Annotated in this window: 39 protein-coding genes (1 of these 39 running past the window's edge); 24 read left to right on the top strand and 15 right to left on the bottom strand. The window is 40.9% G+C overall.

All coding sequences use genetic code 11. The annotated features are described in order from the left end of the window. Together AACU25_RS12205 and AACU25_RS12210 are read right to left on the bottom strand one after the other, a co-directional pair. Positions 1–20, bottom strand: partial view of a hypothetical protein gene (locus AACU25_RS12205; protein ID WP_096575930.1) — the 5' portion only. 550 nt of this gene lie to the left of the window's left edge; the window shows 20 of its 570 coding nt (coding positions 1–20); the start codon lies at positions 18–20; the stop codon falls past the left edge of the window. A gap of 152 nt (positions 21–172) precedes the next feature. Continuing rightward, positions 173–1,567 carry a serine/threonine protein kinase gene (locus AACU25_RS12210; RefSeq protein WP_096575932.1) on the bottom strand — a complete coding sequence of 465 codons (1,395 nt, stop codon included), beginning with the start codon at positions 1,565–1,567 and terminating at the stop codon, positions 173–175. 450 nt (positions 1,568–2,017) lie between these two features. Between AACU25_RS12210 and AACU25_RS12215 the strand changes: the two genes are divergently transcribed. The 3 genes from AACU25_RS12215 to AACU25_RS12225 all read left to right on the top strand — a co-directional run bounded on the left by AACU25_RS12215 (position 2,018) and on the right by AACU25_RS12225 (position 6,031). Further along, positions 2,018–3,595: an ammonium transporter gene (locus AACU25_RS12215; protein ID WP_096575934.1), complete on the top strand. Its 1,578-nt coding sequence runs from the start codon at positions 2,018–2,020 to the stop codon at positions 3,593–3,595. A gap of 109 nt (positions 3,596–3,704) precedes the next feature. Beyond that, positions 3,705–4,994 (top strand): metallophosphoesterase, encoded by a 1,290-nt coding sequence (locus AACU25_RS12220; RefSeq protein ID WP_096575936.1) that lies wholly within the window; start codon positions 3,705–3,707, stop codon positions 4,992–4,994. Positions 4,995–5,056: 62 nt separating this feature from the next. Next, positions 5,057–6,031, top strand: coding sequence for an NB-ARC domain-containing protein (locus tag AACU25_RS12225; protein ID WP_339382113.1), 975 nt, complete (start codon positions 5,057–5,059; stop codon positions 6,029–6,031). A 28-nt stretch (positions 6,032–6,059) separates the two neighbouring features. Here AACU25_RS12225 and AACU25_RS12230 read toward each other — a convergent pair whose 3' ends face one another. Then, positions 6,060–7,481 carry a serine/threonine-protein kinase gene (locus AACU25_RS12230; protein ID WP_096575940.1) on the bottom strand — a complete coding sequence of 474 codons (1,422 nt, stop codon included), beginning with the start codon at positions 7,479–7,481 and terminating at the stop codon, positions 6,060–6,062. 537 nt (positions 7,482–8,018) lie between these two features. Between AACU25_RS12230 and AACU25_RS12235 the strand changes: the two genes are divergently transcribed. Next, positions 8,019–9,602 (top strand): ammonium transporter, encoded by a 1,584-nt coding sequence (locus tag AACU25_RS12235; protein ID WP_096575942.1) that lies wholly within the window; start codon positions 8,019–8,021, stop codon positions 9,600–9,602. 112 nt (positions 9,603–9,714) lie between these two features. Here AACU25_RS12235 and psb34 read toward each other — a convergent pair whose 3' ends face one another. From psb34 to AACU25_RS12255, 4 genes are all read right to left on the bottom strand, one after another. Continuing rightward, complete coding sequence (psb34, locus tag AACU25_RS12240) at positions 9,715–9,885, bottom strand: photosystem II assembly protein Psb34 (protein ID WP_167725770.1); 171 nt, start codon at positions 9,883–9,885, stop codon at positions 9,715–9,717. Between the two features lie 220 nt (positions 9,886–10,105). After that, entirely contained in the window at positions 10,106–12,085 is a 1,980-nt protein-coding gene (gene thiO, locus AACU25_RS12245) for a glycine oxidase ThiO (RefSeq protein WP_096575944.1), read from the bottom strand. A gap of 111 nt (positions 12,086–12,196) precedes the next feature. Next, positions 12,197–12,562, bottom strand: coding sequence for a hypothetical protein (locus tag AACU25_RS12250; RefSeq protein WP_045869784.1), 366 nt, complete (start codon positions 12,560–12,562; stop codon positions 12,197–12,199). A gap of 220 nt (positions 12,563–12,782) precedes the next feature. Further along, a complete protein-coding gene (locus AACU25_RS12255; protein WP_096575947.1) occupies positions 12,783–12,989 on the bottom strand; it encodes a hypothetical protein in 207 nt (68 codons plus the stop codon). Positions 12,990–13,064: 75 nt separating this feature from the next. Between AACU25_RS12255 and cimA the strand changes: the two genes are divergently transcribed. Next, positions 13,065–14,777 carry a citramalate synthase gene (cimA, locus tag AACU25_RS12260; protein WP_096575949.1) on the top strand — a complete coding sequence of 571 codons (1,713 nt, stop codon included), beginning with the start codon at positions 13,065–13,067 and terminating at the stop codon, positions 14,775–14,777. A 233-nt stretch (positions 14,778–15,010) separates the two neighbouring features. Here cimA and AACU25_RS12265 read toward each other — a convergent pair whose 3' ends face one another. Further along, a complete protein-coding gene (locus tag AACU25_RS12265; protein ID WP_096575951.1) occupies positions 15,011–15,244 on the bottom strand; it encodes a hypothetical protein in 234 nt (77 codons plus the stop codon). A 161-nt stretch (positions 15,245–15,405) separates the two neighbouring features. Between AACU25_RS12265 and AACU25_RS12270 the strand changes: the two genes are divergently transcribed. Further along, positions 15,406–17,547, top strand: coding sequence for an NAD(P)/FAD-dependent oxidoreductase (locus AACU25_RS12270; RefSeq protein WP_096575953.1), 2,142 nt, complete (start codon positions 15,406–15,408; stop codon positions 17,545–17,547). A 110-nt stretch (positions 17,548–17,657) separates the two neighbouring features. Here AACU25_RS12270 and AACU25_RS12275 read toward each other — a convergent pair whose 3' ends face one another. Both AACU25_RS12275 and dnaA read right to left on the bottom strand, forming a co-directional pair. Beyond that, positions 17,658–19,220: a hypothetical protein gene (locus AACU25_RS12275; RefSeq protein WP_190445625.1), complete on the bottom strand. Its 1,563-nt coding sequence runs from the start codon at positions 19,218–19,220 to the stop codon at positions 17,658–17,660. Positions 19,221–20,412: 1,192 nt separating this feature from the next. Next, entirely contained in the window at positions 20,413–21,783 is a 1,371-nt protein-coding gene (gene dnaA, locus AACU25_RS12280; protein WP_096575955.1) for a chromosomal replication initiator protein DnaA, read from the bottom strand. A gap of 274 nt (positions 21,784–22,057) precedes the next feature. On the opposite strand from dnaA, the gene AACU25_RS12285 reads away from it, so the two are divergent. Continuing rightward, on the top strand, positions 22,058–23,329 hold the full coding sequence (locus AACU25_RS12285) for an HhoA/HhoB/HtrA family serine endopeptidase (RefSeq protein ID WP_422641103.1): 1,272 nt from the start codon (positions 22,058–22,060) through the stop codon (positions 23,327–23,329). 428 nt (positions 23,330–23,757) lie between these two features. Next, positions 23,758–24,291 (top strand): peptide deformylase, encoded by a 534-nt coding sequence (def, locus tag AACU25_RS12290; RefSeq protein WP_096575957.1) that lies wholly within the window; start codon positions 23,758–23,760, stop codon positions 24,289–24,291. Between the two features lie 233 nt (positions 24,292–24,524). On the opposite strand, the gene AACU25_RS12295 is transcribed toward def, so the two are convergent. Next, the gene (locus tag AACU25_RS12295; protein WP_096575959.1) at positions 24,525–25,079 is read right to left on the bottom strand and encodes a TetR/AcrR family transcriptional regulator; all 555 of its coding nucleotides are present in this window, start codon (positions 25,077–25,079) and stop codon (positions 24,525–24,527) included. 97 nt (positions 25,080–25,176) lie between these two features. Here AACU25_RS12295 and AACU25_RS12300 point away from each other — a divergent pair, with 97 nt between their 5' ends. From AACU25_RS12300 to dhaK, 3 genes are read left to right on the top strand one after another with little or no spacing between them, the layout of a single operon-like run. Continuing rightward, entirely contained in the window at positions 25,177–25,794 is a 618-nt protein-coding gene (locus AACU25_RS12300; RefSeq protein WP_096575961.1) for a glutathione S-transferase family protein, read from the top strand. Between the two features lie 9 nt (positions 25,795–25,803). Continuing rightward, on the top strand, positions 25,804–26,412 hold the full coding sequence (locus tag AACU25_RS12305; RefSeq protein WP_096575963.1) for a pyridoxamine 5'-phosphate oxidase family protein: 609 nt from the start codon (positions 25,804–25,806) through the stop codon (positions 26,410–26,412). Between the two features lie 43 nt (positions 26,413–26,455). Beyond that, positions 26,456–27,529: a dihydroxyacetone kinase subunit DhaK gene (dhaK, locus tag AACU25_RS12310; protein WP_096575965.1), complete on the top strand. Its 1,074-nt coding sequence runs from the start codon at positions 26,456–26,458 to the stop codon at positions 27,527–27,529. Between the two features lie 182 nt (positions 27,530–27,711). On the opposite strand, the gene AACU25_RS12315 is transcribed toward dhaK, so the two are convergent. Then, a complete protein-coding gene (locus AACU25_RS12315; protein WP_096575969.1) occupies positions 27,712–29,712 on the bottom strand; it encodes a glycosyl hydrolase family 28-related protein in 2,001 nt (666 codons plus the stop codon). 275 nt (positions 29,713–29,987) lie between these two features. On the opposite strand from AACU25_RS12315, the gene dhaL reads away from it, so the two are divergent. From dhaL to AACU25_RS12340, 5 genes are all read left to right on the top strand, one after another. Beyond that, positions 29,988–30,617 carry a dihydroxyacetone kinase subunit DhaL gene (gene dhaL, locus AACU25_RS12320; RefSeq protein ID WP_096575971.1) on the top strand — a complete coding sequence of 210 codons (630 nt, stop codon included), beginning with the start codon at positions 29,988–29,990 and terminating at the stop codon, positions 30,615–30,617. A gap of 537 nt (positions 30,618–31,154) precedes the next feature. Next, positions 31,155–37,373, top strand: coding sequence for a CHAT domain-containing protein (locus AACU25_RS12325; protein WP_339382018.1), 6,219 nt, complete (start codon positions 31,155–31,157; stop codon positions 37,371–37,373). A gap of 151 nt (positions 37,374–37,524) precedes the next feature. Further along, positions 37,525–39,255 carry a ShlB/FhaC/HecB family hemolysin secretion/activation protein gene (locus AACU25_RS12330; protein ID WP_096575975.1) on the top strand — a complete coding sequence of 577 codons (1,731 nt, stop codon included), beginning with the start codon at positions 37,525–37,527 and terminating at the stop codon, positions 39,253–39,255. 76 nt (positions 39,256–39,331) lie between these two features. Beyond that, complete coding sequence (locus AACU25_RS12335) at positions 39,332–39,475, top strand: alpha/beta hydrolase (protein ID WP_190445623.1); 144 nt, start codon at positions 39,332–39,334, stop codon at positions 39,473–39,475. Positions 39,476–39,522: 47 nt separating this feature from the next. Next, positions 39,523–39,960 carry a QcrA and Rieske domain-containing protein gene (locus tag AACU25_RS12340; RefSeq protein ID WP_096575977.1) on the top strand — a complete coding sequence of 146 codons (438 nt, stop codon included), beginning with the start codon at positions 39,523–39,525 and terminating at the stop codon, positions 39,958–39,960. A 1,062-nt stretch (positions 39,961–41,022) separates the two neighbouring features. On the opposite strand, the gene AACU25_RS12345 is transcribed toward AACU25_RS12340, so the two are convergent. Then, on the bottom strand, positions 41,023–42,273 hold the full coding sequence (locus AACU25_RS12345; RefSeq protein ID WP_096575981.1) for a bifunctional sterol desaturase/short chain dehydrogenase: 1,251 nt from the start codon (positions 42,271–42,273) through the stop codon (positions 41,023–41,025). 482 nt (positions 42,274–42,755) lie between these two features. On the opposite strand from AACU25_RS12345, the gene AACU25_RS12350 reads away from it, so the two are divergent. The 4 genes from AACU25_RS12350 (at position 42,756) to AACU25_RS12365 (ending at position 46,521) form a co-directional block, all read left to right on the top strand. Next, complete coding sequence (locus AACU25_RS12350; protein WP_096575983.1) at positions 42,756–43,133, top strand: hypothetical protein; 378 nt, start codon at positions 42,756–42,758, stop codon at positions 43,131–43,133. Positions 43,134–43,163: 30 nt separating this feature from the next. After that, complete coding sequence (locus AACU25_RS12355) at positions 43,164–45,602, top strand: caspase, EACC1-associated type (protein ID WP_096575985.1); 2,439 nt, start codon at positions 43,164–43,166, stop codon at positions 45,600–45,602. 279 nt (positions 45,603–45,881) lie between these two features. Continuing rightward, positions 45,882–46,145, top strand: a complete 264-nt coding sequence (locus AACU25_RS12360; RefSeq protein ID WP_096575987.1) for an AbrB/MazE/SpoVT family DNA-binding domain-containing protein — start codon at positions 45,882–45,884, stop codon at positions 46,143–46,145. Next, the gene (locus AACU25_RS12365; RefSeq protein ID WP_096575989.1) at positions 46,132–46,521 is read left to right on the top strand and encodes a type II toxin-antitoxin system VapC family toxin; all 390 of its coding nucleotides are present in this window, start codon (positions 46,132–46,134) and stop codon (positions 46,519–46,521) included. Before AACU25_RS12360 ends, AACU25_RS12365 begins: the two co-directional genes overlap by 14 nt. Before the next feature lie 173 nt (positions 46,522–46,694). Here the strand turns inward: AACU25_RS12365 and mutS are convergent, their stop codons facing one another. Further along, on the bottom strand, positions 46,695–49,286 hold the full coding sequence (gene mutS / locus AACU25_RS12370) for a DNA mismatch repair protein MutS (protein WP_096575991.1): 2,592 nt from the start codon (positions 49,284–49,286) through the stop codon (positions 46,695–46,697). Between the two features lie 420 nt (positions 49,287–49,706). On the opposite strand from mutS, the gene AACU25_RS12375 reads away from it, so the two are divergent. Beyond that, positions 49,707–51,086, top strand: a complete 1,380-nt coding sequence (locus tag AACU25_RS12375; protein ID WP_096583692.1) for an ATP-binding protein — start codon at positions 49,707–49,709, stop codon at positions 51,084–51,086. Positions 51,087–51,678: 592 nt separating this feature from the next. Continuing rightward, the gene (locus AACU25_RS12380) at positions 51,679–51,885 is read left to right on the top strand and encodes a hypothetical protein (RefSeq protein ID WP_045869752.1); all 207 of its coding nucleotides are present in this window, start codon (positions 51,679–51,681) and stop codon (positions 51,883–51,885) included. 143 nt (positions 51,886–52,028) lie between these two features. Here AACU25_RS12380 and AACU25_RS12385 read toward each other — a convergent pair whose 3' ends face one another. Further along, positions 52,029–54,761 (bottom strand): DUF3536 domain-containing protein, encoded by a 2,733-nt coding sequence (locus AACU25_RS12385; protein ID WP_096575993.1) that lies wholly within the window; start codon positions 54,759–54,761, stop codon positions 52,029–52,031. Positions 54,762–55,615: 854 nt separating this feature from the next. Here AACU25_RS12385 and cax point away from each other — a divergent pair. After that, positions 55,616–56,707 carry a calcium/proton exchanger gene (gene cax, locus AACU25_RS12390; protein ID WP_096575995.1) on the top strand — a complete coding sequence of 364 codons (1,092 nt, stop codon included), beginning with the start codon at positions 55,616–55,618 and terminating at the stop codon, positions 56,705–56,707. Between the two features lie 210 nt (positions 56,708–56,917). Continuing rightward, positions 56,918–57,175 carry a peptidoglycan-binding domain-containing protein gene (locus tag AACU25_RS12395; RefSeq protein WP_190446038.1) on the top strand — a complete coding sequence of 86 codons (258 nt, stop codon included), beginning with the start codon at positions 56,918–56,920 and terminating at the stop codon, positions 57,173–57,175. The last annotated feature ends 496 nt before the right edge of the window (positions 57,176–57,671 follow it).

Consider the following 57,671-nt stretch of genomic DNA (forward strand, 5'->3'; position numbering starts at 1 on the left):
GCTATTTCTTCAGGTTTCATAGGTAATTTTTTCGTATATACCTAGGGTAACGCTTTCAGGTATCAAGAGTAGCGGGCATCTTGCCCACCTCACAAGAGTTATATGATCATTTTTTTATCTTATTTATCTGCAATCTACTGTAAAAATATTTATCATCCAAAAAAAATTATTCTTATTGAGCTTGGATGACTCTGATTGTTTCCACATAATCAAAATTCTTTTTCAAAATTTCGGTAATTTTATTTTTGAGACTGGAACTGATTGCATTATTATTTGCCAATCTAATATAGATATTTAAGTCGCAATTAAACTGTGTGACTTTTAAATCTTGAATTTGCTGGAATTCTAAATCTTGGCTATTCACTACTTTGTAATCTTGCAAAATTTGACGTGCATCCCAAGCTAGAGCGCTATCATCGGTTGTACCAGTCTCCTTACGGATTTTACATTTGGGATTTGATGTACTTGTGGTTGCAGGTGAAGGCTGATTTCCTGGCGTAGGAGGACGGTTTGGTGATTTGATTGCCATATATCCCAGCCAGGCAACTGATAAAATTACTATCATCCCAACAGCTTTTTTAAAGCTTAACCACTGTTTAATATGCGTCTGCCGTTCTAAATCTTGTTTAATTTCTTCTAGAGTCTGCAAAATCTCGGCTGTATTTTGTGGGCGTTTTTGATAATCCAATTCCATGAGTCTATCAATTAAATCTGCAAAGTTTTTTGATATATGTTTGGCACTATTTCTCCAATGTAATATTCCAGCATCATCTCTAGAGAATTTATGAGGATGAGTGCCAGTTAGTAGATGCACAAATGTCCGACCTAAGGCGTAGAAATCTGATTGTGGTACAGGGTTTCCTGCTTCTTGCTCTGGCGCTTGGTAACCACTGCCAATAATAGTTAAATTTGTTGTTGTAGATGCTTGGGTGATTGTTGTAACACTATCTAAATCAATTAAAATCAGTTCTTCGGGTTGATTTCTCAGCATAATATGTGATGGCTTGATATTTTGATGATAAAACTGTTGTTGATGGAGTCTACTTAAAATGGTTACAAGTTGTTCTAACCATTGAATGGCTTTCTGCTGAGTTAGAGGTAAATTAGTTTTATTACTCAACCATTCTTGTAAATTTTTTCCATCAATCTTTTCCATCACCAAGCCGTATGCTGGCGTTAAATTTTTCGGAAAATCAATATGGAAATATCCACCTTTTCGGACTTTTGGTAGACCGGGAAACCGATGATTGATCAAAAAATCAGCACCTTTGTTAAAGCGACTGAGTGCTTCTGGATTATGGGTATATAAAACTTTAATAACTTTTAACTGATTTTGATTGCTGATATCTACAGCATTATATAGTTGACATTGTTGATTTTTGCTTTCCTTCAATACATTAATTATTCGATACTTGTCATTTAACAATAAAGATGCACCACAAGATTGGCAACGACTCTCATCTTTGCTTCTTTGCGGATTTTGGCAGTTTGGGTTGATGCATAAGCAATATTCTTTGTTATTATAATTCTGCTGTTCTGGGTCGCCAAATGAGTTGAAGCTTGCCATTATGCGGGAAATAAAGTAGTAAAAAATTTATAAACAGGTATTTACTATTGAGTGTTGACAATTTAAAAGCTTGATAATTTTAATTGAATATATCTAGAATAAAAAAAGTTTTTACTTAATTTAACAATTAGAATTTGTTCAACTGATCAATAAAAATTTTATTTGAGTTTAATGACCGCAGTCTGCAATTATTGGTAGACAAAGTAGATAGTAACTTTGTGAAGTTTTATCGATACTTGAAATTTGGTTTATTAACTGTAACCTTTAATACAAATATTTGATTAATTTACACACTAATGCTTGACTAATGGGTATTGTAAATTATATATTATCACTCTAATTCCGCAAAATATTGTCGAAATTTTTACATTAAAAGTAATTTCCAAAGCGGTATAAATAATTAACAACTTAGAATAATCAAGTTTATCTATCAAACTCTTGTTATTTTCTATGCCTCAACCTGAAAGCCAGAAAGCAAGGCGAAAAAGAAGCTTGCTTTTAAAATATGCGTGTTTACTTGTAGTCACCGCGATCGCACTGTTGTGGATATCTAGTGCTACTGCGGCTACTCCTTTTACAGATAGTCCAGCAGTTGCGGAAAATACTCAGTGGGTACTATTAACAGGGTGTTTAGTGTTCTTTATGAACGCTGGCTTTGCAATGGTAGAGTCAGGTTTTTGTCGCAGCGCTAACGCCATCACTGTGCTAGCTAAAAACCTGATTGTGTTTGCTATTGCCACCGTAGCTTATTGGGTTTTAGGTTTTGGGTTCATGTTTGGTGATGGGAATGATTTTATCGGTACCAATGGTTTTTTATTACCACCAGACTTGAGTCCCCTCACAGGAAAAGATTACCAAGGAGTTTTCAACTCCTTAAAATGGGCAGCTATTCCACTAACTGCTAAATTTTTCTTTCAGTTAACCTTTGCTGGTACTGCTGCAACTATTGTTTCTGGTGCTGTTGCAGAACGAATTAAGTTCTCAGCGTTTATGACTTTCAGCTTTTTATTAGTGTTGACTTATTCCATTACTGGACACTGGATTTGGGGAGGCGGTTTTCTCTACAAGCTGGGTTTTAGAGATTTTGCTGGTTCCACCGTAGTTCACTCAGTTGGCGGCTGGGCTGCTTTAATGGGAATTTTATTATTACAGCCACGTTTGGGAAAATATAGAAGATTTAACCCAGATGACAAACGTACTTGGCGAGACACAACCTTTTACGGCAAAAAAATCATTTCCATGCCGGCACATAACCTCAGCAGTGCTACTCTAGGTTGCTTTATTCTTTGGCTGGGGTGGTTTGGTTTTAATACTGGATCAACACTAACAGCTAATTCTCAAGCGATCGCTCATGTGCTGTTAGTAACTCTCATCGGTGGTGCAATGGGTGCAATTGGTGCCACTTTTTGGTCTTGGCAGTTTTATGAAAAACCTAGCCTCTCATTCATGGTGAATGGCATCTTAGCTGGTTGTGTCAGTATCACAGCTTCTTGTGCATTTGTGAATATTCCCAGTGCGGCTTTTATTGGCTTTTGTGGTGGCGTATTGGTTGTATATGCAGCGATTTTCTTAAATAAATGCCAGATTGACGATCCAGTCGGTGCTGTTCCTGTTCACCTTGTATGTGGAATCTGGGGAACCTTAGCAGTTGGGTTATTTAGCCAAGATCCCAGCAGTTACAGTTGGTCTAAACAGTTTTTTAATCTTGATAAGGGTGGTTTATTCTTTGGTGGAGGGATAAATCTCTTATTGACGCAAATATTTGGGATTGTAGTAGTTGGTGTGTTTACCTTTTTATTTAGTGCGATCGCCTGGATTGGCATCAGCTATTTGATATATGCCGTCTCTGATACCTCTGGTGCTGATTTTAATGTTTCCAAATCTCTCAGAGTGTTCCCTCAAGAAGAAGTTGTAGGTCTCGATAGTTTGTTTGCTGAAGGTAATAATATCAAACGCTTAAAACGAGAATATATCCAGGCTCAGAGGCAGAGACGTTCTTGGGAGCGAAAATATAATATTCGCGAATGATGACTACTGCTAGTGGCAAATCCCACAAATGAGTGATTGTTTCTAAGTGTAGATTATTATAAAAAAGTCATAATTATCATCACATTTAGATTAAATCTTCATCCAGCGGATGTACATTCTCCATTTGTCCGATCTGCACTTTGGGACTCTCAATGATGCCAAACTCTGGCAAAGTCAGTTGGCACAGGATCTGCGAGGTCTCAAATGCTTGAGTATTGATGCTTTAATTCTCTCTGGTGATATTGCCAACAAATCTACTCCTGAAGAATATGCATCAGCTAAAAATTTTTTAGATAATTTTTGTGAAGAGTTTCCTATCAAGCGTCAGAATGTTGTCATTGTTCCTGGTAACCACGATCTCAACTGGATTCTCTCGGAAGATGCTTACACACTAGTACGACGCAGGAACTATTCAGGTTCGGTAGATAGTAATCGGATTATTGATCAAGGTGGAGATGCGATCGAAGTTAGAGACGAGGAGCAATACCAACACCGATTTGACTATTTCAGTAAATTCTATGAAGATGTCACAGGAGAACCCTATCCTTTAACGGATGATCTCCAAGGCATACTGTATCCTCTTGCAGAGCAAAAAATACTTTTTTTGGGTCTAAATTCGGCATGGGAACTAGATCATTACTACAAACAGCGAGCCAGTATCAATCCCCAAGCTCTAAGTAATGCCCTGAAGAAAATTCGCCAAAATTCAGAATACAACAACTGGCTGAAAATTGCTGTTTGGCATCATCCCCTCAACAGCAATTCAGAAGATCGCATTAAAGATCATGGTTTTATGGAACAGTTAGCAGAAGCTGGGTTCCGTCTGGCTTTACATGGTCACATCCATAAAGCAGACAATATTCTCTACCGTTATGATCGCAGTATTGGAGGCAGAAAAATTGAGGTGATTTCTGCTGGCACTTTTGGGGCACATACCAGAGAATTGGTCACAGGTTATCCCTGGCAATATCAGCTGTTGAAGTTAGAGAACGATAAATTAACGGTTTATACGCGCAAACGGGAAGAATTGAATGGTGCTTGGAAGCCTGATGGTCGCTGGACAACAGGAGACGGAGTTACTACTTTGTCTTTCTATGAAATTGATTTGGGGTCTCAGCAAATACCTAAAAACGAGCAACCCATTTTAGAAACTCAATCAGCTGCTTCTAGAAGCTTAACAAACTCAGAACGAAAACGTTTAGAACAGCGACTAGATGCACTTCAGGTACAGTGGCAGCTAACAATGGACTTGTTGGCGCAACTGCGGAAAGATTTGGGATTTCAAGCAGACGCAGCCGTTAAATTCCAGTTACAGCAACAAATAAAATCTGCGGAAACTCAACTCTCACAGTTAGACACAGAGTTGACCGAAATTGAGGAAAAGCTAAAAAAGTCATAGACCTCCAGTTAACTGATCAACCGGAAACTGGAGGTGAAGAAGAAGTACAAGATGAGGAACATATACATTATGTTTCTCATTTCTTTGGACGCACACAAGAACTAAACACCCTCCAGCAATGGATTGTGCAGGATAAATGCCGACTCATAGCATTACTGGGAATGGGTGGTATGGGTAAGACTTCGCTGGCAGTAAAGTTACAAGAACAGATTCATGGCGATTTTAAGTATGTCATCAGGCGATCGCTAAAAAATGCCCCACCGCTTTCAGAACTTCTAGGATCTTTGCTTAAGTTACTCTCGAAGGATGAAAATATAGATATACCAGACAACATCAATATCCGAATAGCCAGACTGATAAATTATTTATCTAGTCATCGCTATTTGTTGTTGCTAGATGATGGAGAGGAGATTTTACAACCTAGGGAATTAATGGGGCAATATCGGCAAGGATTTGAGGATTATGAGAAACTATTTAGACAGGTGGGAGAAAGACCTCATCAAAGCTGTTTATTGCTGATCAGCCGTGAGAAACCTAAAATTATAGAATCTTTGGAAGACAATACACAGCGAGTTAGATCTTATCAAATACAAGGTCTGGATGATGAAGCAGCCAAAGAAATTTTTAAAATAAAAAGTTTCTCTGGTTCCGAATCGCGATTGAACGAATTAATTAATCTTTACCAAAGTAATCCTTTCAAACTGAATATAGTTGCTAGAACGATTCAGGAATTATTTGGTGGTAGTGTTACCAATTTTCTAGACCAAGCAACATTAGATTTTAATGATATTTCTAATCTTATAGACACTCAGTTTCAACGTTTATCAGATTTAGAAAAAGAGATAATGTATGGTTTAGCCTCTGCTGGTCAGCCACTTTTATTAACCGATTTGCGACAGCAGATTAACAAAAAAGGAATTACAGACGCAATGAAATCTTTGACTGGGCGTGGGTTAATTGAAAAGACTGAAGGTGAAAAACATTTCACTCTCCAGAGAATTGTGATGAAGTACGTTAACAGAAAACTCAGCAGGTAAGTTCAGAAATACAGAAATTCTTCTTTTATTAAAGCTGTTCAACTCTGATATTACCAACATAATCAAAGCGGTTCTTAATCATATCCGTAATTTTATTTTTTAGAGTAGAACTGGGTAGACTATTGTCAGACAAACGTATATATATATTTAAGTCGCAATAATTTAACTGTCTCACATCGAATTGCTGAATCTTACGGATTTGTTCATCTTTACTGACTACCCTTTGATCTTGCAAAATTTCAACCACATCTTTAGCTAGTGCGCTATCATGTGGTACGCCTGTTTGCTGACGTATTTTACATTTTGTATTGAATGTAGGGGTTGCTATAGGAGTTTTGGTGGAAGTTGTTGTGGGGGTTAGTGTCTGTTTAGAAGGAGAAGGAGTTGGATCTCCTTGAGAAGACTCTTCTGAATCAATAGCTCTATAGACTAGAAATGTAAATAATAAAAGCACTATCACCCCAACAACTTTCTTAAAGGTTAGCAATTGTTTAATTTGTTGTTGAAGTTCTAAATTACGCTCAATTTGTTCTAAGCGTTGTAAAATTTCTGCTGTAGTTTTAGGCCGATTATTAGGAGACCAATCCATCAAATTATCAATTAATTCTGCAAAATTGTTTGATAATTTTGGTGCAATGGAACGCCAAAGCAATGTTCCATTACGGTTTTGCTCTAATCTATTTGGAGCTTTACCAGTTAACAAATGCACAAATGTCCGCCCCAATGCATAAAAATCAGATTGTGGTATTGCTCTACCTATTCGTTGTTCTGGAGCCATGTAACCATCAGTACCAATTGTGGTGATAGTTTTTCCATCCAAAACAGCTTTAGTAATAGCCCTAACAGCATCAAGGTCAATCAATACTAATTCTTGATTGCTATTTTTCACCATAATGTTTGATGGTTTAATATCACGATGAAAAAACTCTTTTTTATGGAGGTCGCCTAAAATTATTGTCAGTTGTTTCAACCAATTAATTGCTTGTTTTTCAGCTATAGGTAGATGATTTCTATTTTCCAGGAATTGCTCTAAATTCATTCCATCAATCTTCTCCATGACCAAACAATAAGCTAGTGTTTGATTTTTAGGAAACTCAATATGGAAGTATCCATCTTTCTCTACCTTAGGAATTCCTGAAACCCAGTGATTTATTAAAACATCCGCACCTCTGTTAAACCGAGAGATTACTTCCTCATTATCTGTGTATAAAACTTTAATAACTTTAAGCTTATTGCCATTGTTAATATCGACCGCATCATAAAGCTTACACTCTCTACTTCTGGTTTGAACTAATGTATCGATTACCCGATATCGTCGCTTCAAAAGCAAATCAGAACCACAAGCTTGGCAAGGATCTTCTTTAAAAGGTCTTTTGGGCGATGGGCAATTGGGGTTGATACATAAACAGTGTTGGTATTCTGTGTAGTCTAATGGGTGAACGCTTTCCATTACTTTGGGAGGGAATTAATAAGATGAGTTAGTAAAAAAAGTTGCAGATAAGTGTGTCAGCGCAAAAAATCATCACTGGTTTGCAGTGCGCTGTCTTCCAAAACAACGCACTACGAGCCACTTACTTAGCTTTTTTATTTTTCTAGTGATTCACTGAAAAATCTCCTACTCAAGACTGAAGATGTCCAGAATTTCAGAGAATTTCTACCCAGGTTAATAGCCGAATTGAAACAGAATGCAGCTACTGACTTATAAGATTGATTTCTCACTGGTACAGCAAGCTAGTAGTGATTTTGTGAAGTTTTATCAGTCCGCTAATAGTGCGAGATTCAATGTAGTTTAAAATACATCTACAAAAAAATAAGCACGTCAAAATATTTACTACTATGTATTTTTGATTATATATTATTGCTCAATTATCACTCAAAACTGGGAAAACATTGTTAAATGTTTTACTTTTAAAATCTCTCTAATACTAGTATAAATAAGTTATACATAAACCCGTGCAGTTTCCTCATTAAAATACTCTGTGTATCTATGTCTCAGCCAGAAAGCCAGAACGCAATACAAAAAAAAAGTCGGCTTTTCAAGTATGCTTACGTACCTGTATTAACTCTCATCATCTTAATGTGCATTTCTAATGCTACTACTGCGCAAACTTCTACACCAGCTAGTCCGACAGTATCTGAAAATACTCAGTGGGTATTATTTACGGGGTGCTTAGTGTTCTTTATGAATGCAGGCTTTGCTATGTTAGAGTCTGGCTTTTGCCGTAGTGCCAATGCCATCACAGTTTTAGCCAAAAACCTGATCGTGTTTGGCATTGCGACCTTAGCTTTTTGGAGTTTAGGTTTCGCTTTCATGTTTGGTGATGGCAGTAATTTTATCGGTACTAGTGGTTTTTTTTTAGAGGTTTCTGACAATAGCCCTCTAATAGAAGGTGCTTACCAAGGAGTCTTTCATTCATTAAAATGGGCAGCTATCCCGCTTCCTGCTAAATTTTTCTTTCAGTTAACTTTTGCTGGTACCGCTGCAACTATTGTTTCTGGCGCTGTTGCTGAAAGAATTAAGTTCGCTGCATTTATGGCTTTTAGTTTTTTCTTGGTGTTGAGTTATGCCATCACCGGTCACTGGATTTGGGGAGGAGGTTTTCTTGACAACCTAGGGTTTAGGGATTTTGCAGGCTCAACAGTTGTTCACTCAGTTGGTGGTTGGAGCGCCTTGATGGGATCTGTATTGTTAAAGCCACGTTTGGGGAAATATCGGAAGTTGAGACCAAATGAAAGGCGCTCTAATAGAGATACTAGTTTTTATGGCAAAAAAATTATTTCTATGCCAGCACATAACCTGAGTATTGCAACTCTAGGTTGTTTTATTCTCTGGCTGGGTTGGTATGGTTTTAACGCAGGTTCAACCCTAACAGCCAATTCCGAAGCCATAGCTCATATTCTTTTGGTAACACTCATGGCAGGTGCAACGGGTGGAATTGGTGCTACTTTTTGGGCTTGGCAAGTTTACGAAAAACCTAGTCTATCATTCATGGTGAATGGTATCTTGGCTGGTTGTGTGAGTATTACTGCTGCTTGTGCTTTCGTGAACATCACCAGCGCAGCTGTGATCGGTTTTGTGGGTGGGGCACTGGTTGTTTATGCAACAATTTTATTAGACAAGTTCCAGATTGATGATCCCGTAGGTGCTGTTCCTGTTCATCTGTTTTGTGGAGTCTGGGGAACACTGGCGGTCGGTTTGTTTAGTCGAAACCCAGACAAGTACCTTTGGTCTAAAGAGTATTTTCGTCTTGATCAAGGCGGTTTATTCTTTGGTGGTGGGATAAATCTGTTATTTGCTCAATTAATTGGTATTTTACTTGTGGGTGCTTTTACCGTTGTATTTAGCGCGATCGCCTGGATTGGTATCAGTTATTTTATATATAAGATTTCTGATACTTCTAACTCGGATTTTAAGGTTTTCAAATCTCTGCGAGTTTTACCACAAGAGGAAGTTATCGGTTTAGATAGTTTGTTTGCTGAGGGTAATGATATCCAACAGATGAAGCGAGAATACATTGAAACTCAGCGGCATAAACGTTTTTTGCAGCGCAAGTACAGTATTCGTCGGTAAAAAATGATTAATTTTTATCAATGGAATAGAGACAAAATCAGGTTCCTAGTGAGTAGGTAACCTGATACAACGAAAAATTAAATTTTATTAAAATTCTTTGCGTTCAAATGGGCTACGAAACAGAGAAGGCGACAAAAATTAAGCCACCGACCAATAAAACAGCAGCGATACCTACAAACAGGTAGGTTCGCTTTTGCCCTGCATTGGGAGGTTCTGCTGCATAAACCTTTGGTTCACGAGCAAAATTATTCAGAAGACCGCCTTCTTCAGTTGTATAGGGCATGAACTAATTCCTTGTTCTTAGCGTTTGTTTAATTGTTACATAAACTTTATATTATGCGATTCGGTCATGGGTAATGGGTAATTGGTAATTGGTAATTGGGTGTTTGGGGTTTGAGGTTTGGTAATTGGTAATCGGTAATCGGTAATTGGTGTTTGTTATTTTTCCCCCTGCTCCCTGCTCCCTGCTCCCCTGCTTTTTCCCAATCCCCAGTCCCCAGTCCCTAACTACTAATCGTCCCCGTGAGTGGCGAACTAGCACTGGCGTAATCTTTGATAGGCATTCTACCAGCTAGATATGCGAGACGACCGGCGACTGCGGCGAGATTCATTGCCCTAGCCATTGCAGCTGGATTTTTTGCGAGTGCGATCGCGCTATTAATTAATAAGGCATCTGCACCTAATTCCATTGCTTGTGCTGCTTCTGAGGGGGCTCCTATACCAGCATCTACTACAACGGGTATCCGAGAGTTTTCAATGATGATTTGAATATTGGCGGTTGTTTTCAATCCCTGTCCCGAACCAATGGGAGATGCTAAAGGCATAACTGTTGCACAGCCGACTTCTTCTAAGCGCTTGGCTAACATTGGGTCAGCGTTGATGTAAGGTAAGACAGCAAAGCCTTCTTTAACTAATTGTTCTGCAGCTTGCAATGTGCCGATGGGATCGGGAAGCAAATATTTCGGATCAGGGATCACTTCTAGTTTGACGAAATTATTATCTTCCTGTCCTAATAGTTTCGCCATTTCGCGTCCTAAACGCGCTACCCGAATCGCTTCTTCTGCTGTTTGACAACCGGCGGTATTGGGTAACATCCAAATTTTCTGCCAATCGAGTGCTTCGGCTAAACCTTCATGTCCTGGTGCTTTGGTTTGTACGCGTCGCACAGCGACAGTCACAATTTGGCACTCACTAGCAACGATACTTTGCTGCATTTCTTCTATGCTGCGGTACTTCCCTGTACCAGTCATGAGGCGGGATTTGAAGGTTTTACCAGCAATAGTCAGTGGTGAGTCTAAATTAGTTAATGCTGAGTTATCTAAAGCAACAATGGCATGATGCCCATTGGAGAAATTAGCCGAGTGAGTAAGCATGGATGTGGAGGTAGATGTTTGAGCGAGAAAACGCGAATAGTTAAAATGAGATAGTAACGGATCGGATTTTTGTTCTGAGATGAAATCAGCAATTAAGGCTGCAGTGATTGGTGCTAGCAGAATGCCATTGCGATAATGACCAATTGCCAAGGTTAAATTTGTACAGGGGCTAGTTCCCAAAATGGGTAATTCATCAGGGGTAGCGGGGCGAAATCCCCACCAAATTTCTTCGATGGGATAATCCTGTAATTGCGGATACAGGCGGGTAGCTTGTTGGAGTAATTTTTGAATACCTGCGGGGGTGTTATGGGGAGTAAAACCCACATCTTCACTAGTCGCGCCAATAATAATTGTGCGATTCCTTCTCGGAACTATGTAAGTATTTTCACCAAATAAAATCCTTTTTAAAGGTAATTCTGGCACAGCATCCGGCACCCGCAACCTGACCATTTGCCCTTTAACTGGGCGTACAGGTAGCGGCAATAATTCATTTGCCCAAGCACCTGTAGCTAATACATAATGAGTAGCGCGCATGACTCCAGCGCTAGTTTGTACGCCCAAGACTTTGCCTTGCTGCTGTAACAATCCTTCAACGGTAACCCCATCTTTGAGTTCCACGCCTAAAGATTCAGCAGCAGCCCACAAAACCCTTGCTAAGGCGCGATTGTCAACTTGAGCATCCTCAGGATACCACCAACCACCTACTACTTCTGACGACAATCCGGGCTGATATTGTCCAATTGCAGTTTTATCCAACCAGTAAGCAGGTGATTCCCTAGCAGAGGCTACAGTTGATTTAATTCCTGCCCCGCTCTCTTCATAAACGGGTGCTAAAATTCCACAAGGCCAGTAAAGTGTGGATAAGCCAGTTAATTCTTCAAGTTTGCGCGTCCAGTCTGAATATAAAGCACGCGATCGCCAGCATAAATCATACATGGCTGGATCTGAGATGTTTTCCGCATCTGGTGCTAACATCCCAGCCGCCGCATGGCTAGCGGCGGCGTTAAAATCACGGCAAAGCACGGTGACATTTGCCCCGCGCAGTTTCAGTTCCACGGCGATCGCCAAGCCAATAACGCCACCGCCAATAATTAAAATGTCACTAGTCATTAGTCATTAGTCATACATTATTAGCCATTTATTATTAGTACATAACTAATAACTCATAACTAATAACTCATCACTTATAACTTATAACTCGCAACCAATAACTAGCAACCTCTACCACAATGCCCGAATAGGTTGGGAGTTTTCATTTTCACTGGTAGATTGGCTGTCTGTCGATTGGGTGTCTGTTGATTGCGCTTCTGTAGTATTTGTGTCTGAAGAACTTTCTGTTTCTGAGTTTGATTCCTCAGTCGAGTTATTATTTTGGGCAACGCTGCGTTGGCTTTCTGTAGTTGAACCGTTATTTCTGCCCGCAGCTGTGCTATTAACATTAATATTAGCTGGAAGGACTTTTGAGGTTTTACCACCTGGTGGAACGCTAGCACTTTGCCCGCCCATCGGAAAGTTGATGCCTAGCAATGTACCCAACAATATCGCCAAGCCTCCAGCCATCAGAATTAACGGTGTCCATCTACCCATCTTGTTTTGCTCCTTGTTAACCTTTTGTTGTCCACGAGATTTGAGAAATTACCAAAATCTATCAAATTTTGTTTCTCTGTAATTGATTGCCATAAAACCTCAGTCAGTATGTCAGGCGAAACGCAGGTGTGTTGTAGGAGAATGGGGAGGAAGCGAACACTGCGTTTAATCGCGCCGATTCGCTGCTGATACTTCGCCTTCTACCTTAACTTTACAGCTACTACATCTGCCACAATTCGGTCAGAGCTGATTTGCTAAACACCGCCATTGTAGAGGTCAATACCATATTGCAGCAAAGTTTGTCGTCATTTGGTTCGGCAATGGACACTATTTTACCAAGGCCTGCCAGTAAACCTTGGGGCCAAATCACCTGCTTTGGCGATCGCATACACTCATGACTTTGATTTTGAGTTATTACTTTAGGCATTGTTGAATTACCAAACTGGCTTTTTGTTGTATATTGGCACATCGCTTTAAAAGTTGTCTCAAATGTTCCAGTTTTATGACCAAAAATCCCTCACCCCAAATTTGGCTTTATGACACGACGTTACGGGATGGTACTCAGCGTGAAGGGCTGTCTGTGTCTATAGAAGACAAGTTACGCATCGCCAAAAGACTAGATCAATTGGGGATTCCGTTTATTGAAGGTGGTTGGCCCGGTGCCAATCCCAAGGATGTACAATTCTTCTGGCAACTTCAAGAAGATCCGCTCAAACAATCAGAAATTGTGGCATTTTGTTCCACACGCCGCCCCAACACCACTGCTGCGTCTGAACCGATGCTGCAAGCGATTCTGGCGGCTGGTAGTCGTTGGGTGACAATTTTTGGTAAGTCTTGGGATTTACACGTCACAGCCGGGCTGAAAACGAGTTTAGAAGAAAATTTGGCGATGATCCGCGATACGATTGAGTACCTTCGCAGCCAAGGGCGACGCGTGATTTATGATGCCGAACATTGGTTTGATGGCTACAAGCACAACCCTGATTATGCCTTACAGACATTAGAGACTGCGATCACAGCTGGTGCAGAATGGCTAGTCCTCTGCGATACCAATGGCGGGGCTTTACCCCATGAAGTTAGCCAAATTGTCCAAGATGTGGTCAAGGTGACTGGGGAATGGGTACTGGGTACTGGGAAAGATTATCCCCAATCCCCAATCACCAATCACCAATCACCAATCCCCCAAATTGGCATTCACACTCATAATGATTCTGATATGGCTGTGGCTAATGCTTTAGCTGCTGTCATGGCTGGGGCAACGATGGTACAAGGTACAATGAATGGTTATGGTGAACGTTGTGGTAATGCAAATCTTTGTTCTTTAATTCCCAATTTACAGTTGAAGTTAGGTTATAGCTGTATCGGTGAAGACGAGCTAGTACAACTTACAGAAGCCAGTCGCTTTGTCAGCGAAGTGGTAAATCTGGCTCCTGATGAACACGCACCGTTTGTCGGTCGGTCAGCATTTGCTCACAAAGGTGGTATTCATGTATCCGCCGTTGAACGCAATCCCCTAACTTACGAACACATTCAGCCAGAACAAGTAGGGAACCGTCGCCGCATTGTCATTTCCGAACAATCTGGACTCAGTAATGTGTTAGCCAAAGCCCGAACTTTTGGCATTGAATTAGATCCCCAGCAACCAGAAGCACGGCAAATTCTCCAAAAAATGAAGGATTTGGAGAGTGAAGGCTATCAATTTGAAGCTGCAGAAGCGAGTTTTGCTCTGTTGATGCACGAAGCTTTAGGTAATCGTCCCCAGTTTTTTGAAGTTAAGGGTTTTCAAGTCCACTGCGATTTAATTGAAGGTAAGGCAAGCAGCAGCGCCCTAGCGACAATTAAAGTAGCTGTTAATGGTAAAAATATTTTAGAGGCCGCCGAAGGTAATGGCCCGGTAGCAGCTTTAGATGCGGCTTTACGCAAAGCGCTGTTAAACTTTTATCCCCAAATCGCTGCTTTTGAGTTAACGGATTACAAAGTCCGTATTCTCAATGGTCACACAGGTACAGCAGCAAAAACACGGGCATTAGTAGAATCGGGTAACGGTCATCAACGCTGGACAACAGTAGGGGTTTCGCCAAATATTTTAGAGGCTTCTTATCAAGCTGTGGTCGAAGGATTAGAGTATGGTTTATTACTCCACTCTCAAGCCGAAGCCCAGTTTCCTGCTATCCAAAAGCCCAAAATCGAAAATACCAAAATTACGGAATCGTGAATTGTGCATTCACAGCACATCTATGATTTTTGGCGATGGTAGTCAACAGTCCAAAGTCAACAGTCCAAAGTCAACAGTCCAAAGCAGAACATCCTACAATATTTTGTCCCTTGACTCTTGACCCTTGACTAAATAATGCCCAGCCTAATTGCCAATCTCTCACCGCACATCAGTTTACTTCCCACACCAAAAAAATGCGATTGGCAATCTGGGCAAACATCTATCAGCTTCCACTACGAGAAATTTTCCCAAGCTTGAGCAAGTAATTTACTTAGCCAGCGACGCTGCTGTTTATCAAGCATCTGGTCGTCAGCTAGGACTTGGGCGGTTAACTCTTCCAAAGATTGGCCCTGCGCCCGCACAATTTTAATAACTCCAGCGATCGCAGATGCAACCAATTCTTCATCAACGGGTCTTTGTTGCAGGGCAACAATGTCTTGGGGGCTGTCTGGGATGGGATAATTCATGGCGTGGGTTTACAGAAATTTAGATTGAACTAGATGTTTGACAAATTATTAAAATCTCTTCATCAAATCTTTAAGCAACCGATAGGGCGGAGTTTATCGTATTTCATGCCTTCTTGAAATCTGTCTTAGTGAGTAGATTTAGCGGAGATGTCAGAAAAAAAATGAAAGAAATCCTTTATTTAGAAGTTCCGACACCAGATACGGCCGCTGTACGCAGTTGGCTGCAAGCAGATTTTCAACCTGACAATGGTGAAAAAATAAATACTCCAGATGGGTTTCGTCTGAGAGTATCTGCTGACACTACAACGGCTACAGCACCGATTTCCGAAAATTTGCCAACGGAACTTTCTATATTTGTTTGGTCGGTACAGCGCACTACTTATTTAAAAGTGTTCCGTTGGGCAGATCGACCTTTTCCTCAAGAAAGGCAAATTCTACACCGCCTGATTACTGACATCAGAAGCCGCTTTCCTCATAATTACCCAGAACCTCCGGTTATCGATTTATCCAAACAATCAATATTTGACGCATTACAACCTAATTACCCCCTTACCGTCAAGTATTTTCAGAAAATGCCCAATGGGGAATATGACCTCACACGCGCCTACTGGTGGGAACAAAGATGGCGCGAAGGGGTAAGGAATCCTCAGCAACCGCGACAGGTGGTGTTTTCGCAGCGAGGAGATTGGGGACTGGGGACTGGGGATCAGGGACTGGGAAGAACATCTTCCTCATCTTCCTCATCCCCTACCTATGACATCATCTACATCGGTGGCGCATTAGGTGCTATCCATGCGGCAGTGATGGCGAAATTGGGATATAAAGTTTTACTGATAGAGCGAATGCCCTTTGGGCGGATGAATCGAGAATGGAATATTTCGCGTGATGAATTGCAAAGCTTAATTAATTTAGGTTTGGTAACTCATACCGAGTTAGAAACCGTCATTGCTCGTGAGTATAAAGACGGGTTCAATAAATTTTTTGATGGCAACAATCCCCCAAAATTGCGATCGCCTGTTTTGCATACTCCCACTGTGCTTAATATTGCCCTAGACTCTGATAAATGGCTGCAAATGTGCGGTCAAAAGCTCCGTGCCGCAGGCGGTGAAATCTGGGATGAAACAGAATTTCTACGTGCTGATATTTATAAAACACAAGTTCTGGTTAATGTCAAGCATTTACCTGGTCAAGCCGAAAAGCAAGTAACTGGACGGCTGCTAGTGGATGCAATGGGTACAGCTTCGCCTATTGCTTGGCAATTAAATGGCGGTCGGGCTTTTGACAGTGTTTGCCCTACGGTGGGGGCGGTAATTGATAAGGGATTTGAGCCGCAAGTTTGGGATTCGCAGTATGGGGATGTTCTCTACAGCCACGGCGATATTTCTCGCGGTAGACAATTAATTTGGGAGTTATTTCCGGGGATTGGGGAAGAATTGACAATTTATTTGTTCCATTACCACGAAGTCAACCCCAAAAATCCTGGTTCCTTGTTAGAGATGTACGAGGACTTTTTCACGATTCTGCCGGAATATCGGCGTTGCGATGTAGACAAGCTAGTGTGGAAAAAACCCACCTTTGGCTATATCCCAGGGCATTTTAGTGTGGGAAGTAGCGATCGCACAGTTGCCTTTGATAGATTAATTGCGATCGGTGACGCTGCGTCACTCCAATCGCCTCTCGTATTTACTGGCTTTGGTTCTTTAGTACGCAACTTAGAACGTCTCACAAAACTTTTAGATATTGCCCTCAAGCATAATCTGCTAAGTTTCCGCCATTTAAACCGAATCCGCGCCTACCAAAGTAACGTTTCGGTAACTTGGCTATTTTCTAAGGGCATGATGGTACCAACAGGTAAATTCTTACCACCCCAAAGAATCAACTCTATGCTGAATACCTTCTTTGGGCTGTTGGCAGATGAACCCCTAGATGTTGCAGATAACTTTATTAAAGACCGATGCGATTGGTTCACCTTTAACCGCCTTGCTATCAAAGCAGCCCGCAAAAATCCAGCCCTGCTATTGTGGATTTGGGAACTAGCAGGGCCAAGAGATTTACTGCGTTGGCTGGGGAATTATTTTAACTTTGGTATTTATGCCCTAGTCAGCGCTTTATTGAATGGTTGGTTTGCCAGCTTCCTCAATAAAATCGGCCCTTGGCTAGAACCCCGCTATCCGGCATTGTGGCTGCGACTATTAGCTATTAACTACGCTATCATCACAGGCAAACCGCGATCGCCAAATCAAGTAGCGAAAGTTCAACCAGAAGACTCAATTCAAAATTCAGAAGCACAAATTCTCAATTAGGTTGGGGCATAGGGCATAGGGCATTGGGCATAGGGTATAAAATATATAATTTACCTTTGACCTTTGACCCTTGACCTTGACTAAAGACGCGATTAATCGCGTCTCTGCAATTATTGCCGCTTCTGCCGAAAATTCGGTAACTCCACTGATGCTAAAGACTTGCGTCCTTTGGGTGGACGTTGGGGATAAACCACTGGTGAGGGTGATTGATTGTCATCAGCAGAGTCACCCGATACATTTTGATTGACATTGGGCACATCCACTTGATTCAGTTGGGGAATTTCTGCCCAATAGTCATCATTTTCTGGTGCCACTGTTGTGTTAGCAACAGGCTGAGTTGTGTATTTTGCAGCCTTTTTCGCTGATGAAGAGGTGTTATTTCCTTCTATGTTCTTAGAAGTTTTTGGAGTTGGTTTACTTTCGCCTACGGTATTTGTTTCTTCTTCATCTGTAACCGTTTTGGCGACAGTTTCCCAAATAGTTACATCCTTAGCTGGCTGACTCTCTACAGTAATTTCAACAGTAGAATTTGGCGGTGTAGATGCAGGTTGAGCCGCAAAAAACATTTGGATGAGACTATCTAACTCATCAATGCTTGATGAACCTAAAGGTGAGATTGGTTGTGGTGGAGTCGAAGAATTTTCAGTGCTGGGCGATGAACTCGCAAAGGGAGTTGATTCTGATGCAGTATTTGATTGGGCTGTGGTTGAAGTGTTGTCTCTGTCTGACCAATCCCAAGGCGAAGATGGAGTAACGCTTGGTTCAGATGCGGGATGTGAAGTTGCTGAAGATTCTTGAGAAGAATCATCTAAAGATTCCGATTCTGCTGACCAGGGCTTAATAGGCTGGGCATTGGGAAATAAAGACCGGGCTTTTTTCGTAAACCTTGATTGCCTATTAGTATTACGGTGACGATTTGTAGTATCCTCTGAAGACTCATCTCCAGTCACAGGTGGCTCTAAACATTTTTCTAGAGCCGCTTTAAATTGTAGAGTCTGGCGTTGTTGCCGCATTAGCCGAGTCCGCAACTCTCGGCAAGTGTTTTCGGATTGCAATAACTGCTGAGACTGTTCGCTATAGTTAGTTTGCAGCAGCGAACATTCACGTTCTAACTGCGCTAGACGTTGTTGACTAATCTGTAACTGCGCTTTATAGGTTTCGATGAAAATTTCTTGCCGCTGAACACCTTGAACCGCCGTTTCTAATTCCTCGAATAAGGATTTTATTTGTTCTTGCGCGGCATTGAGTTCCTGAGTTTGTTGGTTGAGCATGGACTCAGTGACACCAAAGCGTTTTTTCTGCCACTGTATGGCCTTTTGAGCATCAGTTAATTCATCTTTCAGGTGTTCTACCTGCTCATACAAATCATCGTTAGCAGAACGCAATTCTTGATTTAATGCCAGCAATTTTTGGAATTCTGCGTTTACCAAAAGTTGTTGTTGAATATCAGGTTCGGCAACCCAGTCTTGCTTGGTTGCATCTACGGTTAACTCTGGGGCTTGAGTCTCAGGCTGCTCGTCTTTTGCTGGCTGGAGAAGTAGCGGCTGTTGTTTCATATTCTCATTAGGCACAACAGCATAGAAAGGACAACTCGCCTCCTCCGTTTGTGGCGAATTAGCAGAATTTAAGGATTCAATAAAAGCCCCATTATTTGAGGTTTCAGCTTCATTCATTACTATTGACCCACCTGCTTAAAAATGTTCAGCAGTGCTGGCGTTAGCATTGCTTATCGATTGTGTCTGACGGGGTTGACGCAAGTAGCGAGGGAAAACCTGAGAAGCCCCTAATTGTCAATGTGGAAAGAGTGATAGAGACCAAGCCTAACTCTTGTCCAGCATAAGTAATTAACTCACTAAATTCAGTGTTCCCCATTTTGCATCTAGAACTGATGACGTTATAACATTACAAGGTTATTCCCCGCCAACATAAGGATGTCGGGAGAATCTGGTTTAGATGCGGATAGTAGATGTGATTTTGCTTGATGTTCAACAACAGTTATTAGCTAATAACTCACTGGCGCGAATTTATGCACTAGGAAAGCCTTAGTGCTGTATTTAATTTAGCAAACAGCCTACCCCCAAGCGCAACTAACACTTGTTAGGTTAGAGACTGATGATGAAGACGGCAGAGGGCAGGGGGAATTTGCAAAGATTGCAAGTTCTTAAGGTGTGTTTTTAAACTATCACGACAAAATAATCTAGGCGATCGCTGTTTCAGTAGCAATACTGCTCTGTTAAGGATTTTCAACTCGGAATTTGGTTTGGGGAAAAGGAGAAAGGGTAAGGGTTAAAGGTTTTTCCTGCCTTTTTCCCCTTAACCGACAAGTATTGATATCCGTAGTTTGCTAAATTTTTTGGTGACGAATCAAATTTTCATCTACGTAGTAAGTTTTTGCTTATAACGTAATTATTGATTAGCGGGTTTATGAATATAAAAATAGTTTCCAAGTATTACCTGCTCCCGATTGTTCAGTAAAACATACTGACATTCTCTACAGCAATTGTATGAAAATATATCTTTGTTTTTTCCTCTTCCTTGCTTTCAAGACATTAGCTGTGGAAATTGTGGATAACTTCTTCCTAATGTATATTTAAGGGAATTTCATCACTTACCACCTGTGGAAAACTTGTGGAAAAACCCCTCAACTTTTCCACAAGGTATATATACTTAATTAAAGTTTTAACTTCAAAATATCAAGTTTTTACCTAAATTTTCCCTAAATGATAAGTTTTTTTCCACAATCTAATAAAAATTTAATATGTTTTTATACTTAACTTAATATTTTGGATGAATTACTCGATTGTCAAAGTCAAATATAGATAGTCATGCCTGTGGAAAACTGCCAGTAAACTTGCTTGTTAAATTTTAAGAGCGGCTATTCATATTAATGCGATCGCTTAGTTGACGGAGGGTATTTGCTAAAGTGCGATCGCTTTCTCGCAACTGGGTGATTTTATCACAACTGTAAATCACCGTTGTATGATCTTTCCCACCAAATTCTTCACCAATTCTCGGCAAACTCAGATCTGTATGTTGCCGCATTAGATACATACCTATTTGACGTGCCCAGCTAATTTCTCTGCGCCGGGAGTTGCTTTTTAAGTCTTCCACTGCAATATCAAAATTCTCAGCCACCACCTTTAAAATTACCTCTGGGGTAGCGGCTACTTTTTCGCTAGGAGTTTCTAAAACAGGGGCAATACTCTCTACTGTCATGGGTAAACCCCAAATCGAGATATATGCCAGCGCCCGAATTAACGCTCCTTCTAATTCGCGAATATTGGAAGTGTAATTAGAAGCAATATACTCAATTACATCTGTAGACAGCCGAATATTTTCGTACTCAGCCTTTTTTTGCAGAATTGCCATCCTGGTTTCTAAATTTGGTGGTTGGATGTCAGCAATCAAACCCATAGAAAACCGAGAACAAAGTCTTTCCTGAAGACGAGGAATTTGGTTAGGAGGGCGATCTGAGGCGATGACAACTTGCTTCCCCGCCTCATGTAAAGTATTAAAAGTATGAAAAAATTCTTCTTGAGTGTACTCTTTGCCTTCGAGAAACTGAATATCATCCACTAATAAAATATCAGCCGCCCGATAATGCTCTCGAAAACTTTGCATACTATCCTTACGGATGGCTGTAATTAAATCATTAGTAAACTGCTCAGTTGAGACATAAAATATTTTAGAATCAGAACAAATTTCCCAGCGATAATGGCCAATAGCTTGCATGAGGTGGGTTTTACCTAAACCAACGCCACCACATAAAAATAAAGGATTAAACTCCCTCCCCGGAGATTCTGCAACTGCCAATGATGCCGCATGAGCCATGCGATTGTTAGCACCAACTACAAAGCGTGAAAAGACATACTTAGTATTTAATTCATGGGTTTTTTGCTGAGGTTTGGGAATACTTTCGGGAATATTAGATGGGGGTGGTAATTCCCAAGGTGCTTCGCGTTCCTGCAAAGGAGACATTTCATTACTTTGAGCAACGGTAATGTAAATTTCTACAGGATATCCGAGAATATCTTGTACGACATGAGCGATGGTATTTATGTAATATTTCTGTAGCCAATTACGTGCAAAAGGATTAGGAGTGCAAACTACTAAACAATTATTTTCTAATCGCTCCGCACTAGCAGTTTTAATCCAAGTTTCAAAGGTAGGACGGGATAATTCAAGCTGTAAGCGCTCTAATACCTGACTCCACAAATTGTCTAGAGGAATTTCCATGATCTACCACCTTGGCTGCTAATCGTCACAATATAAGATAAGTATCTAAACAGAATTAATTACACACATTGTTTGTTGTTCCCTGTTGACTGCTCCCTGTTCCTTGTTCCCTCTCTCCATGAATTTCATTTTGCACAACGACTTACAAGCCAGCACCAATTTAGCATTCAGATGCTCTAGACCTGGAACCAGCTTTTAAGTTGTAATCATTTTGGGGCATACCCAGTAGGCAAGATCCTACCACCCACTGACTAACACGGAGAAGCAAAGACACATGAAGAACAACAAAAGTTGCTGTGCAGCCCAAATTATTGATACCAAAGGTTTACCCCAAAAGCAGGAAAGAAATATTATGATGTCAATGCTCTTAAAAGTCAGTTTAGTGGTATTTCTGGGAGGTTGCTCTCTTCTACCTAGCAAGACCTTGGAAAAACAAGCAGGTGATGCTCAGTCACAAGTAGCACCTCAAAATACAACTAACCCTGATCCCACAATTGCGCCACCAGCAATTTTTTCATCTTCTAACGATCCTAACTTTGTGGTGGGAGTAGTACAAAAAGTAGGCTCGGCTGTAGTTCGGATTGATTCTTCTCGAACCGTCACCTCTCAGACACCAGATGAATTTGACGATCCATTTTTTCGGCGGTTTTTTGGCGAGATACCATCTCAGCCTCGACAAAGGATAGAACGTGGTAGTGGTTCCGGATTTATTATTAGTTCTTCTGGGCAAATTTTGACCAATTCTCACGTAGTAGACGGTGCTGATAGTGTAACTGTCATTCTTAAGGATGGGCGAAATTTTAACGGTAAAGTACTGGGAGAAGATCCGGTAACTGATGTAGCTGTGATCAAAATTGAGGCGAACAACCTGCCAACTCTAGCTTTAGGTAACTCTGATGCTTTGCAACCCGGAGAGGCTGTAATTGCTATTGGTAATCCTTTAGGATTAAATAATACAGTCACATCTGGAATTATTAGTGCTACAGGTCGCTCTAGCAGTGATATTGGTGCTAGCGATAAGCGTGTTGATTATATTCAAACCGATGCAGCAATTAACCCTGGTAACTCTGGCGGCCCGTTGCTGAATGTACGTGGTCAAGTGATCGGGATGAACACAGCAATTATTCGTGGTGCTCAAGGTTTAGGATTTGCCATTCCTGTAAACACTGCACAAAGGATTTCCCAAGAGTTAATTACTAATGGTAAAGTCGAGCATCCTTATTTGGGTGTGCAAATGGTGACGCTAACACCAGAAATTCGCGACAGAATTAATAATGAATTAGGCGATCGCATTAATCTCACAGCTGATAAAGGCGTTTTATTAATTAATATAGTCCCTCGTTCTCCTGCTGCTGTTGCTGGGTTAAAAACTGGTGATGTGATTCGGAGTATTGATAATCAGCCTGTCAATAAAATAGAAGACGTGCAAAAGCTCGTAGAAAATAGCAAAATCGGTAATCCTTTACAAATGCAAGTAGAACGCGATGGGCAAGTTACTCAAGTAGCAGTCAAACCTGCGCCTTTACCCATCCGCCGCGACAGTTGATTTTATCTCAAAGTGCCAAATTAAATTACTAATCACGCCTAATATGCTTGCCCATACCAAATACTTTGTCAGGCTATACGAACTAAGTATTATAGGGTGGGTAATACTCGCTAAGGAACTTTCAAATAAAAAATAATCACTCGCTGTAGCGAGCAAGGAAATTAGGGAAAGCAAGGGTGACAGGCAACAAGAATATACAAATTTGCTTTAGCTTTTACACATAAAATCAGAATGCTAAAGGCTTGGTAATCCCCACTTTAATATGTGTGTTTATTAATCAAATTTGATTGCTATAATGAGTCAATAAACTTGCAATAATATGTATTTTATCAATTATATTTGCTTAAATAGTAGAGATAAATATCAAATTTTTCAATCAAATATATTTGATATTTAAATAATTGATTATTTATTAAGGAGTTTATTCGATGGCTGAATTAATGCCAATTATTCAATTAGGTAACCCCATACTACGCCAAACAGCTAGCTCAATTGATAATATTCAGGATGAGGTTGTACAGAACCTAATTGAAAATTTACTGGTAACAGTTGCCCAATCTAACGGTGTGGGAATTGCCGCACCGCAAATTGCAGAATCATATCGTTTATTTATTGTGGCTTCTCGCCCTAACCCTAGATATCCCAACGCTCCAGAGATGGCACCTACAGCGATGATCAATCCGAGAATTATTGCTCATTCTACAGAAGTAGTTAAAGGTTGGGAAGGTTGTTTAAGCGTTCCTGGTATTAGAGGTTTCGTTCCCAGATATCAAACACTTCAAGTAGAATATACCGACCGCTATGGTGAATTGCAACAACAAGAACTCACTGATTTTGTGGCGCGAATTTTTCAACATGAATACGATCACCTCGAAGGAATTGTCTTTGTTGACCGCTTAGAAAGTACTCAGGACATGATTACAGAACAGGAATATCAACAGCGAATAGTTAATAATCTTTAATTTCTTGACTGCGTCTACTTTGAGAGTGCTGAGTTGGGGAGACTCGATTAATCGCGTCTGTACAAGAGGGCGGGGGAAAAATCCCATTTCAGCTTTCATACATAGTGGTGAATTTTTGTTCATTATGACTAGCTTGAAAATCTGAATATCAGAAGGGGAAAGAGTAAAAGTTTCCCCCTTTTACCCTTTCCCCCTTCCCCTGACAAACGTTTACTTTAATTGTGCTTCCCTAATTAAATTGGTACAACCCTACAGAGTTCTTTTGGTAGTTGCTGAATTACACGCTGAAAGGGAGCCGAATTTTCTAGGCCCTGGGATAGAATTAGCGAACCTTGAATAGCGATCGCAGCATCTTCAGCTCGCTGTTTGGCTAGTTCTTTATCCATACCCGCTTCAATTAACACACTGGCGATCGCATCAATCCAACCCTGAAATAATTCTTGTACCTTGCGGTGAAAGACATCTCTTGCTGAACCTAGCAACAAGATGGCGAATAGACATGGTTGCTTTCCACCCTCATAAAGTTCGTTGAGGCGATCGCACATCCTCTGCAATTTTGTCACAGCATCCCCTTCACTCTGAAGAGATGGCAAGATATTTTCTACTAACCATCGTTCTAGATAATCTAGTACCGCCTCCACCATCTCATCTTTACCGCCGGGGAAGTGGTGGTAAAGGCTAGCTTTTCCTAGTCCAGTCGCTTCCGAAATCTTGGCTAGGGTTGCGCCATCATAACCATACTGCCGAAATAGCTGCAACAGACAGGGAATATAAGTCTCTTTAGGCATTTTTATAGGGTGAACAATTATCTGTTGACATTATACCGAACGAACGGTACAGTAATTTTAGACCGAACGAACGGTACAAAAAGATTTGGACTAACTCATGATTAAGCTTTATGGTCACGAACTATCTGGCAACAGTTACAAAGCAAAATTAATGCTGTCTTTGCTGGGCTTAGATTACGAGTGGATTAAAGTTGATTTGATGGCAGGAGCACATAAACAGCCGGAATTTTTAGAACTAAATTCCTTTGGACAGGTGCCTTTGCTAGTCGATGGCAATACAGTGTTGGCAGATGCTCAAGCCATTCTTGTATACTTGGCGCGGCAGTATGGCGGCGATCGATGGTTACCCCTAGAAGCTTTATCCCTAGCTCAGGTGATGCGCTGGTTATCAACCACTGCAGGAGAAATTCGCCAAGGCCCTGAATCAGCGCGTTTGTATCATTTATTCAAAACCACGAACATCAACATAGAACGAGCAAATCAAAAATCAGAGTTCATCTTGACGCAACTCAACAATCATTTAGCGAATCGGGAATGGTTGGAATTAGGACATCCGACAATCGCTGATGTTGCAGTCTTTCCTTATGTTGCACTTGCGCCTGATGGCAAGATTAGCTTAGAAAATTACCCAAACATTCTTACCTGGATTGATCGCATCAAACATCTTCCTGGTTTCTTGGGAATGATTGGCATTGAAGAACCTGTTACGGTTTAGGAGTGTATTATGCCACGCAAATTTGGAGAAATTGCTTTTACACCGGAAGTGCTAGCGGCGCAAGAACAACGGGGGTCGAGGCAGACCTATGAACGCTATATTGCCAATGGTTCTGCTAATGATGTCATTACCCCAAAAATTGAGGAATTTATTACTCAACTCGATGGGTTTTATTTAGGAACAGTCAGTTCCAACGGTTATCCATATATTCAGTTTCGTGGCGGCCCTGCTGGTTTTTTGAAGGTGTTGGATGAGAAAACTCTAGGCTTTGCCGACTTCACTGGCAATGTACAGTATCTTACGGTGGGTAACCTGTCGGGTAATGATAAAGCTTTCATCTTCTTAATGGATTATCGCCACCGCAAACGCATCAAAATCTGGGGAAGAAGCAAATATGTTGAAGATGATCCAGCTTTAATTGAACAGCTACGAATGCCAGGATATCCAGCAGAAGTAGAAAGAGCGATTCTGTTTCATGTAGAAGCAATTAGCGAAAACTGTCCCCAACATATTCCTATCCGCTATTCGGTGGACGAAGTCGAAGCGATGATTGCTCCCTTACAAGCCCGCATTACACAATTAGAACAGCAACTAAGCGATCGCCTGACGGAACTGTAAAATAAATCCTGGGATGTAACAAATTCTCAGGCAGGCATGGATCATGAAAAAGCTGATTAACAAGCCAGAAGACTTTGTGCGGGAAAGCTTAGAAGGTATGGCTACGGCTCATGCTGATTTAATTCAGGTGAGCTATGAACCTACCTTTGTCTATCGAGCCGATGCGCCTGCACAGGGTAAAGTAGCAATTATATCTGGTGGTGGCAGTGGACATGAGCCAATGCACGCAGGCTTTGTAGGTAGGGGAATGCTTGATGCTGCTTGTCCGGGAGAGGTTTTTACTTCACCTACCCCCGATCAAATGTTAGCCGCAGCCCAGAAAGTGAATAGTGGTGCAGGTATCCTTTATATCGTCAAAAACTACAGTGGCGATGTGATGAACTTTGAAATGGCAACGGAATTAGCCCAAAGTGAGGATATCCGAGTGCTGAATATTTTGATTGATGATGATGTCGCAGTCAAAGACAGCCTTTATACTCAGGGCAGGCGGGGTGTGGGTACAACAGTACTGGCGGAAAAAATTTGTGGTGCGGCTGCTGAAGCCGGATATGATTTGCAGCAAATAGCAGATTTATGTCGTCGGGTAAATTTGCATGGGCGGAGTATGGGAATTGCTTTGACTTCCTGTACAGTACCAGCCAAAGGTACACCCACATTTACATTAAGCGATCGCGAATTAGAAATAGGCATTGGGATTCACGGCGAACCAGGTAGAGAACGCATCGCTGTAAAATCTGTAGATGAAATTACTGAAAGGTTAGCGCGAGCAATCATTGACGATACAGGCTATAGCCGAACAGTTAGAGAGTGGAATGGCGAACAAGGGGAATGGGTAGATGTAGAACTGATAGATCCACCATTGCAAAAAGGCGATCGCGTACTCGCTTTTGTGAATAGTATGGGTGGTACTCCCCTTTCAGAACTTTATCTTGTCTATCGCCAACTAGCTCAAATCTGCGAACAGCAAGGATTGCAAATTGTACGCAATTTAATTGGGCCTTATATTACATCTTTAGAAATGCAAGGATGCTCAATTACCTTATTAAAGCTAGATGATGAAATGATTCGCCTCTGGGATGCACCAGTCAAAACTCCAAGCCTACGTTGGGGAGTTTAGGGTTTGGTAATGGGTAATGGGTAATGGGTAATGGGTAATGGGTAATGGGTAATGGGTAATTGGTAATTGGTAATTGGTAATTGGTAATTGGTAATTGGTAATTGGGGTTTGTCATTAATTATTTCTCCCCCTACTCCCTGCACCCTGCTCCCTTGCTTTTCCCAGTCTCCCTACGCTGATAATTATTTTGGTGGCTTGTCAAAACCCGAATACATTAACATCACTATTCCGTTAGCTGTATATCTACCTGGAATCTTGGATCTAACGAGGGTTTTGGTAGTATTTCCTCGTGTTTCTTCAACCCATATTTGATAGCTATCTCCATCAAAAGATGCTTCAGCAATGCCAACAAAACTGGCAGAAGCGTTAACAACGCGGAATAGTGGATCTTTTGGATCTTGTTTACCAGCAGCGTAAACCAACCCACCTAAAAGTTCGGTTGCACCGCCTTTAATAGTTGCAATTTTAGTTTTACCTTGCTCGGTTTTAAATCCTAAAATCCAAAGTTTAGCACCACTATTGACTATATTAGTGTCGGAAGCGCCTTCTGGATTCAACTGGCGTGCCCAAATATGTTGAGCAGAATTATTGAATCTCAATTTATCCATGACAGCATCATCAATGAAAAGGTCGCCAGAGCCTGTACTTTCTAAATTCAAGTGAGTAATACTACGATAAACAATCGTCCGATTAGCAACTGTCTTCCATTTCAACTTTGAGCCAAATCCCACAAAGAAGTTTTCAATAATTAAGATGGGTTGAGTGCCGTTTTCTGTAACTATCTCTCCATTGCCTTCAATCCAACCCTCAGTTCCTATAAATCTTTGAACTTTACCTCTAAGTCGAACAGTACCATTGATTGTAAAAGTTCCAGTTTGGGGAACTAATACTGTAGTTGCGCCAGAATCTATAGCTGCTTGAAAAGCATCTGTATCATCTTTTTTATCATTAGGTTTTGCGCCAAACTTCTCTACACTTACCCATGTTTTGGGGTTATTCCACGCTAGTTTAGGAAATTGCTTAATTGGTAGTCTTAAAGATTTTGAGGGTGAAGGAAATTCAGCCAGGATGGGGTGAGAAGTAAACTCGTCAATGACACTTTTTTTAATAGTTTTGTTGGCATTTTTGGCATTACTGGCAAGAATATCTTTGTAGCCAGAGGATACGACATTTCTGGCATAGATAAATCCAGCAGAAGTAATTGCAGATATGGTTTTGGCTTTACCTCGACCGATTAGCTTGGCATTTACTAGTGTTAATGTACTTCCTGGATCGTTACCTTCATTCGGATTTTTACCGTTAATAATTGCTGGGACTGCATTAAAACTAGTGAACCCTTCCAGACTCATTGGTTGACCACCATTGAATATACCAGCGCTTCTTTGATTGCGAACTGTAATATTCTGCAAGGTAATACCGTTAATACCGTTATTTGTACGTATTCCACTATAGAATCCTACAATTTCTACATCTTCAACTAGTAAGGGGCCGACTTCACCATGAGTCAGTGCTAAACCTGTTGTCCCTTGACCATCACCAGAGATGATTTTAACGCTACGTACTGCTCCTTGATTATTGGCAGCAAAATTTAATCCTTCTGCACCTGGATTATTTTTCCCTGTATTAATAGTCAGGTTTCTGACCGAATTCCCAAAGCGTTGAGCTACCAAACTAGCTTTAAAATTTTCAGAATTAGACTTTAAGTCTGGGTCAAAACCTGTAGAAATAACTGGTCGAGGCTGTTTAGGGTTTTGAAATTTAGCAGCAGCATCTTGGAGTTGAATAATTACTCCTTCTTTACTTTGTCCTTGTAGCACAATTCGCTTGTAATCAGAGCGAAAACGCTCACCTGTAGGCCAATGTAAGGAATCGGAGATGTTATATACGCCATTGGGTAAATAGATAGTTTTCCCACCACTGGGAAACTTACTCAATGCTTTTTGGATAGCCTCTGTATCATCCTGACTATCATTAGGTATCGCTCCATATTCAGGAGAAGTAACATTGATGACACCAGCATTTTCTGGATAGATAATATTCTCTTTTGGCTTGGCGATCGCAGCACCAAAGGCAGCAATCTGATTTTCACTATTTTTGCTATAGTCAACGCAAGTAGTAGTGAAGAAAGCAATTAAAAATAATAAAGGAAGTAGTTTTAAGACTAATGACCGAGGACGAATCATAAACCTATATTCCCTTGGCTAATTTACAGAAAGTCAGTAGAAAAAACACTAATTCCAAGGTGTTATCAACCACACCCAAAGACTTAGAGTATTTATTAGGCATAAGTATTTTTTCTCATGCCATAAACCCACGAAATCCACTCCTTTTATATGTAGGATGAGCTTCAGTACTTCTTACTGTTACATCTGCCAAACACACTTAGCCGTAAAAATTCGGATAGAATACTACGCTAGCTTGGCCAAATATTAGCAAATCTAGGTTTCAAAGGTTACAGATGGTAAGCAAAGAGCAGATTTTGCAATGGTTGCAGGCATTCGCCAGGGAAATAGCTCAAAATAAAGCATATTTAACCGAATTAGATGCCGCGATTGGTGATGCTGACCACGGTATTAATATGGATCGCGGTTTTCAAAAGGTAGTTAGTCAATTACCAACTGTCGCCGATAAAGATATTGGTAGCATTTTAAAAGCAGTCAGCATGACCTTAATTTCTAGTGTTGGGGGTGCAAGTGGCCCGCTTTATGGAACTTGGTTTTTACGTGCTAGTACAGATGTAGCTCATAAGCAAGAACTGAATGAACAGGATTTGTTGGTATTACTTCAGGCTGGTTTAAACGGCGTGCTTCAGCGTGGTAAAGCTCAACTGGGAGACAAGACAATGGTAGACGTTCTATCTCCCGCAGTGACGGCTTTTGCACAAGCTGTAGGTGAAGGTGGCGACACTGTAACAGCATTGCAGCAAGCAGTAGCAGCAGCAGAACAGGCTTTGCAGGTGACAATACCGATGTTAGCGAAAAAGGGACGAGCTAGCTATTTAGGAGAACGAAGTATTGGACATCAAGATCCGGGCGCAACTTCTGCTTATTTAATGTTGAAATGTTTGTTAACAGTATTGCAAAGTTGAAGAACAAGTATAAGCAATTCTGATTCGCGAGATTTATATCCCCGACTTTTTGAAAAAGTCGGGGATATGGGAAGCAGCGTTTGCTTAAGTCAGTACTATTCGATTCTTGAGATATTTATTGATTTAAATATGCAGATAGTAATAATAATTTAAATTAAGTATTATTACATATTATTTATAGGAAAAAGCTAGGTTCAAAACCTCGCCCCTGGTGGGTGAAAAAATGCTTATTTCTCAAGGTAGGTAGAAACCCCACCCCCTTGTGGGTGGCTGTATTTAATTTTGAATTTTGAATTTTGAATTTTGAATTGATTCATAGTGGCTGTAACAGAAAAAGCAGCATATACTGAGAATCTGAAAATTTTAAATTACCTATTTGTCAATATATTTCCTTATATTTGACTGGATTGCGTGCGTTGAAAGGCTATTTTTTTTACATACTACTTTTTCTAATATTTGCTATTTCAGGAAAATTGAATGATGAGGATGCCCATAATTTTTGTTGTAATCAGAATCAAATCTATATTTGCTAGGTTCATGAGTCCGCTAGCAACTTTAGCAATGATTTTTGGGCTATTTTCTCCACTTGTCAAAGCCCAATCAATCACTCCAGCTAATGATGGGACTGGAACTGTGATTACGACTGAAGGCAACAAGATTGATATTAGCGGTGGTAGTTTAAGTAGCAATCGCACTAATCTATTTCACAGTTTCTCTCAATTTGGGCTAGATGCAAATCAAACGGCTAACTTTCTTTCGCAACCATCAATTCAAAATATTTTAGGGCGTGTCACAGGTAACAATGCTTCATTAATTAACGGATTAATTCAAGTTACAGGTGGCAATTCCAACTTATATTTAATGAACCCTGCGGGGATTATATTTGGTTCTAGTGCGAGTTTAAATGTTCCGGCTGCGTTTACAGCCACAACTGCAAATGGGATTGGGTTTGGTAATAACCAATGGTTTAATGCGATTGGTACCAATAATTACGCTAATTTAATTGGCAATCCTACAGGATTTGCCTTCACCACAAGCCAGGGAGGAAGTATCTTCAACGCTGGGAATTTGGCTGTGGGTGAAGCACAAAGCTTAATGTTACTGGGTGGGATGGTGCTAAATACGGGGACAATTACTGCACCTGATGGTAACGTCACAATTATGGCAGTCCCCGCCGAGAAAGTTGTGCGGGTAACTCCCAGCAATAGTTTATTGAGTTTGGATTTACCTGTAGAGACAAAAACCCAAATTAACCCACAACCATTTTCACCGCGATCGCTACCATCACTATTAACTGGGGGAAACGTCAAACAAGTCACAGGTGTAACTGTAGAAAATGGTGTAGTGAAGCTGATTAGTACAAATACAGCAATTCCTACAGATGTTGGTACAACTGTTGTGAGCGGAAAAATATCTGTTAGTAATTCCCAAGAGTCTAATAATATACCGCAGATTAATATTTTAGGCGATCGCATTGCCCTATTAAATGCCAATATCAATGCTTCTGGTAGTAATGGCGGTACTGTCTTAATAGGTGGGGATTACCAAGGTAAAGGAACTGTCCCCAATGCTAGACAGACATATATTAGTAGTGATTCTGCGATCGCAGCTGATGCTTTGGGCAATGGTAACGGCGGTAAAGTAATTGTCTGGGCAGATGATACTACCCGCTTCTTTGGCAATATTACAGCCAGAGGAGGTGCGATCGCGGGTAATGGCGGCTTAGTCGAAACCTCAGGGAAACTTTCCCTAAATGTTACTGATAGCAAAGTCGATGCTAGCGCTGCTAAAGGACAACCAGGTACTTGGTTACTAGATCCAACCGATATCAATATCGTTACTGGTGGTAGTGGAACACTAACAGGGGGACTGTTTGATCCAGCCAATAATAGTGATATTAATCCTGCAACTATCGAAAGTGCCTTAGATGGTGGTACAAATGTTACCATCACAACTGCCAGTGGTACAGGGGGTAATGGTGATATTACGCTAACGGATGGGATTAATCAGACAGGCGGTGGGACTGCATCTCTAACGCTGACGAGTAGGCAATTTTTAAATCCCAATTATTTAATAAACATCAATTTATCTAGTACGGGCAACTTGACGTTTAATCTCAATCAGGTGAACCCGGAGACGAATGCATCAACTGATTCAATTCAAAATGCAATTGACGCAATTGGTACAGTAGCAGGAAATAGCATCATTAACTTAGGTGCAGGCACTTACACAGGTAACACAGTCAACATTTTTGAAAAAACGTTGACAATAAATGGTGCTGGGGCAAGTAACACCATACTTGATGGTAATAATATTAACCAAATATTTAGCATTTTCAGTCAAGGGACAGTTACCATCAATAACTTGGCAATTATTAGCGGCAGAGGTTTTGGCTTTGATGGTGGTGGTATTGCTTATTTCAGTTCTAGTTCTGGCACGCTGAATCTGAACAATGTTACCTTTACTGGTAATTCGACTGCATTTGATGTAGAAGGTGGTGGCAATGGCGGCGCTATATACAGCGAATATGGCACACTGAATGTCAACAACAGCACCTTCAATAGCAATTTGGCAACCGACGGCAATGGTGGCGGCATTTACAGCTTATATAGCAAACTGAATGTCAATAACAGTACCTTTAGCGGTAATTTAGCTAGTGACGGCGGCGGTGGCGGTATTTACAACATCAGTGACAATCAAAGCGGGTTGAATGTCAGCAACAGCACCTTCAATGCTAATTCAGCAATTGATGGTGGAGGTATTTACAACAATGGCATTAATGGAGGCAGGTTGGATTTCAACAACAGCAACTTCATTAGCAATTCGGCGACTAGCGGCAATGGTGGCGGCATTTACAACTACGATACTACAGGAAATGTCAATAACAGTACCTTCAGCAGTAATTTAGCTAGTAACGGCCGCGGTGGCGGCATTTACAACGAGGGTGTCTTTATAAATGTGCTAACTGTCAACAACAGCACCTTCGATGCTAATTCAGCAACCGATGGTGGAGGTATTTACAACAACGTAGGTGTCTCGTTGAATGTCAACAACAGCACCTTTGCTAGCAATTCAGCGATTAACGGCAATGGTGGCGGTATTTACAACTCCCTTGACACACTAAATGTCAATAACAGTACCTTCAGCGGTAATTCGGCAACCGACGGTGGTGGTATCTTGATCGAATCTCGTTCGCCGACAGCGCTGAAGAACACTATTGTTGCAGGTAACACGAGTTCCCAAAATCCTGATGTTTCTGGGGTTCTGCTTGGGAGTAGTAGCAACAACCTCATTGGTGACGGCACTGGTACAACAGGTATCAGCAATGGCGTAAACGGTAATCAGGTGGGTACAGCCGCTATCCCAATTAATCCTCTACTCTCTGTTTTGGGAAACTATGGAGGTTCTACGCAGACATTCGCCCTGCTACCAGGTAGTCCTGCAATCAATGCGGGAATTTCTGATACTAACATCACCACCGATCAACGTGGTTTTAGCCGACCTCAAGACACAACACCAGATGTCGGTGCATTTGAATTGGTCGGTTATACTCTCACCGCTACTGCTGGATCTGGACAAAGTGCGATCGCAAACAATCCCTTTTCAACCTCTTTGCAGGCAAGGGTTACAGAAAATGGTTTTAATCAACCTATTCCAGGAATTACAGTTAATTTTACAGCCCCTGCAACAGGCGCAACAGCGAGTTTCACAGGTAATACAACCCTAACCACTGATAGCAGTGGTAATGTCAGCATTCCAGTCACAGCTAACACTGTTGCAGGTAGTTACAACATCACCGCTAATAGTGGTTCACTCACACCAGCCAGTTTCAGTTTAATTAATAACCCAGATGTAGCATCTGCCATTATCGCCACAGGTGGCACACCGCAAACTACAGTTGTTAATACTGCATTTACAAACCCGTTACAAGCAAAAGTACAAGACCAATACGGGAATGCGATCGCAAACGCCACTGTCACCTTCAATGCACCTACAGGCGGCGCAACTGCTAGTTTTACAGGTAATACCAGCCTGACTACAGATAGCGCTGGTAATGTGAGTATTCCAGTTACAGCTAATACCGTTGCCGGTAGTTACAACATCACTGCTAATAGTGGCGCACTCACACCAGCCAGTTTCAGTTTAATTAATAACCCAGATATTGCAGCAGCGATTATCGCCACAGGTGGGACACCGCAAACTACGGTTGTGAATACTGCATTTACCAACCCGTTACAAGCAAAAGTACAAGACCAATATGGAAATGCGATCGCAAATGCCACAGTTACCTTCAACGCACCGACATCAGGTGCAACTGCTGGTTTCACAGGAAATACAACCCTAACCACTGACAGCGCTGGTAATGTCAGTATCCCAGTCACAGCCAACACTGTTGCAGGTGGCTACGCAGTTACAGCCAATAGTGGCGCACTCACACCAGCAAACTTTAGTTTGACCAATAACCCAGATGTTGCATCTGCCATTATCGCTACAGGTGGCACACCGCAAACTACGGTTGTGAACACTGCATTCACCAACCCGTTACAAGCAAAAGTACAAGACCAATATGGAAATGCGATCGCAAACGCCACTGTCACCTTCAATGCACCTACAGGCGGCGCAACTGCTAGTTTTACAGGTAATACCAGCCTGACTACAGATAGCGCTGGTAATGTGAGTATTCCAGTTACAGCTAATACCGTTGCCGGTAGTTACAACATCACTGCTAATAGTGGCGCACTCACACCAGCCAGTTTCAGTTTAATTAATAACCCAGATATTGCAGCAGCGATTATCGCCACAGGTGGGACACCGCAAACTACGGTTGTGAATACTGCATTTACCAACCCGTTACAAGCAAAAGTACAAGACCAATATGGAAATGCGATCGCAAATGCCACAGTTACCTTCAACGCACCGACATCAGGTGCAACTGCTGGTTTCACAGGAAATACAACCCTAACCACTGATAGCAGTGGTAATGTCAGCATTCCAGTCACAGCTAACACTGTTGCAGGTAGTTACAACATCACTGCTAATAGTGGTTCACTCACACCAGCCAGTTTCAGTTTAATTAATAATCCTGATGTAGCAGCAGCGATTATCGCTACAGGTGGGACACCGCAAAATACTATCGTCAACACTGCATTTACTAATCCGCTACAAGCCAGAGTTCAAGACCAATATGGAAATGCGATCGCAAACGCCACAGTTACCTTCAACGCACCCACAACACGCGCAACAGCAAATTTCACAGGTAATAGCAGCCTCACGACTAATAGCAGTGGTAATGTGAGTATCCCAGTTACAGCCAATACAGTTGCAGGTAGTTACACAGTTACAGCTAACAGTGGCGCACTGACACCAGCCAACTTCAGTTTGACTAATAATGCTGCTTCTGAAGTTCCAATTGATACGCCCAATCCAGAAGTTCTGAAGAAACCGCCCTCTACACAAATACCAGTAACTATCAATTCCACACCAGAGGTTGTACTTGATACTGCTGTGGCAAATATTGAGCAAGAATACACTACTGAGTATAAAGAATACTTGGGAGAAGAAGCTAAACCTAATCTTGAAGCCCCCAACACAGCCCGTAATATTCTGCAACAAATTAGTGATGCCACAGGTATTCAACCTGCACTAATTTATGTCAATTTCATCCCTACCAGCGTTTCACCTGCGATTACACTCAAGCAGAACAAAGCAAAAATTCAACCATCCCCAAACGATCGCTTGGAATTGCTAATAGTGACTGCTCAAGGTTTACCAATTCGTAAGGTATTACCTGTGACGCGATCGCAAGTTATAGGTACAGCCCAAACTTTTATTAAGGATATTACCAAGAGTGCAAGGAATAACAGCTATAAAGATCCAGCTAAAAAATTGTATCAATGGCTGATTACACCCTTAGAACCTGAACTGCAAGCGCGCAAGGTTAATAATATTGCATTCATTATGGATGCGGGATTGCGATCGCTTCCTGTTGCGGCTCTTTATGATGGACAAAAGTATTTGGTAGAAAGCTATAGCGTCGGTTTAATGCCTAGTCTCAGCCTGACTGATACCAAATTTGTGGACATTAAAAAGGCAGAAGTTTTAGGTATGGGTGCATCGGAATTCCGCAACCAAAATCCTTTACCAGCAGTTCCCACAGAATTGGTAACTATTACTTCCCGGTTATGGCAAGGTAATTTCTTCTTAAACGAAAGCTTTACTTTGGCAAATCTGCAAAAGCAACGTCAGCAAAAACCTTTCGGCATTATTCACCTAGCTACTCACGCAGAATTTGAACCAGGCGATCGCGGCAATTCTTACATTCAGATGTGGGATAGCCAATTGAAAATGGATCAGCTGCGAAAACTTGGCTGGAACAATCCCCCAGTGCAGCTAGTAGTTTTAAGTTCCTGTCGCACTGCGATCGGCGATAAAGAGGCCGAGTTAGGCTTTGCAGGTTTTGCAGTACAAGCTGGTGTGAGAACAGCACTAGCGAGTTTGTGGTACGTGTCCGATGAAGGGACTTTGGGATTAATGAGTGAATTCTACGAAAAATTAAAAAAAGCCCCCATCAAAGCCGAAGCACTCCGCCAAGCGCAAATCGCCATGATTAAAGGTCAAGTCCGCTTGGAAGGAGGGAAACTCAAAACTTCTAATGTGAGTGTGACTCTACCACCCATCCTTGCCGAACTCGGTAATCAAGAATTACGGCATCCATATTACTGGTCTGCTTTTACACTCATTGGTAACCCTTGGTAAAGGCTGAAGTGTCAAGTATGAAGTCTGAAATGTGACTCATCAACTAAAACACATATAAATTTAACTAGCAATCATCAAGCTTATAGCAATTTTGTAAGCAGTAATTTATACTTCATCCTTTATCCTTTAAAATTCATACTTATTTATTTTTATGTATTTTATATTTCATCGGTTTTGGTTGTCGGTCTTCTTGGCTGGCTTGGCATTATTTACGAGTTTATCTGCGATCGCGCAAACAGCCCCGGTGCAAGTACCTCCTCAACCCAATCCTAATATTGATCGCTTTCCCCAATCACCGCCTGCGCCGCAACCCTTACCGCCAAATGAACAGCAGCCGACTCTACCTAACCCACCATCCACAACACCCACACCAGCAGATCCGGCTGTAAATATTTCGGTTCGCAAAATAGATGTTATCGGTAGCACCGTCTTCAGTCCCGAAGAAATTGCTACCATTACCAAACCCTTAGAAGGCCGTTCTGTGACTTTAACGGAACTCCAAGGGGCTGTAGATCAGATTTCTGAGATGTATCTCAACCGAGGATATATTACCTCCAGGGCGATTCTCATCGAGCAGACGGTTGCTAACGGCGTTGTACAAATTCAGGTAATTGAAGGCGGGGTAGAAAAAATCGAAGTGCTAGGTACTGAAAAAGTCAATCCTAGCTATGTTCGCAGTCGGCTACAACTGGGTACTGTTTCCCCTCTCAGCAAAGATAAGTTAGAAGACCAACTGCGCTTACTCAAAGTCGATCCGCTATTTAGCAACGTAGAAGCTTATCTCAAACAGGGAACTGAATTAGGGCAAAGTATTTTAACAGTACGTGTTGAAGAGGCACCTGTTTTTTATGGTTCTATTGGTATAGATAATTACTCACCTCCTGGTGTCGGATCTGAGCGTTTTGGTGGCTTTATTAGTAACCGCAATCTCACAGGTAATGGTGATGAAATTACCGCTTCCTACTATCGCTCAACTACAGGCGGTTCCAATGCCTATGATTTTAGATATCGCCTGCCTGTAAATCCCATGAACGGTAGTATTCAACTGCGGGTTGCACCAAGTAGCAGTAGAATTACTGACCCAGAGTTTGCAGTTTTTGGCATCAGCAGCGATACCAACTTATACGAAATTAGTTACCGCCAACCATTACTTCGCAATCCCCGTGAGGAATTTGCTTTATCTTTGGGCTTTGCTTGGCAAGATGGTCAAACATTCTTATTTAACGACACACCTACACCTTTTGGGATTGGCCCCGATGCTGAAGGTAACAGCCGGACAAGAGTATTGAAATTTGGGCAAGATTATCTCAAACGCGATTTACAAGGGGCCTGGGCACTGCGATCGCAATTCAATATCGGCTTAAATATCTTAGATAGTACTACCAACCCCGACCCCATCCCAGATGGGCAGTTTTTCAGTTGGCTTACCCAAGTACAGCGTGTACAGCGATTATCTAAAGACAACTTGTTAATTGCCCAATTAGACTTACAACTTACCCCTGATAGTTTGCTACCCTCGCAACAGTTTATTATCGGCGGTGGACAATCTCTGCGGGGTTATCGACAAAATGCCCGTTCTGGCGACAATGGATTTCGGTTATCTGTAGAAGACCGAATTGTAGTTGACTATAACAACTCAGGGCAGCCCACCATGCAATTAGCACCATTTATCGATGTAGGTGCTGTCTGGAACAAATCAGACAATCCCAACAAACTAACTAATCAAACCTTCTTAGCAGGTTTAGGCTTAGGGTTAATTTGGGAACCCATTCCCCACTTATCCGGTCGCTTGGACTACGCACTCCCCCTAGTTGATTTAAGCGATCGCGGTAATAATGCCCAAGATCATGGATTTTATTTTAGTTTTGGATATAACTTTTAAGGGGATTGGGGAACTCGGGGCCCCCTCTGGGGATAAGGGGTAATGGGGATTGGGGACTGGGGACTGGGGATTGGGGATGAGGGAGAATAAAAGACAAACACCAATTACCAATTACCAATTACCAATTACCAATTACCAATTACCAATTACCAATTACCAATTACCAATTACCAATTACCAATTACCAATTACCAATTACCAATTACCAAACCCCAAATGATTTACTCTATATGTGTTAATTAAACTTACGTAATTCTTCCAGCACTTATGAAACGTCGTGATTTTATTAATTGGGTGGGTTTAGGTTGGCTAGCGAGTTCTTTACCTATTGCGATCGCAGCTTGTAGTTCTGAAACGACAACGACATCTACAACTGCAACGCCTCCCACAACTGGGAATGGGGTAAAAGTTGGTACTGTTGCAGAATTAGATAAAACTGGTCAGCTGCTTTTGAAAGAATCACCTGTTGGGCCTGTATTAGTAGTTGGTAAATCTCAATCTGGAAATCTGATTGCTGTTAACCCTACCTGTACTCATAAAGGTTGCACCGTCGCCTGGAAGGAAACCGCCAAACAATTTGTGTGTCCTTGTCATGACTCAGAATTTGGGACTGATGGCAAAGTCATAGAAGGCCCTGCAGATAAACCTCTCAAAACTTACACAGCTAAAATAGAAGGCGATTCTGTTGTTGTCCAGGCAACGTAAGGGACTTTCAGCTAAAAAAATATCCTATTGCTTTTTTGGCTGGGAGAACTCCTGACAGATGTAGGTTTTTGATGTGGGCATGAATGGGCACTTTCAAACAGCGTTCTCAATGTGTTTCAATTAACCAAATTTCGTTCTTATACGATTTTGAAAAAAGAATGCGACAGATGGGTAGGGGCACGGCACCAGTCACCTGTGTCAACTTAAGCTTAAAGCTATATAGGGCGGGCGTTGTACAAATACCTCGCGCCCTCATCCCCTAACCCCTTCTCCCGCAGGAGAAGGGGAACTAAATCTCTTGCTCCCTTCTCCCTGTGGGAGCTATGCATTACCCACATCTTTCTTTACAATCTTAAAACCCTTGTTCTATAAGCATCTTAGAGAATGAGAGTTTAGGCAGGCTTGACAAATTCGCGTGTATTCTTCTCGCTAAAAATGGGGTTTTATTGAGAATTAAGAACGCAAAAATCATGGTTCTAGAGACGAGAGTTAACACCCTTGAAATGTTAAGAAAGATGTTTATAATGGATAGCTGTGGGAGAGGGGCTGGGGGTGAGGGCGAAACCTTGCAACCAAGCGGGTTTCACGTTAAGTTGACACCAATGGGCACCAGTAAGATATTTGATATGCCAAAAGATTGTGGATGCCGTGCCCTGACAAAGGATTTATCTGTCGCAAACATTATTTGATTTGCTATTAGGCGGAAAATCAGAGACTAAAATTTGAGTTTTTAACCAACACAAAAACCTCATTTCAGGCACATTTAAACAATACCTACACCTGTCATACCAATTTGAAAAAATAATGCTACAGATTTTAGGGGTACGGCAGTGCTGTGCCCTCTAGAATCTATTGATGTGTTGCAAACATTATTTGATTTGGTATCAGATTGGGGGGAGGAGGTAGGGAGAGAAAGATAATATTTTCAACCCCAAGGTGATTAAACTTCGTAATTCATAATTGCGAAGACCTTGCGTATTCGCGATAGCGTTGCATAGCAAGGTCTAAGGTTTAATTACAAATTACAAATTACGAATTAGTAATTATGTTGATAAGGGCAGATTAGCTCACTTCTTGAACCTTTTTACTAAAGATTCGGTAGTAAAGCCAAGTGCTAACTTCCTTCAACGGGAACAGCATATATGTCAGGGGATTGATCGACACAATAATATTGCGGAAGTCTCGCTTTGCTAAAAACAAAATTGCACGGGCTACTTGCGGCGCTGACATCACTCCATAAGGATTAAGTTGACTCTTAAAAGGCCCCAGAATTAACTTGCGAATTATACAATCCCCATCCAAACGCTTGAGGGTAACAATATCTCCGATAGCGCGTTTGCTGAGTTCATAAAGAGGACTTAAAGCCGGAGATACTTCAGCTTCAGAAGTGTTAACCCAAATTTCCTTAGTTGCTTTGGATTGCGGCCCGGTAACGGTTGTCAAAAATATATCCATCAACCGCAATGTAGAAAAAGTATTGACTTCATAAGAAGACTCAATTGCTTCTGATGTGCGGTTAGCGTAGACATTGACACCGTGATTGATAATCAAAATATCAACTTTCTCTAAAGCAGCTTTTAACTCTGCTTCTTTACCCAATTCCCAAGCAATTACAGTTAGCTTTTCTTGAGGCTGTAGTTTTTCGGGATTGGTAGTTAAAGCTACTACCTTGGCATTATTTTTAATCAGTTCCGCCGTCAATGCTTGTCCCAAAGCACCAGAAGCACCAGTTAAAGCAATGGTTTTACCTTTAAGAGATAAACCCGTTCCCAATACAGTATCTACTAAAGGAAACACACCACTGTAATAAGCATTCACATCATCAAAATGATGTCGCCAGTGGTAAGAACGATTTACCCACCAAACCGAAGGAATGGTTTCTAATGGCCCAGGAAGGTGAGTGTAATCTGTATCAATTTTACCGAGAAAATATCGCCGGGACGCGCCATATAAGAAAGTAAAAGCATAGGCTACCCCCAGCCAAAAACCCCATTGCTGGAGCAGTAAAGCCATCACAGTCAAAACTACCACCAGTAGAATTGACTCGACAATATCGTTGTATAACTGAGACTCTTGGTAAATTTTTAAAGAAACTACCGATAAATCGCGGCGATAGGCCATGTGGTGCTTATTATGCCATTTACCAAGCGAAGGCACATAGTGACACAAAGCATGATAGCTATCTCTCACTATTTCCGCCAACAACAGCGAGACTAATCCCCAACTAGCAAACTGCAAGCAGGTATTTACCAGATTCCAATTTATCTGTAATTGAGCCGCAATCTCAGCCCAGCTTTGTGCTAAAACATTCATCGTAATTTTTCTGTACTCGGTTTTTATCAGCGCTAGTACTGCAAGCCAGAAGTAGCGCCTGGATTAACTGATTAAATAGCAGGTTAAGCACCTTAGCCATGAGTTTATCATTGACCCGTGTGAGTGGGGTTTGCAGCGGACAAGATGCGATCGCACTTTTTCTATATGCTGGCAAATATTTTTACTAATCACCTAAGCATAAACTCTGTAAGAAAATTTGATAACTTTCATACACAGATAAGCTGAAACATGGGATAAAGAAGACTTGGCTTTGGCGAGTAGTGTTGTGTTTTGATACTAATTCGCTGAGTCATAGTCTGAATAAATTCAACGATATTTCTCGAAAATTCACCTTAATTTCCAAGATTTCTGTAAAATAATATAAAATTTTCAGTAAATATACATATTCGCTCTGATGTAAATATAGATAACACGGAAATTACTGCAGAGTGCAAAAAGCTTTAAATATAAAAGGATACAAAATGAGTTTTGAATCTAATGTTAAACTGACGATTGCGCTTATCAATTTAGACTTAGATGCTGAAGAGCAGGAACTTGAAGCGCGAAATCTGCTACGAGAGGTTAAAGACTTAGATGTAGAAAGTGCAGAACTTGTAGCAGTCACAGAAACACCCGAAGGCTCAAAATCTATTGGTGGGTTTTTGGTAGGAGTTTTGCAGACAGAAGTAAGCCTTGCCAATTTTAAGCAACTGTTGGGGTTTTTGCGCGATCGCCTGAGTAATAAATCAATTGAATTAGAAGTAGAAGCTAACGGCAAGAAACTTAAAGTCAAAGCCAGCAGTCAGCAAGAGTTAGTTATGGCTATTGAACAGGCGCAAAAGTTTATAGAAGGCAGTTGAGAAATTATATTACCCAAGAAAAACTCAGAGATGGTGAAGATAGCACTGCTAATTGGAATTAGTCAGTATCACCCTGACCTTACTTCCTTACCAGGAGTTGAGGAAGATATAAAAGCAATGCAACGAGTATTGCAAAATCAAAATATTTGCGGTTTCGACGAAGTAAAAACGCTCCTCAATTGCGATCGCCAAACCATAGTAGATGAGATTGAGCAATTATTTTCTCATAGTGAAAAAGAAGACCTTTTACTGTTGTATTTTTCTGGTCATGGCATCAAAGATGAGTATGGTCAACTTTACTTTGCCACTAGCATTACTCGCAAAGATGAGCGAGGAAAACTTCGCAAAGCAACAGCAGTAGAAGCCAGCTTTGTCCAGAAAATTATGAGCAATAGCCGCTCGAAGCGACAAGTAGTTATATTAGACTGTTGCTTTAGTGGAGCTTTTGCTGAAGGATTACCAAGTAAAGATGATGGTCTAGTCGATATTAAAAATCAACTAGGTGGCGAGGGAAGAGCAATTCTCACATCTTCGACTTCAGCCCAGTATTCTTTAGACTCGATTTACACCCGCTATCTAGTTAAAGGGCTTGAGACTGGTTTAGCAGATATAGATAATGATGGCAAGATTTCAGTTGAGGAACTGCACGAATACACTAAACAACAAGTTCAAGAAGCTGCTCCAGCGATGAAACCCGAAATATATCCTATCAAAGAAGGATTTAAAATCATCCTGGCTCAAGTACGAAATAACCCAGAGCTAATCTATCGCCAAACAGTTGAGCGTCTTTGTGCTAAAGGAGAAATTTCTGATACTGGTCGCCTCATTTTAAATACACGAAGAGATACTTTAGAAATATTAGAATCAAGAGCTAAAGAAATTGAAGAAGAAGTTTTACTACCTTTCAAAACATATACAAAAAAATTGCATAAATATGAGGAGGTATATAGTAAAGCAATTAATTCCAAGAATCCTCTTAGTGAAGATACTCGTAATGAATTAAAAGAATTACAGCAAATTTTAGGGCTGAGAGATGAAGATATAATTCCCATTGAAGATGCTATAAATGCTCGGTTTAATTCTCAAAAAAGCCATTATATTAAATATTTAAAATCCTTATTTATCTGTATTATTGGCGTAACTGTGGGTGTTTTTGTCGGATACATGGTTCGACCGCCACTTCAAACCTGTGCTAATAAAGAGCAGTATGTTTTAAATGACAGAATTAGCTTAGGTGAAGAAATTTTACTAAAACAAGTTACAAAATCAGATAAAGAAGCTGGAGTTCAAGCATTTGCAAAAGGTGATTGTCTGACTGCTATTTACCAGTTTGAATCTTACCGGAAAACTAATCCGACTGACCCGGAAGCATTAATTTACTTGAATAATGCTAAAGCTCGTCAGAAAGGAGATCAGATCAAAATTGCCGTGAGTGTACCTATCGGTACAACTCAATCTGTTGCAGAAGAGATACTGAGGGGTGCTGCTCAAGCCCAAAATGAAGTAAATAAAAGTGATGGCATTAATGGCAAACTCTTGGAGATGGCGATCGCAAATGATAATAATGACCCAACCGATGCAGTACAGATGGCCAATCAGTTTGTTAAAGACACCAAAATCTTGGCCGTAGTGGGACACAATGCTAGTAATGCCTCTATTCCTGCGGCCTATGTCTATCAAAAAAATGGGTTAGTTATGATGTCTCCTACCAGTTTTGCCCAAAATCTTTCTAATACTGGTAACTATATCTTTCGCACAGTTCCTGATGTCAGTGGAATGGCAGAGAAGCTGTCTTATTATGCTGTCAATACAGCGAGAAAAACTAATATTCTGATCTGTGTTGATTCTAAAGCAGTTGATAATCAATCCTTTAAGGATGAGTTAATCAAACACATCACATCTGCTGGCGGCAAGATTAATCCCACAAATTGTGATGTTTCTTCTCCAGATTTTAACCCTAGTGCCGTCATTTCTCAAGCTATCAATAGTAGGGCAGATGGATTGGTATTAGGTCTCTACATTGACAAAATTAAGAAAGGTTTAGCGGTGGTACAAGCTAATAAGGGACAACTAGCACTATTCAGTAGTCCCACTCTCTACACAAGTGAAACATTAAAGGTCGGTAAAGCTAATATTGACGGTATGATAGTCGCTGCGCCTTGGCATTCTGCGGCATTTCCTCATAATCCTTTTCTGCAAAAATCGCAAAATCTTTGGCGTGCATCGGTAAACTGGCGAACAGCTACAGCTTATGATGCAACTAATGCAATTATCGCTGGCTTACAGCAAAATATTACACGTGACGGATTACCACAAGTACTGCACAGTCGAAATTTTGCAGTTGATGGTGCGACAGGTAAGATTCAGTTTTCACAAAATGGCGATCGCATGAATAACCCTATATTTTTAGTCAAAGTTAAACAAAAACCTGGTAAAAATGAATATGAATTTGTACCTGTTCAACCTTAATTAAGGTAAGTTGTATTATTACTTCAGACTATACAGCTTCATAAAGAATTGGTATAACCCTTGTTGTGTGTATCGCCAAAGTGCTGGAACTCCCAATATTTCATAGTTATTAAATCGCGTGTGGGGGTTCGCCTCAACCCTTATAACCTTTTTAAGACAAATTTTGAATTGGTATTACTTTCTGTTAAATAATTAGATATATATTGCAGTTTTTTCATTAAAATTAAAAATATAGTACAAACAAATCTAGATTTTATAACCATCCAATTTCTGCAATCTATGGAAATAACAAAAGTATCTAGTGAAGGGCAAATTATGCTTCCTGAAGAATTACTCAAAGCTTCAGGCTGGGAAATTGGGCAGGAATTAATAGCAATTAATCTAGGTGATGGTATTCTTCTTAAACCTAAGAAACCTTTTGCAGAAACCAAATTACATGATGTTGCTGGCTGCTTAAAATATGAAGGCTCACCAAAATCTTTAGAAGATATGAATTATGCTATCCGTCAAGGTGTAGAGGAATCATGGAATGGTGGCAGTTGATACTAATATAATTGTACGTCTATTGACCCAAGATGATGAATTACAGTATCGAAAGAGTCTAGAGATTTTTCAAAACCAAGATATTTTCATACCAGATACAGTTGTTCTAGAAACCGAGTGGGTACTAAGGTTTGCTTATAAGTTTAAACCTGTTGAAATATGTACAGCTTTAAGAAAGCTTTTCGGTTTGCCAAATGTCCATCTGAGTAATGCTATTCTAGTTTTTCAGGCGCTGCAATGGCATGAATCAGGCTTAGATTTTGCTGATGCGTATCATCTAGCCCAAAGTCAAAATCATGTAGAATTTTACACTTTTGATGAGAAATTTGTGAAAAAAGCTAAGGGTGTAACTACCTGTGAAGTCAAACTACCTTAGTTATATTAATACCAATTCAAATAATGTTAGCAACAGATAAATCACTCGGAGGGCACAGCAGTGCTGTGCCCCTACCTATTTGTCACATTCTTTTTTTAAGTTGGTATAAATTGGTATGACAATAAAAGCATTCCAATTACCAATTACCAATTACCTAGTACCAATGCTCATTTTTAATCCAGATTTTGTAAGCCCATCGCAATTTTACTGTGCTTTTCAATTTGACCCATGACTTGTTTTGCTCGTTTAATTACCACAGCTGGTAAACCCGCCAACCTTCCCGCTTCAATACCGTAAGATTTATCAGCGCCCCCTGGTTGCACTTGGTGTAAAAAGATAATTTGGTCGGGTAATTCTTTGACTGTTACCTGATAATTAGCCACATTTGCTAACATTCCTGCGAGTTCGTTTAACTCGTGGTAATGGGTAGCAAAAATTGTCCTGGCTTTGATATCTGTTGCTAAATACTCAGCTACCGCCCAAGCGATAGATAGTCCATCAAAGGTTGCAGTTCCCCGGCCAATTTCATCTAAAAGGACGAGCGATCGCGATGTGGCATGATTGAGAATATTGGCGGTTTCGTTCATCTCTACCATAAAGGTAGATTGACCTGTAGCTAAATCATCAACTGCACCCACACGGGTAAAAATGCGATCGCAAACACCCAACTTGGCAAATCTCGCTGGGACAAAACTTCCTGTTTGCGCCATTAACTGAATTAAGCCTACCTGACGCAAATAACAACTCTTACCGCTAGCATTCGGCCCAGTCAGAATAATTAAATCTGGGTTGTCATTTGTCATTTGTCCTTTGTCATCTGTAGCTGACTGGTGACCTAATTGTGTGGAGTTGGGGACAAAGAAGCCCGAAGGTATTGACTGTTCCACTACCGGATGTCGCCCATCAACAATTTGAATTTCTCGCCCAGGAACCATTTGCGGGCGACAATAGCCTTGATTTACCGCCAACTCAGCTAAACCACACAATACATCTACAGCCGCTACAGCGCGTGAAAGATTGCGAATTACTTCCGCTTGTTCTCCCACTTCTTCCCGCAGGGCAACAAAAATCTCATATTCCAATTGATTTAAATCATCACGGGCGGAAAGAATTCGGGCTTCCCGTTCTTTTAATTCGGGAGTGATGTAACGTTCCTCATTGGTTAGCGTTTGTTTGCGGATGTAATTACTGGGAACTTGGTCAGATTTCGCACGAGAAATACTGATGTAGTAACCGAAGGTTTTATTAAATCCTACCTTTAAAGTGGGGATGCCCGTCTTCGACCTTTCGTCAACTTCCAAGTTAGCAATCCACTGCTGATCCGCTTCTACAGTGGCTTTGCTCTCATCCAATAAATTATTCACACCAGAGCGAATCAAACCACCTTCTTTAATATGTATGGGTGGTGACTCAACAATATGGGCGTGTAATTTTTGTGCCAACTCTTCTAATTTTGCGGGTACTTTCTGCAAAGCCCTTAAGAAGGGTGAATAAGCTTCGCTGACTAACTCTGATAATTCTGGTAGGCGAGAGAGGGAATCTGCTAAAGCGACTAAATCTTTAGCGTTCGCAGTCCCCGAACCAGCCCTACCCGTTAACCGTTCCAAGTCATAAATTTGGCGTAGTAACTGTCGCAAATCTTGACGTAATGCTGTATTTTCGACTAATTCTTGAATTGTATCTTGCCTGGCTTGAATGCCTTTAATATCAATGAGTGGTTGCAGTAACCACCGCCGCAAAGCCCGCCCACCCATAGCGGTATTCGTTCTATCTAACGCCCAAAGTAGGGAACCGTGAAAAGTGCCATCACGTACAGTTTGGGTAATTTCTAAGTTACGCCGGGTTTGATGGTCAACAATGAGATAATCGGTAACCGTATAGGTGCGTAATAACTGCAGCGGGACGGAGTTTTCTTTTTGCGTATCTGCCAAATATTCTAAAAGACCGCCAGCAGCCCGCACAGCTAAGGGCAAATGTTCGCAACCAAGACCTTCGAGCGATCGCACTTTGAATTTCTGCAATAATCTACTTCTAGCTTCTCCCGCAGAAAATGGCACTTGCGATCGCAAACTATAACAAAACGCTGGCGGTAAACATTGCGGCAGATGGGGCGAAGTTTCTCCCGGACGCAATATACTACCTAAATCTGGCGCATTCGTAGGAAACAGCACCTCGGAAGGCTGTAAACGCATTAACTCTTGAGTCAGGTGTTCTAAATCACTTCCTTGAGTTGTAAGAAATTCTCCCGTTGATATATCTGCATAGGCTAAACCCCAATGAGTAGCCGCAATTACCACAGCAGCTAGGTAATTATTGCGACTTGCTTTCAGCATTCCTTCTTCTAGCAACGTCCCAGGGGTAAGGATGCGTGTCACTTCACGCCGTACCAAACCCACAGCTTCCGAAGCATCTTCTACTTGGTCACAAATCACCACAGCGTAGCCTTTCTCTACCAATTGGGTAGTGTAGCGTTCCCAAGCGTGGTGAGGTACACCAGTCATCGCCACCCGTCCAACTTCACCACCGTGTTTGCTAGTCAGAACTAGTTCCAGTTCGCGAGATACAGTAACAGCATCTTGGAAAAAAGTTTCAAAGAAATCCCCTACCCGATATAGCAGCAGCGCATGAGGATACTTATCCTTCATTTCTACATAATGCTGATACATCTTACTCAGCTTGCTGCGGTCTACCAGTCGCGTGTCCGAGTGAGGCGCAGTTGGATGATTGGATTCCGTTGGCTGAAATTCAGAATCAAAAGCTGTCATAAATACTAGGAGTTACGCACGGCAAAGCCACAACATCCGATGATAACGTGATTGATACTTGAATTGCGATCGCTCCAGGTTTTTTTATTTTTTCTTGACTTGGAAGTTACTATTATGCTACTTCACTTGGATTAAAATTCTTTTCTCTGGTTTCTAAATGTAGGGTAATACAGTCACAACAATCATTGCCCAGCATTCTTGTGATTTTATCTCACAATCAGGGCAACCTAAATTGCAAGGTCTGATTAACTTTGCAATTGTGGCAATGGTTGTTTGAGTTGTGATATCAAGTCTGCTAGATGAAAGATAATTTATCTATGCAAAAACCTTAAAACTTGCTCCTGTATGGTGAGTCTTTAAACTGACAAGATATTACCAAAAATTTTACTTCAACGGTAAAGGATTGAAAGTATGCTGGCGATGCATAGTATGAAAATTGCTCATGAGTTGAACTTACAATTAAATTCAACTTTGAAAGAATTACCACTGTGGTCAGTTTACGTTGAGGTAACGCGTACAGTAAATGATTTAACTATTCTATTTAAGGAAGAACCTTTATTACCAGGAATTATCATCACCAGAGATGAAAAATATATAGGGATGATTTCGCGGCAAAGATTTTTTGAACATATGAGTCGCCCCTATAGTTTATCTCTATTTGCATCTCGCCCTACGGAACATCTGGTTAATTTTCTCCAGCCAGAGGTATGCATACTTCCTGAAGCTACGCTGATTGTGGAAGCAAATCAGATCGCATTACAAAGAAAGCCTCAACTAGTTTATGAACCGATTCTCATAGAAAGTAAATCTGGGAATTATCAACTATTGGACTTTCATCAGTTACTTGTAGCCCATTCCCAAATTCATGTTTTAACCCTTGACCAACTTCAGCAAGTAAAAGCAGAGTCTAAAAGTACGAAAGCAGGTTTTCAGCATCTAAAGCAGAATTATACAAGATTACTACAAAATGAAAAAATGGCAGCGTTAGGACAACTGGTAGCTGGAATTGCCCATGAAATTAATAACCCAGTCAGCTTTATTGCGGGTAATCTTGTTTATGCTATTAACTACAGTCAAGATTTACTAGATGTAATTAACCTATATCAAAAATATTATCCCGAACCAGTCGCAGAAATTCAAACTGCGATCGCGGAGATTGAACTAGATTTTCTCAGTGCTGATTTTCTGCAATTACTTAATTCTATGAAAGTCGGTACAAACCGTATTCAAGAAATAGTTTTGGCTTTACGCAACTTCTCTCGCTTTGATGAATCTGAACGAAAAAAAGTCAATATTCATGCAGGTATTGATAGTACTTTATTAATGTTGCAAAGTCGTCTCAAAAACCACCAAACTGGGCAAATAATCACCGTTATCAAAGAATATGGTGATTTGCCTTTGGTAGAATGCTATCCTGGGCTAATTAATCAAGTATTTATGAATATTATTGCTAATGCTATTGATGCTCTATTTGAAAGTTTTAATTTCTCTGGTAAAACTTGTAATTTACCTGAATCTTCTCCTAAGTATCCCCTAATTCGTATTCAGACAGAATTAATTAATGACAAACTAGTAGTTATTCGCATTGCCGATAATGGTGCAGGAATTCCCAAAAATATTCAAAAGCAATTATTTGACCCTTTTTTCACCACTAAACCTGTTGGTAAAGGTACGGGATTGGGGCTATCTATCAGCTATCAAATTGTGGTTGAAAAACATGGTGGTCAACTGCACTACAAGTCTACAGTTGGTGAAGGTACAGAGTTTATAATTACTATTCCTATAGAAATTAATGGATAACCAGCTACTAATTTTAGATTTTGGATTACCAATCATAAATCCCATTGGTATATGACAGCAGTATTTACTGGTTACATAAAATACATCTATGCTTTGTGTAATGTCATTTCCGGTGGAGATTGTACCTCATGCAATTGCAAGAAGCTGTAAATAAGGTGGAATGTCACTTACTTTAGCGAGATTTAGATCCCCGACTTTTTCAACAATTTGGGTATCTAGGCAGCAACTTTTGCTTAAGTAAGTGCTATTTGTAAATAGGGTGTGTTACGCGTAGGGTTACATATAGCCTTTTCAACGAGGGTTCTGTAGTTGCTAATACCCTCAAGTCTGTTGTAGTAATACTAAATTTTGTATAAAAAATCTCATATTTCTTGTCTGTTATCTATACTATTTAGTAGTTATTTTGGAAACACTGATAGGTTGTCATTGGCTCTGGCTATTTTAAATTTTTTGTGACAAAATTTAATTTTTCATTGCCTACCTGAACGAGTATGTTAACAAATCAAATATATTCACCAATTTTTCAAATTTTCTAGATATTCTAGAATCACAAATTGAATTCTTTGCTACATTTTTGAAGAGAGGATAATCCATGACTATTTGGGTAAATGAGCAAATTGATCCGTCTGGCATGATTCATGCTTGTATTGCCTGTTGCGATGAATCTCAAGCCAAAGATTGTCATGAATCATTTGAGCAGAATTTGAGTGACACACAAAAGGCTTCTGGCTGGCTAGCACAAATGAGGATAGTTGAGAATTGGGATGATGTTCCAGTCAATGCGTTAAAGCTTGACTAGATGTTTGGGGTTTTTAAGGGTAAAGGTTAAGGGGTAAGGGTCAAGGGTCAAGGGTCAAAAGTGATTTCTGTCCTTGTTCCCCTCATCTCCCAGTCCCCATTACCCCTTATCCCCAGAGGGGGCCCCGAGTTCCCCAGTCCCTTCTACGCGAACTGATTAGCGATCGCACTCATATCAATCCCTAATTTTTGTCCTAGCTTCAGTAAGCGATCGCAGCGATGATGATTTTGTCCTTCGCTAGCGATGCACAGGGGTATGATTTGGCTGTACAAGCAATTAAAGTAGAGTTCTTGGGATCGATGCAGTGAGATGCCAAAGTTAAGCTGATAACCTACATCAATCAACCTTTCTAAACGTTGGATATCTGCGTCTAAGCTGCCATTGGGATCGTATAACAATTGCCACAGCAAGCGCATAATTAACTGTTCTAATATCTGCTTACCGTCGGGAATATCCAGCTGACAACGTAGATACTTGGCTTCGGTGGCGATCGCCTCTAATTCTACGATGTGATTGTAACTGCTGTGAGGTTCAGTGATATCTTGCTCTAGCGATCGCAATGTTGTTAAACAGCGATATCCTAAAGCAATTTCTGCTGCTACTTGCAACTCTCGCGGTACAGGTAGTTCATCTCGATGAAACGCTGCAATTACCCCGTAATTATCTCTATAGGTTTGCGTATAAAGTTGGTCTAATCTTGTCAGTGTTTCCTGACTTAATAGCCGCATCATGCGTTGGCGTTCTTCGGCAAATAGATTTTGCAAGCTAAAATTTTCTTCCCCAAATAGCTGCGTCATCATCAAGATAGTTTGGGCTGCACTAGCTTGTTTGAGGGAGCCAAAAAGCTTTTCTTTGATTTGGCTGTATTCTCTTCTACCCGCAAATGGTTGAATGCAGCAGTGGAAATCCCAACCGCCTAAATGTAGAACTGCAAAGACTAAATCTTCACTTTCCCAGGTAATATCTGATACTAGCCTTAAATGACCAACTGCCAGGGTTAATGATCCCATGCGTTGCAGTTGGTAATCCAACTCATTGGCTGTGTAGCAGTAAACTCGTTTTTGGGAAATAGAGGAAAGATTGCCCTGAGTATCTTGTCCAGAAAGGAAATTCCTTGTTATTGCGGGTTGATGATTAGCAAACAAAGAAGCGATCGCATAATGGGCGGCGACTTGTTTACAACTAATTTGGGCAGTTAGTACCAGTTGGCGATAAACTTCTGCACCGTGATTGAATTGCTCAACATTACTAGGTGCTAAACCCAGGCGTTTGATAAAGCCTTTTTCCAACTGTACACCCGCCACATCTCCGGCTAATTCTAAAGCCCGGGCGGCATAACGGAGAATCTGCGTTCCCTCTGGACGAGAAAGTTCTTCAAAAAACCAGCCGCAACTGGTAAACATCAATAAAGCATGACGCTGCATTTCCAATAAACGCAAAGCATCTATTTGTTCGGCGGCGGTAAGTTTGTGAGTTTGATGGCGGCCCAGAAAACGGCTGACATTGGCAGCAGAGCGATCGCGGATTACTTTAATATATTCATCACGTGCTGCCCAGGGATCGCGGAATATTTGTCTGCCATATTTCCCGTAAACCTCAATTAGCTGATCCCGCAGCCAATTTAGGGCATTTCGTAAGGGTTTACGCCATTTTTGATGCCAAACCCCACCTTCACCACCGCAACCACAGTCATCTTGCCATCTATCTACACCGTGGGCGCAACTCCAAGCGGTAATTGGCTTTAATTCTACTTCCCAAGTTGGTGTATTCAAGCTGAGATAGTGGGCATAGTTGGTAACTGTCCAACCGTGGTTAGGAAACTCGCCCTTAAAAGCGTAGGCTAAGGTTTTTTCTGTGCCTTTCTTGTGATGTCCAAAGGTTTCGCCATCTGTGGCGACAGATATCAATTGCGCCGGACGATGATCCCCACGCACAGCTGAACCGATACGTCCTGCTAGATGATGGGAATTGTAAATTACATCGCTAAAACCCATATCCCGCGATATCGGCCCGTCATAGAAAAAGATATCTATATAAGGTAAACCCGCTAAAGATTCTCCCTCTGCTAATGCACCCATACCATGACTGTTGTAAATAGCATTCAAAGGTGAAGATGCAATGCTGAGTGAAGGTTTCAAATAACAACGATAGGGACGGGTGGGATCAATCTGACTCCCTCCAACTTCGTGCCATTCTGGATGGGGATCATTTTCTGTCGGTAGCAGACGACAACGTTGTGCTTGCGATGGCGCGAGGACAATAAAGCGAATCCCTTCAGCCACCAAAACTTCTAAAGTTGCATAGTCTACGGCAGTTTCCGCTAACCACATCCCTTCGGGATCACGCCCAAAGCGAGAACGGAAGTCCTCTTTACCCCAGCGAATTTGGGTGTATTTGTCGCGTTCATTCGCCAGGGGCATGATGATGTGATTGTATACTTGCGCGATCGCATTGCCGTGACCTTGCAAACGTTGAGAACTTTTAGCATCGGCCTCTAAAATTCGTTGATAAACCTCCACATCGTAGCGTTCTAGCCACGACATCAACGTGGGGCCGATATTAAAGCTCATATACTCGTAATTATTCACGATATCTATGACTTCGCCTCGGTCATTTAATATTCTGGCGAAGGCATTCGGACGATAGCATTCCCAGTGAATTCGTTCATTCCAATCATGGAAAGGAGTCGCACTCGGTTGGCGCTCAATCGCGTCTAGATATGGGTTTTCCCTTGGTGGCTGGTAAAAATGACCATGCACCGTTACATAAACACCAGTTGCCGTTCTCAGGGGATCGCTATCCGGGTTATGTCTGGGATCTTGTTGTAATGAAAATGTTGAGCCAGAGCTAGCTGGCAGTTCAGCAGCAGAAGTCATGTCTATTTATCCAAATCAAAAAAACTTAGTTGCAATTGTGCTAAAAAACTCGTCTGTGAACCTTTCTTCAGGGGCTTGAATACAAAATCCGGTACCGATAACAACTATGGAATTTAGCCACAGCTCTGAGAAAGCGGTTTTAGTATAACGGGAAATCTGCGTTATCGCACAGCCTTTTCCCTAAAGGCATTAAATAATTACCATTATAGTAAGCATCTCAGAAAAGAGGTGTTACTGTAGGTAGCGCCCAGAAATTTAATTGTCTTTTAATATATTAAACCGCATTTTTGCAGTAAAATATCGACCTCTAGTTATAGTTTTACTACGAGAGATTGCAAATAATACGTAAAACTTAACCTTATATTACATAGTTTGCTCAAACATGAGAACCGTACAATTTCGGAACCTGAAAGCTACGAAGAATTGAGAATTTTTTATTCAAAAACTTTGCATTTCTTAATATCAATGGGGAATGGGTAATGGGTAATGGGTAATGGGTAATGGGTAATGGGTAATGGGTAATGGGTAATGGGGAATGGGTAATGGGGAATGGGTAATGGGGAATGGGTAATGGGGAATGGGGAATGGGTAATGGGTAAGCACGAAGATTAATAACAAATGACAAATAACAAATGACAAATGACAAATGACATCTAGTGATTAGTGTTAATCAATGCTAATCTGCTTGTTCAAAGTAGTACTCTTACTTAGGAAAGAGCTTCAGCCTTAAACTAGGGTTTAATAACCAAAGCTGATTACTATCAGCCGAATGATGTCAAAATGAAGAGTCCTAGGTACCGAGTGCTAAGGAGCCAGTGCATCTTTGACTGAATACCCTTAACTAAAATGGATCAATGTCAGGTAAAAATCTTATTTTCTTCATCTTGTTATTGTTTATACCAGTTTCCTTAGCTGCTCACTTCTTGGAGTGGGGAGACTTGATAATTTTCGTGACAGCTGGATTAGCAATTTTGCCCTTAGCAGCTTGGATGGGTACAGCTACAGAAGAAATTGCTGTGGTAGTAGGGCCTTCATTAGGGGGGTTATTAAATGCTACCTTTGGCAATGCAACAGAACTAATCATTGCTTTAGTGGCGCTGAAGGCTGGATTAGTGGATGTGGTCAAAGCCAGTATCACAGGCTCAATTATCGGGAACTTACTACTAGTAATGGGTCTTTCAATGCTGTTGGGTGGACTGCGTCATAAAGAACAGACATTTCAGCCGATTGTAGCGCGGGTAAATGCTTCAGCTATGAATTTGGCGGTAATTGCTATTTTGTTACCCACAGCAATGGATATTACCTCTAAAGGCATTAGCCGCCAAACCCTACAACATTTTTCTGTGGCTGTAGCTATAGTCTTAATTTTGGTCTACGCCTTGACGCTGCTATTTTCCATGAAAACCCACTCCTATTTATATGATGTGGGTATGGTAGAAGCAGAAATAGAAGAAGTTCCTCATACAAAGCCAAATCTTTGGTTATGGAGTGGCGTACTACTAGTATGTACTCTCTTAGTAGCCCTAGAGTCCGAAATGCTAGTTGATTCTTTGGAAGTAGCCACATCGCAATTAGGATTGACAGCACTATTTACTGGGGTAATCATTGTTCCCATCGTAGGTAACGCAGCTGAACACGCCACCGCAGTCAGCGTAGCGATGAAAGATAAAATGGATCTTTCCCTTTCGGTAGCGGTGGGATCGAGTATGCAGATTGCACTATTTGTTGCTCCCGTTTTAGTAATCGCCGGCTCAATATTCGGTCAGCCGATGGATTTAGATTTCAATCCTTTTGAGTTAGTCGCTGTAGCTGTAGCCGTGCTAATTGCCAATAGCATTAGTTCTGATGGCAAATCCAATTGGTTAGAAGGAACCTTACTATTAGCAGCTTATACAGTATTAGGCATAGCTTTCTACTTCCACCCGGTCATTGATGGTATTGGCTAGTTACCGACAAACATCTTATACAGAAGCGATCGCTTAAACTTTGATTGAGAGCGATCGCTTTTGAATATTCATCAAGCATCAGGTTATAGCTACCCGCAGTATAGTGTGAACTCTTGAGCGTTAATAGTACCCTTCAGGGTGATATTTATCTGGTACTCAATTTGGGATTTGTTAGTTAAAATCGCTCTGAAAGCTCATATGGTTTAACCTATGCAAAATCCTCCCAATCCATCACAACCTTTGAATGCACGCGCTACTGCTAATCTCAGTTTGCCAACTCTACGTTTTGGCGATTCAGGTGATGCAGTGAGAGTTTTACAAAGGCTGTTATTAGGTAATGGCTACTCTGTGAAAATTGATGGAGTCTTTGGTGCATTAACTGAAACTGCTGTGAAAGCTTTTCAGAACCAAGGAAATATCAAAGCTGATGGCATAGTAGGCTCTAATACTTGGCGCAAGTTAACTTAAATAGCCATTAACTGCGTAGAAAAATAACATATCGCTAATTCTTTATCTCTGTGTAAATTTATCTGAGTGTATTTGTGTTCTCATCTTATTTACTAACACAAATACACTGAAATATTAAGTAATTTTATTGAGATTTTATAGGTTATCTCAATACTTATTTTTATATTTATTCCACTTAGCAGAAGAATTCAAAATTTAGCCATCAACCATCAATTAACTGCACGCCTAACCAGCAAAAATTACTTAGTATAAATTTTAGATAATCCTCTAAAATACATACTGTAAAATATGAGGATTAACTGCGTCTATAATATTCCTTCATAAATAATAGAACTTGCTCATCAATTCCTTAAATTCTTAGGGCTTAATAATGCTGTGTTCTTAGCATATTTTTAATGCAAATAGTAAGAAACTTTAAAGAAAACTTCCTGACAAGATTTTTGAATTTTCCGTATGCATTATTCCGGAATAATCGCAAGTTGGTGTGTCAAAAGGA

It is taken from the genome of Tolypothrix tenuis PCC 7101 (genome assembly GCF_963874875.1).
In the GTDB taxonomy this organism is placed as follows: Bacteria; Cyanobacteriota; Cyanobacteriia; order Cyanobacteriales; family Nostocaceae; genus Aulosira; species Aulosira tenue.

Bases quoted from the DNA above. Each gene is read 5' to 3' on its own strand.
- AACU25_RS12340 (WP_096575977.1), top strand. From the start codon at position 39,523: ATGAAACGTCGTGATTTTATTAATTGGGTGGGTTTAGGTTGGCTAGCG.
- AACU25_RS12295 (WP_096575959.1), bottom strand. From the start codon at position 25,079: ATGCCTAAAGAGACTTATATTCCCTGTCTGTTGCAGCTATTTCGGCAG.
- AACU25_RS12315 (WP_096575969.1), bottom strand. From the start codon at position 29,712: ATGATTCGTCCTCGGTCATTAGTCTTAAAACTACTTCCTTTATTATTT.
- AACU25_RS12335 (WP_190445623.1), top strand. From the start codon at position 39,332: ATGAGGGAGAATAAAAGACAAACACCAATTACCAATTACCAATTACCA.
- dnaA (WP_096575955.1), bottom strand. From the start codon at position 21,783: ATGGAAATTCCTCTAGACAATTTGTGGAGTCAGGTATTAGAGCGCTTA.
- AACU25_RS12305 (WP_096575963.1), top strand. From the start codon at position 25,804: ATGCCACGCAAATTTGGAGAAATTGCTTTTACACCGGAAGTGCTAGCG.
- AACU25_RS12350 (WP_096575983.1), top strand. From the start codon at position 42,756: ATGAGTTTTGAATCTAATGTTAAACTGACGATTGCGCTTATCAATTTA.
- AACU25_RS12360 (WP_096575987.1), top strand. From the start codon at position 45,882: ATGGAAATAACAAAAGTATCTAGTGAAGGGCAAATTATGCTTCCTGAA.
- AACU25_RS12300 (WP_096575961.1), top strand. From the start codon at position 25,177: ATGATTAAGCTTTATGGTCACGAACTATCTGGCAACAGTTACAAAGCA.
- AACU25_RS12270 (WP_096575953.1), top strand. From the start codon at position 15,406: ATGAAAGAAATCCTTTATTTAGAAGTTCCGACACCAGATACGGCCGCT.
- AACU25_RS12355 (WP_096575985.1), top strand. From the start codon at position 43,164: ATGGTGAAGATAGCACTGCTAATTGGAATTAGTCAGTATCACCCTGAC.
- cax (WP_096575995.1), top strand. From the start codon at position 55,616: ATGTCAGGTAAAAATCTTATTTTCTTCATCTTGTTATTGTTTATACCA.
- AACU25_RS12325 (WP_339382018.1), top strand. From the start codon at position 31,155: ATGAGTCCGCTAGCAACTTTAGCAATGATTTTTGGGCTATTTTCTCCA.
- AACU25_RS12395 (WP_190446038.1), top strand. From the start codon at position 56,918: ATGCAAAATCCTCCCAATCCATCACAACCTTTGAATGCACGCGCTACT.
- def (WP_096575957.1), top strand. From the start codon at position 23,758: ATGGCTGAATTAATGCCAATTATTCAATTAGGTAACCCCATACTACGC.
- AACU25_RS12385 (WP_096575993.1), bottom strand. From the start codon at position 54,761: ATGACTTCTGCTGCTGAACTGCCAGCTAGCTCTGGCTCAACATTTTCA.
- AACU25_RS12215 (WP_096575934.1), top strand. From the start codon at position 2,018: ATGCCTCAACCTGAAAGCCAGAAAGCAAGGCGAAAAAGAAGCTTGCTT.
- AACU25_RS12250 (WP_045869784.1), bottom strand. From the start codon at position 12,562: ATGGGTAGATGGACACCGTTAATTCTGATGGCTGGAGGCTTGGCGATA.
- AACU25_RS12375 (WP_096583692.1), top strand. From the start codon at position 49,707: ATGCATAGTATGAAAATTGCTCATGAGTTGAACTTACAATTAAATTCA.
- thiO (WP_096575944.1), bottom strand. From the start codon at position 12,085: ATGACTAGTGACATTTTAATTATTGGCGGTGGCGTTATTGGCTTGGCG.
- cimA (WP_096575949.1), top strand. From the start codon at position 13,065: ATGACCAAAAATCCCTCACCCCAAATTTGGCTTTATGACACGACGTTA.
- AACU25_RS12210 (WP_096575932.1), bottom strand. From the start codon at position 1,567: ATGGCAAGCTTCAACTCATTTGGCGACCCAGAACAGCAGAATTATAAT.
- dhaK (WP_096575965.1), top strand. From the start codon at position 26,456: ATGAAAAAGCTGATTAACAAGCCAGAAGACTTTGTGCGGGAAAGCTTA.
- AACU25_RS12285 (WP_422641103.1), top strand. From the start codon at position 22,058: ATGAAGAACAACAAAAGTTGCTGTGCAGCCCAAATTATTGATACCAAA.
- psb34 (WP_167725770.1), bottom strand. From the start codon at position 9,885: ATGCCCTATACAACTGAAGAAGGCGGTCTTCTGAATAATTTTGCTCGT.
- AACU25_RS12365 (WP_096575989.1), top strand. From the start codon at position 46,132: ATGGTGGCAGTTGATACTAATATAATTGTACGTCTATTGACCCAAGAT.
- AACU25_RS12330 (WP_096575975.1), top strand. From the start codon at position 37,525: ATGTATTTTATATTTCATCGGTTTTGGTTGTCGGTCTTCTTGGCTGGC.
- AACU25_RS12275 (WP_190445625.1), bottom strand. From the start codon at position 19,220: ATGAATGAAGCTGAAACCTCAAATAATGGGGCTTTTATTGAATCCTTA.
- mutS (WP_096575991.1), bottom strand. From the start codon at position 49,286: ATGACAGCTTTTGATTCTGAATTTCAGCCAACGGAATCCAATCATCCA.
- AACU25_RS12235 (WP_096575942.1), top strand. From the start codon at position 8,019: ATGTCTCAGCCAGAAAGCCAGAACGCAATACAAAAAAAAAGTCGGCTT.
- dhaL (WP_096575971.1), top strand. From the start codon at position 29,988: ATGGTAAGCAAAGAGCAGATTTTGCAATGGTTGCAGGCATTCGCCAGG.
- AACU25_RS12345 (WP_096575981.1), bottom strand. From the start codon at position 42,273: ATGAATGTTTTAGCACAAAGCTGGGCTGAGATTGCGGCTCAATTACAG.
- AACU25_RS12220 (WP_096575936.1), top strand. From the start codon at position 3,705: ATGTACATTCTCCATTTGTCCGATCTGCACTTTGGGACTCTCAATGAT.
- AACU25_RS12265 (WP_096575951.1), bottom strand. From the start codon at position 15,244: ATGAATTATCCCATCCCAGACAGCCCCCAAGACATTGTTGCCCTGCAA.
- AACU25_RS12380 (WP_045869752.1), top strand. From the start codon at position 51,679: ATGACTATTTGGGTAAATGAGCAAATTGATCCGTCTGGCATGATTCAT.
- AACU25_RS12255 (WP_096575947.1), bottom strand. From the start codon at position 12,989: ATGCCTAAAGTAATAACTCAAAATCAAAGTCATGAGTGTATGCGATCG.
- AACU25_RS12230 (WP_096575940.1), bottom strand. From the start codon at position 7,481: ATGGAAAGCGTTCACCCATTAGACTACACAGAATACCAACACTGTTTA.